This is a genomic window from Nostoc sp. 106C (assembly GCF_002154725.1).
GTDB lineage: Bacteria > Cyanobacteriota > Cyanobacteriia > Cyanobacteriales > Nostocaceae > Aulosira.
Map to the genome: position 1 here is coordinate 57672 of NZ_MTAW01000095.1, position 45735 is coordinate 103406.

Sequence of the window (45735 nt, forward strand, 5' to 3'; positions counted from 1 at the left end):
CCTAAGCTAATCAACAATAAAATTGGATTTATAGTCTACTAATAATAAATATGAGAATAGCCCAATTATTACCCAAAAAACCTACGTTTCAAAACATTCGATTCCCAACTGTTGACTCTATTCCAGAAGGAATACATAGACCATTTTGGTCAGTCATGATTACAACTTACAAGCGCACCGAATATTTAGCAGATGCTATTAAAAGTGTTCTTGAGCAAGGGATTGAAGCTGATGAAATGCAGATAGAGGTAGTAGATGATTGCTCTCCAGAAAATATTGAAGTAATTGAAGTAATTGTCAATGAAGTTGGTCAGGGTAGAGTTTCTTTATACCGTCAGCCCAAAAATGTTGGTATTTATGCAAATTGGAATACCTGTATTGCTCGTGCTCGTGGGCATTGGATTCATATATTAAGTGATGATGACTTGATTATGCCGGGTTTTTATGAAGCCTACCGTCACTATATAGAAACTTATAAATGCCAGGTTGTGTTAGGACAATCAGTTTTTATTAATGACAAAAATCAATGGTTCGGTGTATCAAATCCTCTCCAAGACTCTGATGGTCTACTGGATAATGCATTGTGGGTACTTTCCAGAGGTAACCCCATCCGTACACCAGGAATAGTTGTAGCTCGTCAAGCATATGAAAAGTTGGGAGGATTTACTAGTGATCTTGTGTTTACTCCTGATTGGGAAATGTGGACACGACTAGCGGCATCCGTTAAATTAGCCTATGTGAACAGACCTTATAGTATATTCCGTGCTCATACCGGATCGCAGACAAGAAGACTGGTGCTTACAGGAGATTCTGTAACCGACTGTTTGACAGCAACAAAGATAATACAATCTAGATTTAACGAGCCTAAACATAGAAAAGAAATTCAAGACTTTGTGAATCATTCGTTAAGCGATGAAAGTCTTTATCTTAGTCGGCATCTAGTTCGTATCGGATACTATCAGTCAGCTCTATTACATGCAACTTGGGTATTGCGGTTAACTCCATCATTTTCCTCTTTTAAAAATATCTTGATCGTATCATTGAGAATTTTAAAATCGATTTTGAAGAAGTTTATCTCGTCTCCCTCACTACAAAATTGATTTAATACCTTTAAAAAAACAACGCTCTTATACAATTAAGCTGTCTATGAATTATGAAAAAAATTGCTTTTGTTTCTACTAATGATATAACACCCTGGGCTGGGAGTGAGGAATTATGGTCACAAACTGCTATTAGAATGGCTAGTCAAGATTTTGTAATAGCTGTAAACATTAAAGGTTGGAACACTCCTTCCAAAAAAATTCAAGAATTTGAAGAAGCAAATTGTATTGTTGTGCAGAGATTGGATTATAACAGTAATTTTATCTATAAGTTAGCTTTTAAAACATTTAAACATGAATTATTTTTTAAATGGTTAGATAAATTCAAACCTGATTTAGTCGTGATTTCTCAAGGATGTAACTATGAAGACAAAGGTTGGATGAAAGCTTGTTTAAAAAGAAAGGTTCCGTACGCTGTTATTGTTAATGCCGCAGGTGACAATTACTGGCCTTCTGATGATTTAGCTGCAAAAACATCCGAAGTTTATCAAAATGCCGAAACGTGCTTTTTTGTATCTCAGAGAAACTTAGAATTAACAGTAACACAACTAGCTACAGAACTTCCTAATGCCAAAGTAGTTAGAAATCCATACAAAGTTTCTTATGATATCGCTCCATCATGGCCTCAAGATCAAGATGTACTGAAGTTAGCATGTGTAGGTCGTTTAGATCCTCATTGTAAGGGACAAGATATATTGTTTAAGGTTCTACGGTCTGAAAAATGGAGAAACCGACCCATTGAAGTTACAATTCTTGGAAATGGATATCAGAAAAATACTTTGAGACGCTTAAAAGATTTATGGAGTTTAGATAACGTAAAATTCGGTGGTTTTATAGATAATGTAGAAGCTATTTGGGCTAATCATCATGCCTTAGTTTTACCTTCCAGAATTGAAGGCTTACCTCTAGCAATTGTAGAAGCGATGCTCTGTGGTAGATTATGCATTGTTACTGATGTTGCAGGAAATACAGAGTTAATTAAGGACAACATTAATGGTTTTGTAGCAATAGCACCTAAAGAAGAATGTCTAGATGAGGCAATGGAGAGAGCTTGGCAAAAAAGAGAATTATGGTACGAAATGGGTAAAGAAGCATATGTGAGCGTGCGAAAAATAATCCCCCGCGATCCAATAAATGAATTTGTAAGTGAAATAAAGCTATTACTAGAGTAGTTTATTTAATTTTTAGCTATGATGAAGCACATATAAATGAGAGTTTAGAATAAGCTAAATCGTTAGTTGCTATTAATCATGTAAATAGAAAATAGAGGCGAAGAGCGAAGATGGGAAAATTGACAATACAAAAAAAAATAGAGTATCCAAAAATTTCTCCTGTCCCTGAAGGTATTTACAGACCTTTTTGGTCAGTAATAATTCCTACTTACAATTGCGCTAATTACCTTGCTCAAACTCTTGAAAGTGTTCTGTTACAAGACCCTGGACCAGAATATATGCAAATTGAGGTTGTCGATGATTGCTCAACTAAAGATGACCCTGAAGCAGTAGTCAAAGAAATTGGTAAAGGACGAGTATCTTTCTATCGTCAACATCAAAACGTAGGAGCGATTCGCAACTTTAACACTTGTATTGAGCGTAGTGTTGGTCAGTTTATCCACATTCTTCATGGTGATGATTTTGTTGCACCAGACTTTTATTCATCCTATGCAGAACTTTTGCAAGCTCATCCAGACGCTACATTAATTATTAGTCCTTCAACTTCCATTGATGAAGATAATCAGCATATCAGTACTGCTTCACCACTTCCAAATGTAAATGGCGTGATAAAAGACTTTGCAAAAATTCAGGCTGTTGCAAATGAAATTCATACCCCAACTGTAGTTGTACCTCGTAAAGTATATGAGCAAATAGGTGCCTTCTATTTGCCACTTAGCCATACTGCTGATTGGGAAATGTGGTTTAGAGCAGGTCTTTATGGCAAAGCTGTTACTCTAAATAAGCAGATGGCTTATTATCGCGTTCATTCAAAAAGTGATACCAGTCGTTTAGCATTAACTGGAAAAAATATCTGGGAAGCTAAATATACAGTTGATATGTGTCTGCAACAATTGCCTGAGAAAGTACGTCCAGAGATAACTAATAATAAATACTCACATATTGCAGGGTTGGCCCGTTATTTTTACTTTGATTTAAAAAATAAGAAAATGTGGAGAAGTAGTTTAATTCAAGCAGGTTGGCATCTAAGACTGTCCCCTAGTATATCTGCATTTAAATGGTATTTTGCCGCTTGGGTTCGGTATATATTGTATAGTGTTTTAAACCTTGATACTCAATTAATTAAACTCAAAAAAGATGTCTCTAGTGCTAGCTAAATAAAGCTATAGCGTTTCCTAAGCTACTGAGGTACACTCAAATCTTGTTGGACAAGGTTATTAGCTTTGAAAATGTACTTTACTAGATTGGGAACCGCTATAAATAAATTGAAATGATATTATCTATTCCTTAATATTATGAAAGTCGCTATTGTTAGTAAGTCTGATAGAAATGGAGGTGGGGCAAGTAGAGTCGCTGAGGATCTCGCTATTTGGTTAAATGATGCAGGTCATCCTACCGATCATTTTGTCGCCTATAATTTCAAAGAGCCTCTTCCATTCCAACATAGTGTCTACGGAGGAGGTGATAAAATTAAGCTCTGTAAAAAGATTCATAGAGTTACAAAGAAATTCGGTTTCCCAGAGTTACTACCTGTTGAATACTGGTTTAACCTCAGCCAAATTCTTGATGATTACGATGTTGTCCATTTTCATGACCTTTATACTGCCATATCTCCAGCTACTCTTGCTTTAGCCTCTCGACGCAAACCTACTTTTTTCACAGTACATGATTGCTCAGCTTTCACTGGCGGGTGTCTATACCCAATGGGATGTGAAAAATTTACTAGCAACTGTCATAATTGTCCTCAATTGCCTCACGGTGGATGGAAAAATAAACTACGTGATCGCACTAGAGAAATTCAAGCAATAAAACGATGGGTTGCAGAACAATTCCATATTCGCTACATATTTCCAAGTCATTGGATGCTGCAACAGGCTGAACAAGCTCTTAAGTTCAGAGTTTTACCTATAGTCATTCCAAATGGTCTGGATTTGAAACCTTTTCCTGCTGTGAAAAAGGTAGAAGCAAAAATTAGTTTAGGTGTTCCAGTAAATCGTAAAGTAATTGCTATTTCAGCACACGTTCTTGATGACCCCCGTAAAGGTGTAAAGTATGCCATTAAAGCACTTCAAAGCGTACGTGATTTATCCCCATTAGTCTTAGTTGTAGGACTTTGTAAAGATGAGTTAAGGCAGGCATTAGAAGGACTAGACATCAAACAGATGGGTTATATTTCAGACCCTAACTTATTAGCTCAAGTCTACTCCGCAGCAGACCTAATGCTGTTTTGCACTCTTGCGGATAATTTACCACTTACAGTTCTGGAAGCAATGGCTGCATCCACTCCAATTGTAGGTTTTTCTACAGGGGGTGTTCCAGAGATAATCCAGACAGGAAACAACGGTATCTTAGTTGAGCCTACTAACCAAGAGGCACTAAACCAAGCCTTACGCCAAGCTTTAGTATCCATTAATTTAGAAGCAATGGGTCAGCAAGCAAGGAGAGATGTTGAAAATAACTTTTCAAAGGCTGCATGTGTTGAGAAGCATCTGCAAATTTATCAGAATTTTGATCCTTCTTTAAGTAACCAGCTTAAGAGTAGTTTATTTGAGGTTAAAGCCTGATGAAAAAGACTGTTTACTCCTTTGACGTGTTTGATACATCCCTGGTTCGGATTTGGGCTAAACCAACAGATCTTTTCTGGGAAGTAGGTTATCAATTACAAAAAGATAATTTAATTCAAATTTCGCCCGACTCTTGGTCTTCTCTCAGAATGGAGGCTGAAAGGATAGCAAGAGAAATAGGACCTTTTTTTGAAGTCACACTAGACGAAATATATGAACAGCTTGCTACTTCTTTAAACTGGTCAAAAGATGAAGCTGAAAAGGCAAAACAAAAGGAACTAGAAATTGAACTATTGAGTTTACGTCCAGTACCTACAACTCAAAAGCGAATTCAAGCACTCCATCAAGCAAATGAGCGAGTTATCTACATTTCAGATATGTATTTATCTGAAGAAGTTATTCGTAACTTCCTGAAGGAAAACAAGGTCTGGACTCCAGGTAGTACATTGTACGTTTCATCTGAAACAAGAATTAATAAAGGAAGTGGCAAGTTATTTCAATATTGTTTGGCAGAAGAAGCAGTCAAGCGATCGCAGTTTAAACATGTTGGAGATAACAGAACAGCAGATGTAAAAGTACCAAAAAAACTTGGTATTCCAGTTGAATTCTTCACTCAAGCTCACCTCAATCGTTATGAGCAAAAAATCGCAGACGCAACTCAATTTCCTTTAAAGTTTAGATCTCTACTTGCTGGCGCTAGCAGACTTACCCGTTTACAGTCTCAAGAAACCATTTCTAAAAATAAAGTTATTTGGGACGCAACAGCGAGTGCCATTGCTCCAATGTTGTTTGGTTTCGTGTATTGGTGCTTAGTCGAAGCTGAAAATAGAGGAATTCAAAGATTATACTTTGCTGCTAGAGACGGTCAGATTTTGTATAAAATTGCCCAAGTAATCTGCCGGAATTGGGGATTTCACATTGACTGCCGCTACTTATATGGTTCTCGTCAAGCATGGCATATGCCTGCCATTCAAGGGATTGATAAATCTGAATTTGACTGGATTTTCTTTCAAACTGAGGTTATCACTCAGTTTGTATCAATTCGTTCTATTTGCGATCGAGTTCATATATTACCAGAACAAATTCAAGATGTGCTGAGCCATTATGGTTTTCCAGCCACAAAATGGGATCTCAACCTTCAGCAGCAAGAACGTAAATTATTGAAGCAGATTTTTACTGAGAAAAAAGTTACTGAACTGATCATCTCAACTGCTGCTCGCTATCGCGAGAAAGCAATTGGCTATTTCCATCAAGAAGGTATAGGCGATGAAGCTCCTTTTGCTTTAGTGGATGTTGGTTGGAGTGGAAAAACACAACGCTCTTTTAGTAATTTATTGAACATAGCTGGTATTTATCCTGAATCCGGAGTTTATGGTTTTTACTTTGCACTTGACAGGCGGGTTAAACCATTTAAAGAGGATCAATTACTTGCTTATTTTTATGATGTAGACAAACAACGTAGCGATCACTATTTTCTCTGCAAGTATCGATGCTTGTTTGAGCTTTTTATGGCAGCAGATCATGGTAGCACTAAGTGCTACGATTTTCAGGACAATAAGTATATACCAGTTCTTCGCCAGCAAAAAAACGAAGAAGCAATTAATTGGGGATTATACGTCTTGCAAAATGCTGCGGTTGAATTTGCAGAGCAATTCACTACTAATCTGAGTGCCCAAGAATGTAAAACTAATCTTTTAACTGAGGCAACTGAAATTTTATCACGAGAGTTTGTTTTACATCCTTCCTATCAGGAAGCAAAAGTATTTGGCTCTTTCCTTATATCTGGGGATCTAACTGAAAACTCTTTCTATGAACTAGCACCAATTTACAGTTTGGTTGATTGGTGGCGACTGCTGCTTACTAGCAAGCATCCGCATATAGATGCCTGGTTTCCCGCCTCAGTTGCCAGAGCTAATCCTATTATGGGAAGTGTTCTTGCGGTCAAGATATTGAATAAAATTCGTCAAATCAGGAGGAAATTTCTCAAGCAGAAAGTGACTAATTCAACTGAAAAAGTAAGTCAACCTACTTAAATCTCAGTTTCGATTCCCGTTTTGCTCCTGATATCAAACTATCCCAACTTCGTTCTACGGTATACAGCATGTACGTTAATACAAAGCTGACACAAAACGAGAATAGTACAAAGTTAGAAACGATCGCGGCGATGGTTCAATCAGCAGCCAAGAATTATCAGGGTGATAGTTTAACACTACTTGCATTGCTGCGATTACTAGAAACTTTGCATCGCGAAATAAGAAATAGTCTATTTCTGGAATCTTTACTAAGCGAGCAGCAAGCACTTTATGCTCTATTGAAGAATATTGAGAAGGAGGGAGGTTGGCCCTACATTTATCGCATGAAACTGCAATCTCTACTGAAAAATTTAGCAGAAAACACTCTACCTGAATTAGAAGTTGACAAAACTACAGAATCTTTAGTTGAGGTTGACAACTCAGAACCTTTTAGCCGGAAGCAAGGAGAAATTGCATGAGAGTAGATTGGTTAATTATAGGGGCTGGATATTCAGCTTGCGTCATAGCTGAGAGAATTGCTAATGAGCTTGGACAGAGAGTATTAATTGTAGAACAACGAGACCATATTGGCGGTAATGCCTACGATTACTACAACGAGCATGGCATTTTAGTTCATAAATACGGACCCCACATCTTTCATACCAAATCCAAAAAAGTATGGGATTATCTCTCGCAATTTACTGAGTGGAGACATTATTATCACCATGTCCTAGGTGTGGTAGAAGGTAAAAAGGTTCCTGTTCCTTTTAATTTGAATTCGCTCTATGCCCTGTTTCCTCCAAAATATGCAGAGAAGCTGGAGAATTTACTTCTAGAAAGCTTCGGTTTTGGAGTTAAAGTACCTATTTTAAAACTGCGTGAGAGTGCTAGTGGAGATTTAACTTTCTTAGCTGATTATATTTACGAAAATATCTTTCTTCGCTACACCATGAAGCAGTGGGGTGTAAAACCAGAAGAACTGGATAGAGCCGTCACAGGACGTGTTCCAGTTTATATCAGTCGAGATAATCGTTACTTTCAAGATCCTTACCAAGCTATGCCTAAGCTTGGTTACACGGAGATGTTCCGCAAAATGTTGGCTCACCCTAACATTAAGGTACTCCTAAATACAGATTACCGCGAGATTATTAATGATGTAAAGTTTAACCGAATACTTTGCACAGGGCCAATTGATACCTTTTTCGATTATATGTATGGCGAATTGCCCTACCGGAGTCTGCGCTTTCAATTTGAAACTTTAGATCAAGAGTTGTATCAAGAGGTGGGTACAGTTAACTATCCCAACGACTACGACATCACTCGGATAACCGAGCAGAAGTATTTGTCAGGGCAAACTTCTCCCAAAACTACCTTAGTGATGGAATATCCCCAAGCTTATGTACCAGGTAAAAATGACCCTTATTATCCCATTCTTAATGAAGAGAATCGCGATCGCCTAGACTTATACCTCAAAGAAGTAGAAAAACTCAACGGTACAGTACTTTTTGCAGGACGACTTGCAGATTACAAATATTACGACATGGATCAAGCAGTAGTGCGTGCCCTTGGTCTGTTTGAAAAAGAAATAGCTAACGCGTGAGCAAGTTAGTAGCTTTCTGTTGTAGAAATAGCCATAATTTATCACTTAAATCAAAGCAAAAGCTGGCTTTATAGATGTATTAAATTTAACTTGGGTGCTGCATCTATTAACAAAACGTGAAACAAGTAAACACAAAAGAGGATACAGATGAACGTAGTTACCAGAATTCGATTTCCCTGTGCACCTGAATCTTTGAGTTTGTATCTCAGATGCAGTGACGGCGCAGTCTTCAATTCTTCTCAAGAGCAAGCAGAAGTTGCGTTTATTCAAAATAGTATTTTGTCTCTGAATACTTATTTTAATTCTTTCTATGCAAAATTTTATGCTAAATATACCCATCTTAACTATTTATATTACTTATTAACTCTTGAAGGTGATTTTAAAATTTCTCTATATAGAGAATCTTATAAGAAAGAATCAAGAGAATTGATTTATACAGCGAACTTTGATAAATGTTTGTTATCCGAACCTATTAAAGTATTGCTACCAGATTCTTGGCGAAGCGAGAATGCAGGCAGAGTGTATCTTGAGATAACCTGCCTAAGCGACAGCGGGCTATTCTTAGATGGATACATTGTAACTGAACAACCTAAGATCCGCGAAGTAAATTTAGGTATTATTACCTGTACTTTCAAGAAAGAAGTTTATGTAAAAAATACAGTAAGCAAGATTTTGCAAGATAATTTTTTGTCTGACAAGAAGTTTAAAGTTTTTGTAGTTGACAATGGTAAAACTCTACAAAAAGAAGAATTTAATGATTCAAAAGTTCAATTAATTCCTAACAGAAATTTAGGTGGAAGTGGAGGTTTTACACGAGGCTTAATTCAAGCTTTACAAGAGGATAGTTATACACATTTCTTGTTAATGGATGATGATATTGAATTAGAGACTGAAGCTATTTACAAACTATTTTCACTGTACGAGTATGCTACTCAGGATTTTGCAATATCTGGTAGTATGCTGGATTTATATAAAAAGCATATACTCTCTGAGGCAGGAGCACTGTATGCTAAATCTATCGATAGCCAGGGTAATTCTCAACATAATCCCTTCGCAGTTATCTGTTTAAAGCATAGGCTCAATCTGGAAAATACCAATGTTACTAATCTTTTACTCTTGGAAGATAGTCCTGAATACGGTGGTTTTTGGTTTTTCTCTTTTTCTAAAGAAACTATTCAAAAAATTGGCTTACCAATGCCTTTCTTTATAAAGATAGATGATATGGAGTTTGGCTTAAGAATTACAAGATTCCTTAGTCAATCAATAGTTGCTTTTCCAGGAATAGCCGTTTGGCATGAACCTTTTTATGCGAAGAACCCAATTTGGGATAATTATTATAGATTTCGGAATCATCTTATAACTAATTGTATTTATAGCTTGTCAGGATACATAGATATAATTAAATTTTTAACTCAACAGCTACTCTATAGTCTGTTAGTGTTTGACTATAATTCTGCGGAAATGGTTATTAGCGGTTTTGAAGATTATTTAAAGGGACCGCAATTTATTATAAATAACGATCCAGAAAATATCCACAGTAGAGTTGTAGGGCTTAGTAAAAGTTACAATACACAAAGCCTAGTAGCTAATTTTACAGCTACTAATAAACCTGTCTGCAACTCAAGTAATATAAATATTCTTCAGACAGGGGTTTTTAGAAAAATTATTGCTTTAGTAACTATCAATGGACATTTACTTCCTGACTTTTTACTAAGTAATGATGAAGGATGTTATTCAATTGGTTCTGAATCTGCGGACTATTGGTACAAAGAATTTGCCAAAAAGCGTGTTGTTATTGTCAGAGAAGGAAATAACAGTGTTTATCTATATGAAATGAATCGAACTATCTGTATAAAGATATTAATGAGATGGTTCAAAATTATTACTAAGAGTACTCTGAGGTGGAATTGTGTTACTTCAGAATGGAAGAATGCTTTTAAATATTTAACATCCTCCGAATTCTGGAAAGATTATCTCAATCTGAATGAGCAAACTCAAAAATCTATACATAAATCATTGGTAAATTAAAACCTAAGGATTCAGCAAATGCAAGAACTGCAAACTGAAAAGTTACAACCTTTTAAACTACCGCAACTTCCTGATGCTCCTTTAGTATCAGTCTTAATTGCTAATTACAATTACTCCCAATACATTGGCGAGACTATAGAAAGTGTCCTAAGTCAAACCTATACAAATTTTGAAGTTATAGTTTGTGATGATGGTTCAAAAGACAACTCCTGTGAAGTCATCGAAACTTATGTTAAGAATGATTCGAGGGTCAAGTTAATCCGCAAAGAAAATGGCGGAGTAGCTAGTGCTTTAAATGCAGCATATAGAGAAAGCAAAGGTGACATTATTTGCATCTTGGATGCGGATGATACCTGGACAGATAAGAAACTGGAGAAGGTTATAGAGGCGTTTAAGTCTGAGTCTCAGAATGGGTTTGTAATTCACAATGTAATTCTAATTGATGGGCAGGGAAACTTTATAAAGTTAACTCCTAAATATAAAGAATTAGCTTCAGGTTGGATGGCAGAATCTGCATTGGAAAATGGTGGGTTTGTCGAGAACATACCTCCAGCTTCAGCACTAAATCTACGACGTGAAGTAGCAAAGTTAATATTTCCTCTCAATGAGTTTTTTAGAACCAACGCAGACAGTCTCATCTTTCGGTTAGCTCCATTTATAACCGTCATAGGAGCTATACCAGATGTGCTAAGTAAATTCCGTTTTCATAGAGCAAATACAACAAGTCAATTAACAGTAACGCCAGAGGTTTTGCAGCGGGATTTAGCTGTTATGGAACGGGTACACCAAGAACAGAAGGTTTTTTTAACCAAAGTTTATGGTGCAGCGATAGCAGAAAGACTAACAGATTTACAATCCAATTTGATAGTTTGTAATGCTCGCTACCTACTAGCCCGTCTTTCAGGCAAATCTAAAAATGATTGCAAGGAAGCTCATCAGCAGCTTATTACCCACCCAGAATTTGCAAATTGTTTTAATGAATTCTTGCTTCAAAGGTGGCTGGTTCAATGGGGTGAATATTTACCAGATCCACTTTTTGCAGCCTTATTTAACCAAGTATACGGTTCAAGCAGACTGAAACAATTAGGAAAACAGTTGTTGAAGGGAAGGCTGATGACAAATTCTATAAATAGTAGAAATGCTTAAATCTAACACATTGAATTTTCACTAGTACAAGGGTAGATATTAAATGCTAAAACTCAATCTTGGTTGTGGCTCGCATACTCCAAATGGTTGGACAAATGTAGATTATGCACTAGGGGCTTGGTTAGCAAAGCTACCAGTTTTTTCAACAATCAATAAAATTTTTAAAATAATTAATCTTGACTGGCCAGATCAAATTGTTATCCATGACTTGAGAAAAAAATTTCCGTGGGCAGATAATTCAGTTGATGTAGTTTATAGCTCTCATACTTTGGAGCATTTATCTAGAACTGACGGGCAAGCTTTTTTAAAAGAATGCCATCGAGTTCTAAAGCCAAATGGCATTATTCGCATTGTCGTTCCCGATTTAAAATCAATTGTTGATAAGTATAATCAAGGTGAAGTACCTGCTGAAGAATTTTTGGATGAGTTGGATATCAGCTACGAATCTTCTGAAGATGGACCGATGAAGCGGAGGTTGGCACCACTTATTCGCTTTCCGCATAAGTGTATGTATGATACTCCCGCATTACTCCGAACAATGTCTAATCTTGGCTTTGAAGTAGCTAGCAAGCAAGGTTTAGAAAGTGAGATTAATGATGTAGAGATTATTGAACAGCCTAATCGTACTGTTGATGCCGTAATTGTTGAGGGTAGAAAACTGGCTAATGATGCTCGTAAGCCAGATAAAACTGTTAATTCAGTTTCTGTAGTAGCTCATAGATGATTGCAGATAAAAAACTCTTATGAGCTATCAACAATGAATTTACATAACCCCTTACCACAGAACTTGGAGCAGTTTATGCAAGATCCGTTTCGATTGGGCGTTGTATTTACTCATCCTACCCAGCATCATGCTCCTTTATGGCGTAAACTCAACGAGCAACCAGGTGTTTCTGTAACAGCTTTATATCTTTGCAACGAAAACCAAGTCAGCGGCGATCGCCACCTTGGTAGTTCACAACCGTGGGATGTGGATTTACTAAGCGGTTATCAAAATGAATTCCTGAAAACGTTGACAGGAAAGATTGCGTCTAAAAGTTCTAAAGGTCTGCTAAATCCAGAGTTATTTAGCCGCTTGACCCGAAAAAATGTTGATGCTGTCTTTTTACCCAGTTTTTACACGCTCTCTTATCGCTTAACGGTGCTGTTATGTAAATTACGGGGAATTCCCATCATCATGCAAAATGATGCAACCATCATTACAGATACTCCCTATAGTCGTTCGCGTAAGGTGATCTTATCTGCCTTGTACCCTTGGATGTATAGTCTAGCTGACTATTGGATTTCTAGTGGCGACCATAACGAAATTTATTTACGGTATTACGGCGTTTCCGACGAAAAAATTGTTCGTGGTTGCTACCCTGTTGACCGAGAGCGTTACGAACTGAAAATTGCTCAAAATCAGGATGAAATTCAACGCATCCGTCAACAACTTTGTTGGGATAGCGACACTATACTCTATGGCTTTACAGGTAAGTATATTGAACGCAAGAATCCCTTTGAATTTATTGAAGCGATCGCCAAAGCTCATCAACAAGACCATCGCATTAGAGGAATTATGATTGGTGGCGGTGTTTTGGAAGGCGAAATCAACCAGCGCCTCGCCGCTATGAATGGAGAGGTAATTAACGTCGGCTTCGTTAACCAGAGTCAACTACCTTTGTATTACGCTGCAATGGATGTGTTTGTTTCTACATCCAAAAGTGATCCACATCCATTAGTGATTTCTGAAGCAATGGCAGCAGCTTGTCCGGCAATTTTAAGCGATCGCTGCGGTAATTGGGGTTATAGCGATACCGTACAACACCGTTATAACGGACTAGTCTATCCTTACGGTAATATTAACGCCCTAGCTGAGGCAATACTGGCTTTGGCTGATACTCAAACACGGCATGTGTACAGTGAAAACGCTAAAACATTTTTTTCTCAACAAGACCTTAACTGCGAATTAAAGGCGTTTTTAACAGTTATTGACAAAATAAATAAAAAGCAAAATGTAAATGAAAATATTAGGATTCAAGATACTTTACCTCAAATTTTAGAACAAAATAGCACACCTATCAAATAGTTATAATTTTATGGAAAATAAGCTTTTATTGGTATCATTTCCTATCGATCTTGGTAATGCTGGATATGAAAAACGTTTAATTGGAATGTTTCAAAATCTTTTGGATCTTAAAGTTTATCGCTTTGTGGAACCTCCAGAAAAGCCAATAAGTCATAAAGTCTTAATTCGTCAAAGATTCCTAAAGGCATATAGTTTATCCAAAGAAGTTCAAAAAGCCCAAAGAGAAGGTAGAAAAGTTCTATTTCATGGCATAAGTCCAGCTTTGTTTGCCTATCCATTTACAAAGCCTAAGAGCAGTTACATTTTGACAGACTGGACTAGAAAGTTATATGAACCTATGACGGACGTATTGCCATCACCATCTTGGCTAACATTTGTACATAAAAAGATTCTCAATTCACAAAAATATGTTATGGGGATGACAGATGCAGTCATTGAAGAAATGGTCAAAGATTATAATGTATCTAGGAGTAAATTAAAGAAAGCTAAATTACCTTTTTCACAAGATCTTGAAATATTTATTCCTAGCCCCCAACGCCAAGACAATGAAGTAAGAATTCTTTTTGTAGGGGGCGATATGTATCGTAAAGGAGGTGATATTTTACTAGATTGGTTTGCACAACAAAATGATCCAAATATACGAATGACAATGGTCACAAAATCTGCTGTCAAAGTAGATACTGGTGCCACTATAGAAACGAATATACAGTATGGTCAACCACAACACATAGAATTGTTTAAAACACATGATATTTTTGTATTGCCAACTCTGTGCGATGGTTATCCAGCTGTTTTAGGAGAAGCTGCTTGTGCTGGGTTAGCTATTCTTACGACTAAGAACGCTTTGGGCGCTCCAGAAATTATAAAGAACGGTATTAATGGTTACATATGTAACTCCCAGGAAGATTTACTTAATCAATTGAATATCCTTGTAAAGAACAAGCCGCTTATAGAAGATATGAAGAAAAATAGTCGTGAATTTATGGAGAAAGAATTTTCTTTAAATAGAGTAGCTAAGGATTATATAGATACTATTTTTGAAAATTAATTATTAAAACCTCCAATAAACTAACTTTTATAATAAATCATGCGTGTTGCAATTTTGCGTAGAATTCCTCAATTTTCTTTTAGCATGGATGTCTATGCTGATGGTTTAGTTAGTGGACTAAAAGCAGTTCGTCCGAATTGGGAGATTATTGAAGTTACGCCCCAAATTAATCTCGCAAACACAAAAAATAAATCTTTACATCAGGGAATTGCTAGTTATTACGAGCGCTACTGGCGTTATCCACTTAGGCTCAAAAAACTGCAAGCGGATATCTTTCACATTATCGATCATAGTGATGGTCATTTAGCTCGTTGGTTGCAGCAAAATCATCAACCAAATGTAGTTACTTGTCATGATTTGATTAACTTAATTCAACCTGAGAATGTTTACGAGCAGGCGCGTTTAGCTTCGATTAGCATGGCAGCATGGAAATATGCGATCGCTGGTATGCACCAAGCAAATCATATCATCACAGTTTCATCACATACCGCACAAGATGTAGTTCAGCAATTAAATATTCAACCAGAAAAGATTACAGTTGTGCCAGATGCTGTAGAGTCAATCTTTAGACGCCTTTCGGCAATGGAGATTAGCACTTTTAGGCAGCAAAAAGGCATTTCTCCCGAAACATTATGCTTACTCAATGTGGGTTCAAATCATCCCCGCAAAAATGTTTTTACAACTTTAAAAGTAATTCAACTTCTTCAAGATAAAGGCTTATCTATTCACTTTTGGAAAGTAGGCTCTGATTTTAGCTCTGAACAAAAACAATATATTCAAAATCACCAATTAGAAAAATATGTAAGCTATTTAGGAAAGCCAGATAAACATGAACTTGTCAAAATTTACAATGCTGCTGACGTGCTTTTATCTCCCTCTTTTTATGAGGGTTTTGGCATGACAGTTATAGAAGCTATGGCTTGTGGTACAGCCGTTATCACTTCCAATGTCACATCACTACCAGAAGTAGCTGGTGATGCAGCTATTTTAGTAGCTCCAACTGATATTGATGCAATAGTACAGGCTGTATATCGTCTTCTTGAAGAAAAATCATATCTTAATTCATTAGTTGAACGAGGTTTAGTTAGATCTCAATTATTTACTTGGGAAAAAACTGCTGAACAAATCGCAAAAATTTATGAAAAAACTCTGTTGAGCATCAAATCAAGCTAATAATAGCCAAAGTCAATTTGATAACGATTAGGTCAAATAATCTTGTCACTTGATATCACAAAAAAATATAAAACTTTATTATTAGAAAAATAACAATTAATTATGGATACTATCACCAAGAACGCTGGCACGAATCGTTTAAAGATTCTCATTTCTGCCTATGCCTGTAGGCCAGATATGGGTTCTGAACCAGGAGTTGGTTGGAATATGGCGCGAGAGTTGGTGAAGGACAACAAAATATGGGTAATTACTCGCGCCGAAAATCGCCCGTATATTGAGGCGGAACTGGCACAAAATCCCATTGCCGATCTAGAAGTCATTTACTATGACCTGCCAGCTTGGGCGCGTTGGTGGAAAGGAAAGAACCGAGGTGTGCACTTGCACCATTACCTCTGGCAGATTGGCGTTTACTTCTTGGCACAAAACTTACATCGCCAAATCAATTTTGATTTGGTACATCATGTGACCTACGGTAGGTATTCAGCGCCCAGCTTTCTTTCTTTGCTACCCATACCTTTTGTTTGGGGACCTGTGGGCGGTGGTGAATCTGCACCCACGCCTTTCTGGCAAGATTTTAGTTTAAGTAATAAAATTTACGAATTATTACGTAATATTGCCGCCTGGGTAGGTGAGCGAGATCCATTTGTTCATCTCACAGCCAAACGCAGCCAAGTAGCAATTGTAGCCACACCCGAAACTTCTGCCCGCGTCAGTGCCTTAGGTGCCAAGCGTATTGAGGTAATATACGGTCAAACTGGCATCAATCAACAAGAAATTACACAGTTGGGGCAGCTACCAGTGGGTTCGTCAGCAACATCTATTCGCTTTATTAGTATAGGAAGATTGTTACATTGGAAAGGCTTTCACTTGGGTTTGCGGGCTTTTGCCCAAGCCAACCTACCAGAAGGCGAATTTTGGATTGTTGGTGATGGCCCGGAAAGAAAGCGATTAGAAGCCCTGAGTCAAGAATTACAAATTAGCGATCGCGTGCGTTTTTTTGGTAACCTCCCACGAGAGTTGACTTTAACTAAATTGGGAGAGTGCGATGTCTTAGTACACCCCAGCTTGCATGATTTCTCTCCAACAGTTTGCTTAGAAGCAATGGCAGCAAATCGTCCGGTAATCTGTTTGGAATTAGGAGGACCAGCGACTCAAATCACAGCAGAAACTGGATTTAAAATTCCTGCCTACAATCCTGAACAAGCAGTTGTAGACATGGCAAAAGTCATGCAGCATTTGGCTTTAGAACCAGACTTAAGAGTTCGTATGGGAAAGGCAGGCCAACAAAGAGTAAACCAACTCTACAGTTGGGAAATGAAGGGCAAGTTTTTAAGGAAACTTTATACAGAAATCGTTAGTCAGGGGGCTTAAATGCGGATTCTCAGCGTACATAACCTCTATCAAATTCGCGGTGGTGAAGATGAGTCTCGGCAAGCAGAAGAAAATATGCTGCGAGAAATGGGGCATGAGGTGACAGTGTATGAGGAGCATAACGATCGCATTGCCAAGATGAATCAGTTGCAGGTGGCATCACGAACAATTTGGTCGCAAGAAGCATATCAAATTATTCAAAGGAAGCTCAAAGAACAGCCTCAGGATATCGTTCACGTCCAAAATTTTTTCCCGTTAATTTCTCCCTCAATTTATTATGCTGCCAAAGCTGAGGGTGTACCTGTAGTACAAACACTGCGTAACTACCGCTTACTTTGTCCCAATGGCTTGTTTTTTCGTGATGGCAAAGTTTGTGAAGACTGTCTAGGTAAATTTTTACCATTGCCAGGAGTTATACATAGTTGTTACCGCGAAAGTCGGGCAGCGAGTGCTGCTGTTGCAACTATGCTTACAGTACACCGTACTCTCCGTACTTGGACAAAAATGGTAGATGTTTACATTGCCCTAACTGAGTTTGCAAGGCAGAAAATGATTCAAGGTGGGTTACCAGCCGAGAAGATTATAGTCAAGCCAAATTTTGTTCATCCCGATCCCGGTTTGGGTGAAGGACGTGGTGGTTACGCCCTTTTTGTAGGTAGACTTTCTGTAGAAAAAGGGTTAGATACCCTACTTGCTGCTTGGGAAAAATTGGCAGGAAAAATCCCACTGAAGATTATTGGTGATGGGCCTTTATCAGCAGAAGTGATCGCAGCAACCAAAAGAATTCCGCAAGTGGAATGGTTAGGACGCAGACCAATGTCAGAAGTATATGCCTTGATGGGGGAGGCAATGTTTTTAATTTTTCCATCCAAATGGTATGAAACCTTTGGTCGTGTAGCAGTTGAGGCATTTGCCAAAGGTACTCCAGTAATTGCTTCAAATATTGGTGCGATCGCAGAGTTAGTTGATTCTGGACGAACTGGGCTTCATTTTTCTCCTGGTGATGCAGAAGATTTAGCCGCTAAAGTTGAATGGTCGTTAGCTAACCAAGCCCACTTATCTGAAATGCGGCAAGAGGCAAGAACAGAATTTGTAGCGAAATACACTGCCGATAAGAACTATGAACAACTAATAGAAATTTATGCCAAGGCTCAACATACTTTTTTTTGATAGTTAATATTTGTAAAATCTTATTCTTCTGTCAGTAAATTTGGTGCATGAAGAAATGAAACCATGAGTAAAAGTAAAGTAGCCTATTTAATTCTTACACCTACAGGTTGCGGACAAGCATTTCTTTTATACAATAGTTGCTAACTATCAATAAAAACTGATGAGCGCAAATTCTTCCTGGCTTTACAGGCGGCCTAGTAATTATATTCAGAATTCTGTACTAGTATTATTCGCATTTGCTACCGCTTTTTTTCCCAGAATTCTTAACTCTGTTGGTTTACCATCAGCAATCAATTTTGTTCACTTTCTCATAGTTCCACTTGCCTGTACCATTGTAATAGCTAAAACTAAAGTTAAGAATAAAAGCCAAATCGCTATTTCAGAATACCTCATATTCGGTCTATTAATATTACTAATTAGTATGACTGCCAGTGCCTTATTAAATAAAGCTGGAGTTATTAACCTATTCTTAGAGTTTCTATTACTTACTGAGCCTTTTATAGTAATACTAACAATAGTTTGTCTACCTCTTTCGCCAAAAACACTCAAAAGATTTAGAGCCTGGGTATTAGGATTTATTGGAATACATATATTTTTGGCTTTTGCCCAGTGGTTATTTATTAAAATCGGCATTCTTGCAGTAACCAGAATGCAACCTACAGATAATGTTCAAGGAGTTTTTTATCTTTCAGGTTCTGGACATGTTGTAGGTTCTTCTGTATCCTTGTCATTTGGTCTATATTATTTATTCGCTGCTAAAAATGCTCCCAAGTGGCTAAGAGTTTCTATTTTTGGTGCTACATTTTTTCAGCTTTTATTCGCCGATGCTAAGCAGGTACTTTTGGTTTTTGTCCTGGCCTGGTTCCTGCTAATCTTACTGAGATTAAATGATATTAGAACAACTCTCCAGTATATAATAGGTGGAATTTTAATCAGTTATGCGCTATATTGGTGCATCTACAATGTAGATGCTTTTAGCGCTTTTCGAGGCTGGATTCGCCCAGAGCTTTATGGGCCTGATGGTGCAGCTACTTTACTTAAACTTGCACCATTAAGAATTATCCCAACATTTTATAAATCTCCTTTAAATTTGCTTTTTGGTCTTGGACCAGGCCATAGTGTTGAAAGATTGGGGGGATTTATGTTAAACGACTATTCTGCTTTATTAAAACCTTTGGGTGCTACTACTCATCCTGCTACTCAGGCTGTTTGGAATGCTTTTTACGAGAACTCTTGGTTAAACTCTAGCTTTTTCTCTCCTTTCTGGGGTTGGGCTGGCATTTGGGGAGATTTAGGAATATTGGGTCTGGGTTTTTACCTATATCTTGCCTTCATCGTATGGCGAAGGCTATGTTTGGATGACTTATCCAGGTTTACAATGCTCACTGTTCTTTTATTTGGTTTTATTTTCACGCAATTGGAAGAGCCTGGTTATATGCTCTCGATGGCTATTTTAATTGGCTTGCGATGGCATGAACTACAAGTTCATAAGCTGTCTTTGCCTACTATATCAAATGAGGTACAACACGCAAATCGTTGAAAATCTCACAGAACAACCTCTACCTAACTTTAGTTCAGCTGCAATAAGCTCATTTTTCTGAAATCTTCTCTCAAATACTTGACATTATCCCAGGATTACCTGCTATATTATCTAAAGTGCGTTCATTGGGGCGTAGCCAAGTGGTAAGGCAGCGGGTTTTGGTCCCGCCATCCCTAGGTTCGAATCCTAGCGCCCCAGTAATATTAGAATAAAATGTTTAATCTATATCAGTAAATCCTTATCGCAGGATATGTTTGGAGGTAGGTTTTAGCTTTTTTACATATGGGCTAGAATCCTAATTATTACCCAATACAGTTCAGTTAAGAAAATTCATTGACAACAAAGTTCACAAATAATTACTAAACAAAAAACCGAACAATTATTTTTGAGGGGGTTTGGGGGACGCAACCGTCCCCCAATCGGGGGTTTGGGGGAGAATCGCCCAAATCTTGGTTTTGTCCGACAGATGAGAACTCTGATCACCTTAACTGAACCGTATTGAATTATTACCTGGTCAATATGTCCAAGTTTGAATGACTAGTTTAAAGCTTTTGCTTGAGTACATTATTTTTCATCAGGTGTTCAAATGATAAAATAAAATAATTATTGCCACAATCGGGCAATTTTATTTAGAATTTTTCCCTTCGTTCTAAAACCCGCTTTGATAGTACAGAATTCAGGGACATATAAAGAACCTAAACTTGTGAGCAGGGTAGGCTAGAGTAGCGAAGGAACCCTCAAAACCATGAGATTGCTTTACTTTATTTTGTTACGCTCGCAATAAATTTTTATTTTTATAAGAGATTAACCAGAGATAATATTTAGTTTTTTAATGGGATTTGATTTGCTACTACCTAAATCACTAAAGTAACAAAGCCTAACCCACTTTACTCTCAATTAGATAAAAGAGAAAAAAGTTGGTTTTAGCAAAAAGCTTTTTATCTTGCTTCATAATGATTCACAAGCTTGAACTTAAGTTAGGAGCCTATTAGAGATGATATATTCATTCTAATTACAGATGCGTTGCAACACCTGTATTATGTCTGATTCCTAAGTATATGCACTTAAAATTTAGTTAAAAACTTATTTTATTAATTAAGTGTTTATACGCAAAAATTCGGCATTGTCTCTAAAATTTAGCTTCTTCTTTAAATAATTTCACCAATTCTTCTTGCGTAATGCTACTGTAGTTATAGTACCTTTATTCAAATTGGCTTTATTTTACATATAGCAGCCCAAGCTAGATATTTGCATTAAGTAAAGTTTTGGTAAGAATTATTTACCTCAAAGATTGTTTGTATTAGATGAGTTAGTCAGTAAATTCATGGTTTTGCTAGGGTGCAGACACAGAAAAGTAACTTCGGAGCAATCTAACTACCTATACCAAGATTGAATCGAAGAGTTCACCTGTAAAAGGAATATAAGTAGTTTATTTGACAAATGCTATGCTGAAGTCAGAGAAGTATCCTCACCCGTTGTCACAAGCAAACTTTACCCAATTAAATGATGATGAAGGTGGATTGAACCTGGGTCAAGTTGGAGCCGTTCTACGTCGGAGACTATTGTTAATTGGTGGAACAACAGCCTTAGTAGCAACAGCAGCAGTACTAAAGGCGGAAACAGATCCCCCAGTATATCAAGGCACGTTCGATATTTTAACCAAGCCGGTGACTGGTGAAGATAAAGCGATCGCCAACGTTCCGCAAACAATAAATAGCCAAGATAAAATATCGCCTCCTGAGTCTACAAGAGACGTTCAGACAACGATCACCGTTTTACAAAGCCCTAGAGTCCTGAATCCTATCGTTGAAAAACTTCAGGCTCAATACCCAGATCTCACTTACGACTCACTGGTTTATTACTTAACGATTACATCCAGTAAGCCAAATATCTTAAATATTCAATATACCAACTCAGATCAAAAGTTAGTTAGCGATGTACTAAAGCTGCTGGCTGACGCTTATCTGCAATATAGTTTGCAAGAACGGCAATCAGATGTTGAAGTGGCTATTAAATTTGTTGACCAACAAAAACAGCCACTAGTGAAGGGTCTGAAATACTGGCAAGACCAATTGCGCAATCTGCGGCTGGATAATAACTTGATTGAACCTGCACAGAAAGCTCAAGAGTTATCTACTCAAATTGCTACTTTGAGGCAACAGCGAATAGAGAATCGAGTCCAGTTAGAGCAAATGGTAGCAAAGTATGAGGAATTACAAAAGGAATTAGCTCAAGAGCCTGGTGAGAGAGCAGGTAATTCTTTATTGAGTGATAATGTGCGCTACCAAAAGATTTTAGATCAGATCCAGGCAGCGGATATTGCGATTAAACAACAGTCAGCTGTGTTTACAGATGAAAACCCAGCAATGGTAACTTTAAGACAAAAGAAAGAGTATTTATTGCCATTACTTGCCCAAGAAGAGGCACGGGTACAAAAAGACTTTCAAAGCCGTATCCGGGAAATGTCAGCACGTGATAGAGCTTTAGATGAAAAAATCAACAATGGTTATAGTGAAGTTAGAAAATTAGCAACTGTTAGTCGTAATTACGATAACATACAACGAGAATTACAAATTGCTAACGAGGCACTGACTCAATTTACTACGAAACAACAATCTTTGCAAATTGAGAAAGCCCAAAAACAACAACCTTGGCTTTTACTTGATCCTAAGCTAACAAGAGTAAATGAACCTTTGGCTGTCTCAGATAGTGCTAAGCGAAATTTAGCATTGGGTGGTCTTTTGGGTTTACTTTTGGGTATCGGAACAGCTTTAGTTGTAGATAAACTTAGTAATATCTTCTACTCTTCTCAAGAACTTAAAGATGCTACAAGGCTGCCATTACTAGGAATAGTTCCTTTAAGAAAAGAACTAGAAGTAGCAACAAAAGACAATCTCTCCAGGGGTGTGCAAAATTCAGATGGAGCCTCTTTCTTTGAAGTTTTTCGCTCTCTTTACACCAATATTCTACTTTTGGGTTCTGATACACCAATTCGCTCACTTGTAATCAGTTCAGCAGGACAGGGAGATGGCAAATCTACAATTGCGACGCAGCTAGCGCAAGCAGCAGCAGCGATGGGTCAACGAGTATTACTTGTGGATGCCAATCTGCGTGCTCCTAGCTTACACAATCGAGTCGGACTCATGAACATTCAGGGTTTGACTGATGTGATTTCGCAAGACTTGGATTGGCACAATGTAATTGAGCCATCGCCTTTAGAAGAGAATATGTTTGTGATGCCAGCTGGACCTATTCCACCAGATTCGGTAAGGTTACTTGCGTCTCAGAAAATGCATAATCTCATGGAGGAGCTGCAAGTAAGTTTTGATTTAGTAATTTATGACACTCCCCCTCTTTTAGGGTTTGCAGACGCCTACTTATTAGCGGCTAATACCGATGGTCTTGTGCTAGTTGCTGGTTTGGGTAAGCTCAAGCGGACTGCACTACAGCAAGCATTGGAACAGATTCAAATCTCTGGAACTCCCCTGTTAGGTTTGATAGCTAATAAGTCTAAGGATGCTGCGCCTGTTTCTTATCAATACTATCAACAGTATTACAAGCAGAGCGTGAGTGGTGAAAAAGTAAGTGCAGAGAAAGTCACAGCCAATGCTAACTCCTCTTCCTTAACTAAAACTAAGCGAAGTTAGTGTTAATAAAGGGTAATTGTTAATAAAATTACCCTTTACTAATTGCCAAATGATATTACTTATCAGGTGATTTTAAGGCCTGATCTAGAACTTGTCTTGCCTGCTCTGCTTTAGTTCGCGCATCTTGGTAACGTAGATTAGCTTGGGCAAAATTTTTGAGGAGTTTAAAACCTTCTTTGAGGCGAGAAATTTCCTCTTCTGTTACTGAATTATCTGAGAACAAAATATCAACTGCCTTGCGGATTTCTAAGGCTTCAGTACGTGATTCTTGAACTTTGAGCTTAAGTGTGGCAAGGTTGCTAAGAACCTGCACAGCTTGAGTAATGGCATCTTCACCACTAGCAGTCTCAATTGTTGGTTCTTTCACCTCAATTAATTGCTGAGGACCAAATCCCTCTTCTAGTTCTGTGGGTAGCTTACCTGCATCCATCAGTTCCATCAGCTGATCCATTGCTTTCTCACGGGCTTTGGCTGAATCTTTGCCAGAAACATTGAGGATAATTTCTGGGCTTTGAGCGAGAGTATACTGAACCATATTTGAGGGCAGAAAAGTTGCTGTTTAACCAAGCCGAGGAAAACAATTTTAACATAAATAGAGTGGCAACCAAAACCTCAAATATTTAAAAATTAAAAATTGAAAATAATTTTTGATAATTGTACTGAAATTGAATGTTGAATTGGCGATCGCTTTCCCCAGTCACCCCAAATAAAACTTTATACTTGAATAAAGAGAGTAAAAATGTTTAACAGGAGGGGAGAGCTATGGCTCCCAATCCCACCATTATGCACGCTGTGGAACAACTGGGTTATCGCGTCACCGTTGGTGATGTAGCAACCCAGGCAGGATTAAATATCGCGGAGGCGGGACAAGGGTTATTAGCTTTAGCATCTGATGCTGGCGGACATTTACAGGTAGCAGAATCAGGTGATATTGTTTACCTATTTCCACAAGATTTTCGGGCAAATTTACGTAATAAGTATTTGCAGTTACGGTTTCAGGAATGGTGGCAAAAGGTTTGGGGCGCTCTGTTTTACCTAATTCGCATTTCCTTTGGGATTTTATTAATTGCTTCTATCGCCTTAATTACTGTTACCATCATCATTATCATTACTGCTATCAACTCAGATCGTGATAGTGACAATAGAGGCAGTAATTATGGGGGCGGTGGCTTCTTTTTTTTCCCAGATTTATTTTGGTATTTTAGCCCCAATTATCAGACTGAATACCAGGAACGGCGACGCGAAAGAAACCAAACAAGCAATCTAAATTTTTTCGAGGCTGTTTTTTCGTTTTTGTTTGGTGATGGTAATCCTAATGCCAACTTAGAAGAACGTCGTTGGCAGGAAATTGCTGCTGTAATTCGTAATAATCGTGGTGCAGTTGTAGCAGAGCAAATAGCTCCTTATTTGGATAATATTGGTGAGAGATATCAACAAGAATACGAAGACTATATGTTACCTGTGCTCATACGATTCAATGGGCAACCAGAGGTAAGTCCCGATGGGCAAATTGTCTATTACTTCCCAGAATTGCAGGTGAAAGCGAGCAAAAAGCGTCATCAATCGATCCCAGTATATTTAGAGGAATCACTCTGGCGTTTTAGTACAGCAAGTTCAGGACAAAATATGCTCAGTGCTGGGTTGGGCGTACTAAATTTTGTTGGTGCTTTAGTATTGGGAAGTTTGTTAAGAGATGGTATAGTTGCTGCCCAATTAGGTGGATTGGTAGCTTTTGTCCAAGGGATTTATTGGCTACTGTTAGCTTATGGAATAGGCTTTTTGGGTATACCGTTAGTCCGTTATTTCTGGATTCAGTGGCGCAATAGTAAAATTGCCGCACGTAACCGCGATCGCCTGTCTCGGGCTAGGCTATTAACAAACATGGACGCAAGTTTACAGCACAAAATTGATTACGCCCGTCGGTTTGCTACAGAAAAAATAATCGGCAAAGAAGATGTGATTTACTCTAGTGAGACTGACTTACTCGAACAGGAATTTGAGCGTTCTGCACAGATTGACGCTGAATGGCAACGTCGGTTAGATGAGTCAGGAAAATAAGCCGATTAGGTTTTGCTGCATGAAGGGGATTGGATGCCAATCCCCAATCCCTAGTTAAGCTAATAATCATTAAAATTGCATCTCCGCGTCTCCTTTTCTCCGCGTCGCCGCGTCTTTCTGAGGTTAAGGATTATGCAACTTAAAGGCGGGTTAGCTTACCAGTCTCCTTGATGGATTGGCTGCTAAAAAAAAGTCGACTTGTTTATGTGGCACAATTCGCTTGCGTAATTCATCCGCTATCGAAATTAACAGTGGGCGCACTATTGAATATTTTAGTTTATCGTCCCTGTTCGACGAAGTTTACGCTAGTGGACTGGACTAATCTGAGGTGTAAAATGTGATTTGATTCATCACATTTTACACAGCGAAAATCTTTCAATTCGTAATAGTTTCAAATAATCAACCAGAACTATTGTGTTTTTAAATACTCAGATGACTAATTAGAATGAAATAATCAACCATATCACCCCAATTGATCGCAACAATGACTACAGTAAATGATCCTGCTGTTGTAGCTGAAGTAACTGATTTGTACCTCAAGTACGAAGCAGCCTTAGTTAATAACAATCTGGAAGTGATGGATAGTTTATTTTGGGATGCACCAGAAGTAGTGCGCTTTGGTTTAGCAGAAAACCTCTACGGTGGTGAAGAGATTCGCAATTTTCGCGCCTCTCGACCGAACCCAAAAATCGAACGAGAAATTTCCAATCTCAAAGTTGTGACGTTTGCAAAGGATACAGCAACTGTAACGCTAGAATTTCGCCGCATTATCAATGGTGTAGAACGTTTTGGGCGACAAAGCCAGACTTGGTACAGATTTCCGGATGGGTGGAAGGTGGTTTCGGCTCATGTTTCTTTGTTACCTGTGTGAGCCATACATACACAACACATACCGTTTCTCCAAGAGTTAGCAGCACTCAAGCTGCGAACCCTGGCAACAATGCATAGTTCAACGTTTGTGGAGGATAGTGAACGTGCATTGCAAGATTTAGCTGTGATGCTTGTTGAAGCAGAAGAGATGACAACTGAGCGAGCATCGCGTTTATTTCATCAGTGGTACAAAAAGTGCGTAGGCGTAGCCCGCCGCAGGCATCGCTCGCAGCTGCAAAATTTGAGTTTATTCAATCCTCACTCCCATTTAAGGTTTGCGAATATAGCCCCATTTACCTCCTGTGAAATATACTTTGCCTTGTTCTAGATCTTGTTTTAATTCTCCACCAACATTAACTAATGCCATACCTTGAGAAAAGGGTTTAGCAAAATCGAAATTTCGTGGAATTATAAATTCACCAAACTGATTAATATATCCCCATTTGCCTCCCATTTTGGCAGGAGCTAATCCTTCTGAAAAAATATCAGCTTCATAAAATTGCGGCTCTATAATAAATTCTCCTATTTTATCAATATATCCCCATTTATTCACAAATTTAACTAATGCGAAACCTTCGGAAAAACTTGTAGCATCATCAAACTTAGATTCAATTATAATTTTGCAAGTTTTATCAATGTAACCCCATTTATTAGCTATTTTTACGGCTGCTATGTCTTCGGAAAATGATTTAGCATCATCAAATTGAGCAGCAATAATAATTTTGCCTATATTATCAATATATCCCCACTTATCAGCTATTTTTATCGCTGCCATGCCTGAAGAAAACGATGCAGCATCATCAAATTGTAAGGCAATTATCCGGTTAGCAGTTTTATCTATATAGCCATATTTATTATTAACTTTGATCAGGGCTAGCCCTTCCGAAAAAGGTTGAGCATTATCAAATTGAAGGCGGCTGACAAGTTTACCTGTTTTATCAATGTAACCGTATTTATAACCCATTTTGACGGCTGCTATACCTTCAGAAAATGGTTCAACCCAATCAAATTGAGGCTTGAGGTTAATTGGCTGCGATGTATCTATATAACTATAGTTACTATTTATGCGCCGATGGGTAAAGCTATTATTTTTAATTTCTTTTATATCAAGTGTTCTAGGAGTTTTAGAATAAAATTCAGATTTTAGCAGTTTAGCTAAAAGGTTATTTTCTTCTAGCAAAGCTTCATAAAAAAAGAAAACTTCCCCTTGAATACCAACAGAACGGTTATAGTTTAGTGCCTTAACTAAATGTTCTGAATCAATTCGATATGTACTTTGTTTTAAAAGCACACTAGGAATTAGTTGTGGCAATTGTTGTTTGGTAAATTGATTAGCTACAAGCCTATCTATATCTCTCTTATATAGTTCAAATTCTCGCCAATATAATTGGGGATGAATTAAATCGACTAGCCCAAGGTTAACCCAAGTTTGAGAATCTTGGAGGTAGTTTTCATAACTCCAAGGATAAGCACTTGGAGCCATTGAAATAATTAATTCCGGATTTATACTAATTATTTCCCGGTAGACGCGGGTTAAAAAATTTGAAAGAATATCTGCTCGCCATTGTAACCATTGTGGATCTTTGGGGTTTTCTGGTGGTAATCGATTAAATTCCTGGCGATAGCGTTCAACAGTTCTTTGATCGTAACCACCTTCACTTGGTAAAGCAGGAAAGCGATCGTCTCCTTGAATTCCATCAACTTTATAGTTTTTAATGACTTCTAAAAATAAACTTAATAAAAAGTTTTGCACTTCGCTATCAAAAGCATTTAGCCACTCAAAACCATTTTTAGTAAGTAAATTACCAGCATAGTCACGCGCTGCCCATTCTGGTTTTTTGGCGATGATTGTACCACCCTGTTTTTGATAAGAACTAGCAAAGCCATATTCAAACCAAGGGATAACAGCAAGATTAACTCGTTTGGCTTCGACAATTAATTCGGCTAAAGGATCTCTACCTTGAAATTGCGGATTTATTTCAACACCAAAGTTTTCTCGCATAACTCGGCTGGGATAAGTGGTGAGTCCGTTATTCCAGACAACAGGAAATACCACATTAAATCCAGTTTCAGCGAGAAAGTTCATCGCCTCGGCAATATTTTGTTTGGAGTTAAAGACTTTGCTAGCTGTTGTAGTCAGCCAAATACCACGAATTTCCATGAATTAGGTTGGGCTTGATTTATTGAGATTTTCTCTAACTAATGCCAATCCTTCTGAAAAAGGATGAACTTCCTCAAATTGTGGCGGAATCACAAATTTTCCAGTTTTGTCAATATATCCCCACTGATTACTTTTTTGCGCTCGTGCTAATCCTTCCACAAAATTATCAGCAGCATCAAATTGGGGTGGAATCACGAACAATTCTGTACCAGGAATATATTTAGAAGGTACTGTAGGAATTTCGAGAACTCGACAAATAAATGTTGCTATTTCGCCTCTAGTAATGTTTTGATTGGGCTGCAAGCGTTTGATTTCTGGGTAGTTCACAATAATGCGCTTTTCAGTTGCGGCTGCGATCGCACGTGTAGCATAACTGGGAATTTGCCCGAAATCATCATAATATTTTTTCAAAGTATTTATCGGATCTGCTGTTACCCCATAATTTAACCCTGACGCTAAAGCTGTTAAAGCTTGCACACGCGGAATTAGTTCATTGGGTTTAAACATCCGATTGGGATATCCAGACAGATAATTTGCCTGATATGCTTCGGCTATTGCCTTAGCTGCCCAATGATTAGCTGGTACATCTATAAAGCTAATCTCAGGACGAGATGATGGCTGTTTTGGTAAGCCAATAGAAATAATCGCCGCAAATTCAGCACGAGTAACAGGTGCAGCCGGGCGAAAAGTACCGTCTGGATAACCTTTTAATATATTTCGCTGGGCCGCTGCAAGAATAGATGTTTTTGCCCAATGGTTTTGAATATCTGAAAACATTGACTCATTCACCATAAATGCTTTTAATTGTCTTAATCTGGATAAACTAGATTTGCTACATCAAAAATACTTAAATTGACATAAAATCTAGCAATTAGCGACAATTTAGGCAATTTGCATTTGCCATAAGTCCAAATGACAAATTTTTGTTTTTTAACTTAATATTTCCTAGTCTCCAGCAAATTATTCAATGCCTGTACCAAAGTGTGATTTTGTTCATCAGTGCCAACAGTAATGCGTAATTTATCTTCCAATCCTGGTTGCTTGAAGTAGCGGATTAAAATTTTTTGTTCTTTGAGTTTTTGATAGAGGTATTCTGCATTTCCTTGAGGAGGTTGCGCTAGTAAAAAATTGGTTTGAGAATCCCAAACACGAAAACCTAATTGTTTTAAGTCTGATGCTAGCTGAGTTCTTGATACTTTAATCTTTGCTATACAAGCGTTTTTATAAGCTTGGTCGTTAATAGCAGCAGTGGCCACTGCACAGGCGATCGCATCAATGTTATAGCTATCTTTCACTTTAAACAACCCATCCAATAACCAGGGATTTGCCACCCCAAACCCTAATCGTAATCCTGCTAGGGAGTAACCTTTGGAAAGTGTCCGAATAATCATCACATTCTCGTATTCCTGCACTAAATCCAAAGCATTTTCTTCAGCAAAATCTACATATGCTTCATCAATTACTAAAACCCCAGATAACTGACTGGCTAATTTCCGCAGATCATCAGTTGGTACTACGTGACCCGATGGACTATTAGGAGAGGCAATAAATGTTACCGACCCATCAGCAGAAATTAATTCTTTCAAGGGCAAACTGTAATCTTCTTCGTAAGGAATCTCTAAAATATCTGCCGCTTGCATTTCAGTTAATGTGCGATATAGCACATAAGTGGGCATTGGATAGACTACCTTGCGTCCCGGTTCAGTACAGGCACGAATGACGATGCTCAACAATTCGTCACTGCCATTACCTACAATGATCCAATCACTAGGAACGCCTAAAACTTTACTTGCGGCTTGTCGAAACTCTCCTCCGAATGGTTCTGGATATCGCCGCAACCATTCGCCATCAATATTCCGCAGTACTTCTAATGCAGCAGGTGAGGGAGGATAGGCGTTTTCGTTACTATTGAGTTTGATAATTGGCGTACCCCGTGGCGGCTGTTCACCAGGGATATAGCTAGCCATTGCATCAACATTAGAGCGGAAATAGTTGGTCATAGTGCATTGGGCTGGGAAAATCCATCTGCAATCACTGGATTATTATCTATCAACCTGGCGGCGATCGCTCATTATGTCCGCCTAATTGCTGAGTAAAAAACTCTCTGCGTTCTCTCTGGGCCTTAATGATAGGTGTTACACCAGACTCTATCTGACTGCGATTAGGTCAGATTTCTATTGCTAATTGTCAAGCTTCATTAATAATTAAATATTGATAACTTGTGTTTATCGTTTAGAAAAAAAATAGTATTTGCTCTTATCTAGGCGAAAAACTTAATATTGAAACCATACAAAGCCAAGCTAGCTTGTTAACAAAAAATCTCAAGCAGTCTTAAGAGCGATCGCCATCACAAACAACAAGATTGGATTGAAAGATTTCCTCACCTACCCTTACCTCTATAAGCAGAAAGGAAATAGTCAAAACATCATGGAATTATTGTGATTAAAGATTATGAATTGGCTGATTACTACATGAATTATTGAGATTTATGCCGCTATTGTAACTACCTTTGACGACAATATATTTTAGGTGTAGCCCATATAGTTGCAACATTTTGGTTTTAGTTTAACTCCATTTATCGCGAGGGAAAAATTATGAAGACAACAAGTTACCAAAAAATTACCTCCTGGATTTTTACAGCTGTATTTATAGCGTTCGTCACAGTATTTTCTCTGTTTGACCAACCTAATGCCCTAGCCCAAACAGAACCATCACCTGTAACTTCTGTACCTACCGAATCCATACCTGCGCCAGTACTATCTCCACCTCCAGTAACATCTCCAACAATATGGTCTGTAGATCCTGTAGCAGCAAATGTCAGCCGTTTATTAACAACTAATGAATGTGTTGGATGTAATTTGGTTGGAGCACGATTAGAAAGGGCAAACCTGCAAGCTGCTAATTTAGAAGGTGCGAACCTACAAGATGCAGAATTAGAAAAGGCAAATTTACAAGGTACAAACCTACAAACAGCTAATTTGCAAGGCGTAGATTTAAGCAAAGCCAATATAGCAGGAGCAAATCTGCAAGGAGCAAATCTCTATGATGCAGATTTAGAGGGAGCAAACTTGCAAGGAGTAAATCTCCAAGGAGCAAATCTACAAAAGGCTGATTTACAGAAAACAAATCTTCTAACTGCGAACGTACAAGGAGCAAACCTGTTAGGGGCTGATTTAGAAGATGCAGTTCTACCCGCAGGAATCATGACTCCATATCAATATCAGTAATTAAAACTGCGTCGCCACGATCGCTAAATAAATGGTAAATCCATAAATTTCTAAGCCAGGGATTGATGATCTCTGGCTTAGATCGTAGAGTGGGCATCGTCTACCAAAAACCTATATGATTCATATTTGAAGTACTTTTATTCAGCAACGTTAAAGTATAGACAATAAATTTTAAGGTGGGCACTGCCCACCCTACAAAAAATAATTTGCCAAGCTCAAATTTGATAGTCCAAGGTCACTAAAACTTTGCCACCACGTTGGTTGGCAGGTACAGCTTCCTTCATCTTCTCGGGATAAGGAAGGTTCAAGTTATTCATTAGTTCAATAAATTGGCTGCGGCTGCGTCCAGTAAACCGGGAATTCCAGCGCTTTTCCTCACCAATTGTAGACACAGTTTGTCCTTTATAGTCGTGACCGGGATATACCCATGTGTCATCTGGTAGGGTAAATAGCTTTTGCATGACGACATCATACAGTAACCCAGCATCACCATTCTGGAAGTCGGTACGACCGCAGCCTCGAATAAACAAGGCATCTCCGGTTAACAAATGAGTACCGTTGGCTAGGTAAGCCATGTGACTATCTGTATGTCCGGGAGTAGCGATCGCCTGAATCTGTACGTTCCCTAATTGCAATATTCCGCCATCAGCAATGTAGCGGTCTGCACGAGCTGTCTTAGCATTCTCAGGCAAAACACTAAAACAACCTGTAAATTGTCGCAACTGGCCTGTGCCGGTAATATGGTCAGCGTGAATGTGAGTTTCTAAGCAGTAATGCAAGGTCAGTCCTAGTTCTCGTAATACTTGGAGGTCACGTTCTACTTGTTCTAATACAGGGTCTACTAAGATAGCCGCTTTGGTTTGTGGGTCGGCTATCAGGTATGTATAGGTACTCGATTCTGGATCGAAAAGTTGACGAAATAGCATGGCAGTTTTGGGCAATGCATTCAACGAATTTCCAGCGAACCAATTTCTTTCCACAGCGTAGGGTTTGGGAGTCAGAGAGTTCAGTAACTCTTGTGCTAAATTTGCTGCTTGAACACGAATTTCAGGAACAGCAGTAGTTTCCCAAAGGTTGCCTTTACGCGGTGTTCCTAAGGTATAGAGGATTTCAGAGACATTTCCTTCGGCATCAATCACAGCACCGTTAGGAGCAGTATCGATCCCGATTGATAGAGCATGAGGACGAATCAGCCGTTGTTGTTGTAAGTTAGCAATCAGTGGGTGCTGTAACCTGTGGTAGTTACAATTTGAACCTGTATAATTGACAATTCGCTTAACCTGCAAGACTATATCTGCGTGTGTTCCCCGTTCCCGAATTGTCACATTTACTCCATTGTCAACTTCCTGACAAGTTTGAATCCGACCGCTGTAATAGCTCAGTTGACCAGATTGGCTAGCCGCATCTAATACCTCGGCAATTTCCCCTGCAATCTTGTGGCGGGAAACTTCCCAGTAAGCTTTGACATGGCGAAGAAAGCGTTTCTGTTCTATCATTGGCAGTGCTTGCCAGAGTTGTGAGGTAATTGGACGAATGGCATCAATTACTGCTCGCCAATCCTGTCCATGAGTAGCAGCTTTTTTTACTTCTTGACGTACTAAACGCAGTAATCCCCGTACTGTTTTTGGCGCATTTTCTAGGTCTATATATATATGATAGGGGATTGTTGCTTGGTGGCGCTGGGGCGTTAATCCATGACGAGAGACAGCATGAATTTTTCCTGGAAAACCTTGTTGGTGTAGTGCAACAACTGCATCGACCATCGTCAACCCAGTTCCTACTAACAGAATGGAATCTTCTGGATTAAGATCGGCGATCGCATCACTAGACCAAGCATCTTTAACGTAGCGATGATCTTTTCCGAGCGCAGCAATTGGTTGTGGTAGCAAAGCTGGAAAATTTCCCAAGGCTAGTACAGCTTTCTGCACGTGCAACCATTGACCACTACTTAGTTGTACCTTTGTGCTGTAGCTTGTTGTTTCAATCGCGATCGCTTCATCAACAATTCTCTCTAAGCGCACGTAAGCTGGAGCATTGGCCTCAGCTTCGTTCAAAATTGCCTGTACGTACTCTCCATAAACTTTACGCGGCACAAATGTCGATGCCGTACTTTCAGCATGTCCATTTCTATGCAGCCACCTCAAAAAGTGATTAGGTTCATCTGCAAAAGCACTCATCTTACCTGCTGGCACATTCAGCAAGTGAGAAATAACTGTTGTACTATATGCAACTCCTTTACCTATCTCAGAATTACGTTCAATCAATTTAATAGATACTGGTATGGTTGCGTTTCGCAAAATATTGGCTGCAACAAGAGAACCGCTAAAGCCGCCTCCAATAATTGCAATCGTACTAGGAGAAACACTTTGGTTCAAAATATAGTTGTACATAAAATATATGAAATAAACTTGTTGCTAGATACTTACAAATTTATTCCAGGTAAATTCGGATATTTATATTATTTTGCTGAGTGAGTGGATTAAATTAATTTAAACCTCACTTAGACAAGCGAAATATGGGAAATTTAATATAACTATTCAATTTTCCTAAGCAAAAATTACTAATCGCAAAATTACACAATCTCTAAGTCAATCTGCACAGGTATTTGAGTTTTTTAATGAGTCTTTCTCAACAAATCCGATAGAAATATGGGCGTTTATAAATCAGCAGTTAATAGCAGCTTTGAAACGCAAAAGTTCACCTGTCTGATTGTCAATTTTTTGTGACATACAAAGCTAGTGCATACGTTGTGGCTACTGCTATTGTCTGAAAGCGTGCATTCTGTACTAGTTTTATACTTAAAATTTACTATAAAGTTTCCTGGAATATGAGAACATATGATTGAAGGAATAAGTCATATCACATTCATTGTCAGAAATTTGGAGAAAATGACTAACTTTCTCACAACCATATTTGGTGCTCAGGAAGTTTATTCTAGCAGTGAGCAAATTTTCTCCATTTCAAAAGAGAAATTTTTTCTGATCGATAAACTGTGGATTGCGATCATGGAAGGCAAACCTTTACCAGAAAAAACCTATAACCATGTAGCTTTTAAAATAGCTGCTGAGGATTACGAACTGTACGCTGCGAGAATTAGAATTCTGGGAGTGGATATGAAAGAAGATAGAAATCGTGTAGAGGGCGAAGGACGTTCTTTATACTTTTACGATTACGACAACCATTTGTTTGAGCTACACACAGGTACTTTAAATCAGCGCTTGCAAAAATATCTGATTAAAAAATAAAGGCGATCGCACTCAGGATTTACGCAAGCAAAATTTGTCATTGCGACCGGAACGTAGTGTAGGGAAGCAATCCCAGAATTTCAGGCGATTACGTCGCTTCGCTCGTAATGACGGAATTCCGTGACTTTTGCGTAAGTCCTAACAGTCTCAGCCTTTTTTTATGCCATTTTCAACCCAATACTTGTCGGTTAAGGGGAAAAGGGGAAGGGGAAAGGGGAAAGAAAAAACCTTTAACCTTTACCCTTTAACCTTTTCTCCAAACCCAATTCCGAGTTAAAAATACTTAACCGAGCAGTATTGATTTTCAACCTATCGAACTCACGTCTTGTTAATGCAATAGCTAAGGCGGCGTTTCAACTTATCTTGAAATGCCGCCCTCATGTTTGTTTCTGGCTTCCAGCCGCGTTCAGGACTTCCGCAGGTTTGGGTAGCCTTGACCTCTAATCGCCCGATGAGCAGTTGAGGTTACGCCTAGAAACCCCTCGCAGAGCTTTCCGCTAAGACTGAGCGAAGGTCATAGCGGTCAAGGTTCATCACCTTGTCCCATGCCGCCACAAAGTCATTCACAAATTTCTGCTGTGAGTCCACACTTCCGTAAACTTCCGCGAGTGCTCGGAGTTGAGAGTTCGAGCCGAAAATGAGGTCAACACGGGTAGCGGTCCACTTCAGGTCGCCTGTTTTGCGATCGCTTCCCTCGAACTCATATTCAGCTTCAGAGGTCGCCTTCCATGTCGTGCCCAGGTCGAGCAGGTTCACGAAGAAGTCATTGGTCAACGTCTCTGGCCGATGAGTGAAGACGCCATGTTTAGACCCTCCAAAGTTCGCACCCAGGACGCGCAAACCGCCTAAGAGAGCCGTCATCTGAGGGGCTGACAGGGACAGCAATTGCGCCCGATCGACTAGCAACTCCTCGAGCGATTCGCTATGTTTGCCGCTAGTGTAGTTACGGAACCCGTCCGCAGTCGGCTCAAGCACGGCGAAGGACTCGACATCCGTTTTCTCTTGCAACGCATCTGTGCGTCCGGGCTTGAAGGGAACCGTCACGTCGTGACCGGCATTTTTCGCCGCCTGCTCGACGCCTGCGCATCCGCCCAGAACGATCAAGTCAGCGAGCGAAACTCGCTTCCCGCCAGACTGCGAGCTGTTGAACTCCTGTTGGATCGCCTCTAGGGTTTGCAGCACTGTTGCCAACTGCTCTGGCTGGTTGACTTCCCAATCCTTCTGCGGCGCGAGACGAATACGCCCCCCGTTCGCGCCACCGCGCATGTCGGAGCAGCGGAACGTTGACGCTGATGCCCAAGCGGTTGTAACGAGTTGGGAGACAGACAGTCCCGAAGCGAGGATCTTCGCCTTAAGGGCAGCGATATCCTGCTCATCAATCAACTCATGGTCAACTGCGGGGATGGGATCTTGCCACAGGAACTCTTCCTCAGGAACCTCTGGACCAAGATAGCGCGATCGCGGTCCCATGTCGCGGTGCGTCAGCTTGAACCACGCCTTGGCGAACGCGTCGGCGAACTCATCTGGATGTTCGAGGTAATGCCGCGCAATCTGGTTGTAGATGGGGTCCATCTTCATGGACATGTCTGCCGTGGTCATCATCGGGGCGTGCCGTTTTGACGGATCGTGTGCGTCGGGCACCGTACCCGCACCAGCACCGCCCTTAGGTCTCCATTGCCACGCGCCAGCAGGACTCTTTGTCAGCTCCCAGTCATATTTGAACAGGGTTTCGAGATAGCTGTTGTCCCACTGCGTCGGCGTGGGGGTCCATGCACCTTCGATACCGCTGGTGATCGCATCGACGCCGACACCCGTGTTGAAGGTGTTCTTCCAGCCGAGGCCCTGATCGATGATGGTGGCACCCCCAGGCTCAGGACCTACGTGCGTCGCTTCGCCCGCACCGTGGCATTTGCCAAAGGTATGTCCACCAGCAGTGAGCGCAACCGTTTCTGCATCGTTCATCGCCATCCGAGCAAAGGTCTCGCGAATATCGCGCCCTGAGCCTACCGGATCGGGCTCGCCGTCTGGCCCTTCTGGGTTCACGTAGATCAACCCCATCTGAACGGCGGCGAGAGGATTCAGGAGCACGCGATCGCCACTGTAACGCTCATTGCCAAGCCAGGCTTTCTCAGAACCCCAGTAGATGTCTTCCTCTGGCTGCCAGACGTCCACGCGCCCACCGGCAAAACCCAACGTCTTGAAGCCCATTGACTCCAGCGCGCAGTTGCCAGCGAAGACCATGAGGTCGGCCCACGAGATTTTCTTGCCGTATTTCTGCTTGATTGGCCAAAGCAACATGCGCGCCTTGTCGAGGTTGGCATTGTCTGGCCAACTGTTGAGCGGCTCAAACCGCTGGCTACCCGATCCCGCGCCGCCGCGACCGTCGCCAATACGATACGTGCCTGCGCTGTGCCACGCCATTCGGATGAAGAGCGGCCCATAATGACCGTAGTCAGCTGGCCACCAATCCTGAGAGGTGGTCATCAACTCATAGATATCTGCCCTCAGGGCAGCTAAGTCAAGACTCTTGAACTCCTGAGCGTAGTTGAACGCCTCACCCATAGGATTGGCCTGGGGTGAGTGCTGGTGGAGGATGCTCAGATTCAAATAATGCGGCCACCACTCTCGGTTTGTCGGCACGTGACGAGCCTTAAGTTTCTGACCTCCGCCCGTAAACGGGCATCCGCTTTCGCTGCTCATAGTATCTCCTATACTGTGTTATGGTGTGGATTTTTTGATCTACTGCTGGCATAGCAAACAAATCGAACTTACGTTAATTATTAGGCTCTGACGGGTTGAGCAGACGTTGGAATCATCGATGGATCAATGACAATCCCCAATCCTTGTGCGACAGGGCGACCGTAATTGACATCTGCCCGGAAGAAATAGCAAAGTTGGCGCATTTGAATATCACTTCGTGCCTGACTCAAACTGCCCACAATGTTTTGGATGAGACGCTCCTGTTGCTTGGGTGTCATGATTCGATAGAGATCGCCTGCTTGGGTGTAATCGTCATTTCCAACACGATGATCCTAGCAATCGGCTTTGAGCTTTGACATTGCCTAAGTCCAAAGCTGGCTCTGCATAAGCACAATTCTGCTCTGGCGCATCCTGATAGCTACGAGTACCTGTTGTCAAAGAGTTCTGTTATCTGCAACTGGAATGCCATTAGCAGTCGTCAAGGTTTTGAGGTCTGCCATACTGGGTGATTTCTCCATCATTTACTGAGACGTTGCATTATCTGTTTAGGCGGTCTAGCTCAAACTGATAAACAGTAAATTTACTCACAGTTGTTATGAGTTTATTTTAATATCGTAGTCAAAATGACTTCGAGATAGCAAGTTCAAGCAAAGATTGTAATAAACTGTAAGATTTATCTATTTGTGAACAGGAGCTAGCCCACCCAGTATTCAGCTAGAGAAGAAGTTTGAGTAGCATCAATGCTGACAGTTTTAACATTTGCATTGGGAATTGCTTTGTGCGTCTGCCTTGTACTGCCATACAGAATTCGTAATTAGGTTTTCGCAAGGGTTTCAGAATGTTATAGATTATCCTGATGACTTCAGCTAAGGTAGTTTGCTATTGAACTGTTAAACTTTGCCACTACCGATGAGATACAGCAACGCCATACGCACAGCTACACCACTGGTAACTTGTGCTTGAATGAGGCTAAATTCTGGATCGTCCATTAAATCGGAGCTAATTTCTACACCACGATTGACTGGACCTGGATGCAAAACTTTGACATTAGGCTTGCAAAGTCGCAGTTTATCTCGTGTAATGCCAAACAATTGATGATATTCTCGTAAACTCGGCAGTAAATGCGCAGTCATGCGTTCTTTTTGCAGGCGCAATGTCATGACGAAATCAGCATCACGCAAAGCTGGTTCAAGTTGCCAATGTAAAAATAACTGCCGTTTATAGGGGGTAGTTATTTCTATTTCCTCTGCTGTTTGTTCAGAGAAATACTCAGCAAATAACTTTGGTAAAAGGGTGGGTGGTGCTGCTAAATGCACTTCGGCACCACTTGCCGTCAAACTCCAAATATTCGATCGCGCTACGCGAGAATGCAGTATATCCCCGACAATGGCAATCTTTTTACCTTTTAAAAGTTCGATGCGGGGATTAGCTGGGTCAATGAGAGTACAGATGGTAAATAAGTCTAGCAGTGCTTGGGAAGGATGCTCATGTTGACCATCGCCAGCATTTAGCACACTCACCTTCACACCTAAACGATCCATTTCTTGAGCGATCGCATTTGGTACTCCTGCCTCTCGATGGCGGATTACCATGATATCAGTTCCCATCGCCAAATAGGTCTTAGCCGTATCGAGAATTGTCTCTCCCTTAGTCATAGAAGAAGTGGCTGCGGCAAAGTTCAGCGTATCTGCACTGAGGCGTTTGGCTGCGATTTCAAAACTACTGCGAGTGCGGGTAGAAGGTTCAAAGAATAAATTCGCTACCACTTGTCCCTGCAAAGTGGGTACTTTCTTTGTGCGTCGTGATAGCACCTCTTGGAAACTAGCAGCAGTCTGCAAAACTGCATCGTATTCAACGTTAGTGAAGTCAGTAAGAGAAAGAATGTGATGACGATTCCAGGTGGTACTAGGCATAGATATTGATCGGTTTTTTATGTAGAGATGTGATTGAGTAGCTCTCTACAGCTCTTAAATTACATATGCAGAGGCAATGATACCACCTGTCTTCTATCAAATTAGATACCTATTAAATACAACAATGAATAATACAAATATCGAGTTAATGATGGTTAGTTAATTCTGGAGGTAGAAGCACCAAATATAAAGATACACAGAGCCTTTCAGAAGGACTAGATGTTTTGTTTGCCAAATAAGAATTAATCACCTATTTTGTGGCTGTTACTCGTCTGCTGTCTTAATTGAGTAAGCGTTTCCTCACACCAATGAATTAGTGCCTGCGTTACATACAGCTTGTAGCTAGCTGTTATTAGCCAATAAGCAGCATTCGGATTATCAGCCTCCTTTACTTTTACCTGTTCTGCAATAGCTTGATACTTTTGCAGCAATTGCTGTTGCAAATTATGAAATTTTTCTACATGACGAATATTGTCAGCTACAGTCATTTGTTGCCCAAAAAACAGCTTTAACAAAATTTCAATTCTGTCTACTTGCGGCTCAACAGGCGCTATTAACCACTGTTGTAACTCCTTGAGTCCATTGTCTGTGATCTGATACACGTGGCGATCTGGCTTACCAACTTGCGCCTCTATCGATTGCGTTGCTAATCCTTCTGCAACCAACCGCTTGAGGATAGGGTAAATTTGCCCGTAGCTCTCACTCCAAAAGTTGCTGGTACTGGCTTCAATCTTCTTTTTGATGTCGTAGCCAGACTTGGGGCCAAAACTCAATATTCCTAAAATGGCGTATTTGCTTTTGTTTTCTCTTGACATTGCATTTCTCAGTTATATATCTTTAAGATATAAATAGGGATAAATTTTCAAACTGCTCTAGCCTTGGATTCTCATAATAATCCTCGACGTAGCTACAGATAATTAACTTTTGCCAAAGCGATCGCAGGCGCTCTAGCAGTATCTGTGCTAACAATCATCGTTAAGAAATTAGGAACACAAAGATGAAAGCATTTGTTACAGGCAGTACGGGTTTACTAGGTAACAACTTAGTGCGCTTATTAGTTGAACGAGGATATTTAATAAAAGCTTTAGTTCGAGTTTATTTGGCAATATGAATTTGCCAAAATTGAATCAGGAAAAGCTAATATTTTTAGTTTAAATGATTTGATATCTTAGCTATTGTCTTGTTTGCAGTTCACTACAACGAGGGTAAACTCCATTTTTCGCAAATCTCTCTAGCTTTCTTAATGTGTTCTTCTGCTTTCTCTTTGTAGCCAGACGTGGAAAAGTTCACGTTCGGTTTAGAATACAATTTCTCATAGCAATGAGCTTGTCCATAATGTGCTTGCATTTGCAAGCGTGGAAACTCAGCCTCCCTTAGAAGTTCCTCTAATTCTTCATATTTTTTTAAAGCATCTTCGTAATGCTCGCAAGAGTATTCCAATTCTGCATACTTGTGTAAAGTAAGGGCGTTACAAATCATAGGGGCTTTCTCTTTTCGTGAATAAGCTCGGTTAAGATAATCGTATGCTTTAAGTTTTTTACCATAACAAGTAGCTAACTCCGTGTACAGCCAGATGGGGCTTCCTATATCAGTCTCAGTAACGAAGCGTTCCGCTATCCCAAGAATAAATTCGCTAGGGGTGTGAAGCTTTAATATATTTAATGCCCTACCGATGTTGTACAATATCCTGAATTTTTTAGTGTGGTCTTGAGAGCTATCCTCGCTATTACTCATTACTGTTGTTTCTATTTCTTTTTTAGCCCCGTTATTTAATTCTTCACCTGATAAAAGATTTTTAAAACTATGAACTCCGCTTGGAACTACTTTTTCTCCAATTGCCTGGAATGCCGCAGTAATGAAACAACCAATCGCTCTTATAGGTTTTGGTTTTTCTAGCTCTATATGTATCAAGCCAAGTTCATAAATAGCTAAAGCTTGCCAGCTTAATTTTTTTAATTTTTTGGCATACTTACTTGCTGTTTCGCAATCTTTCTGAGATTGTTTAAAGTTACCTATAAGTCTATATGCCCTACCTTTATTGATATATGCAGCAATTTGGGTAAAGATTAATTCTTCATCTTTATTTAATTTCCTACCTATAATTTTTAAGATTTCGTCACTAACTTCAAGAGCTTTTAGATTTTTACCTGCTTCTGAATAAACGAACCCAAGAGGAACTAAAGCTATCGCTCTTTTTTGAAGGTCGGATAATTTGCTTATTAATTTGGGAGCTACTTCAGTTATGCGATCCACATTATTCCAAAGATTAGCGGAGCATCTTAAGTTATCTAATTTTTTTGCATTTAGAATCTTGAAAATAAATATTTCATAACAATCATTAAACATCCTAGCTTCATAAAAATGATGGATAGCCTCAAACGCTGCATCTACTTCTTGCACTTCTCGACAATTACCAGCTTTGTCCTGGTAATAATTTGCTGCTCTTATATGGCTTTCATTAAGCATCTTGTTATCAAGAAGCCTGTAACAGTATTCCTTAACAAAAGGATGTATTTTATAAATAGGATAATTTTCATCTTGAAATTTATTCTCAGCTTTCAATAAGCTTGCAACTTTTAAATCATCAATTATCTGTCTTATTTCATATTCGTCTAACCTATCCATTTGACTAAGTATACCGTTGAAGGAGATTAGATGTCGATCCTGATATACAGATATTCTAGTGAGACACTCTCGCTGCTTCTCATTCAACCTATTAACTACTTCTTTTAAGATAGTACAAATGCCATCTATTGGTTTATCCTGTTTCAAAAATAGGTTTACGCTTCCTTGAAACTCTTTGTCTCTTTGAATAAGGGGTATCACTAATTCTATTGCTTTAGGATTACCTGAACATTTTTTTGTTAGCGCTATAAGGTCACTCTCTGTTCCCTTTAATTTGTATGCACCATTCTCTACTTCGTGGTCAGATAAATTTGAGATCAGTTCTATTGCATATTCCTGATTAAGACCCGGCAGAATTAACTCTGAGTAGTTTGGACTTCTGAGTTCAACAAAACTTTCACGGCTATTTAATATTAATTTACTACAATGTTCTGTTTGTAATATTTTATTAAACAGATAATAATACTCTCGGCACTCTTCCGCAAATGTACCTGACTCTCCTAATTCTTTATTTTTATCAGATAGTAATGCTTCTGCATTATCAATAACTATTAGGCATCGTTGTTTTCTAAGTTGAGATAACAAGCGTTTTGTTATCCCTTCAAAATCATCCTGACGGGTTGTCTCGTTAGTTATTTCTCCATTAGAAAGATTATACAGAATGGAGTTGACAAATTCCTTAATAATAGGCGGTCTTTCATTATCCACCTGAGCATTAAACTCTTTCCAAACAACAGCGTTAAATATAGCTATTTTATCCTGATATAATTTTCTAATTAATTTACTAATTAAAGTTGTTTTTCCCGTACCGGCAAAAGCAATTATCCCTATAATTTTATGTTCCTGTTTCAGAATATTACTTTCAAGTTTCTCAAGATATTCTTTACGTCCAACAAAATATCTTGAATCTGATGCTATATTCTCTGGCATCCTAAAAATAGGAATTAGGTTATTTAAAATCTTATTTTCATCAGTATTTTCATTTATTTCCCCTGCGGCTTGAAGCACATTCCATACTTGATTGACTTCTATTTCAAGATAATTTGCAAGAAAACTAATAATTTCACGGCGCGGTTGTTTAGTTTTTCCATTAAAAATTCTATGCCAATTACTTCTATCTGTTGGGCTACCTGTTTTCTTTTCCATTTCAGATGCTGTAGGTAGTTTCTTTCCAGACATTTTTTCAAGTGCCATCTCAATAAAAAGTCTTTTCTTTATCTCTAGCTGGCAGATACTTGTGTTATTACTTATATTGGACATAGCTTAGTACCCCTTGTTATTTAAAAGTCTAATTTCTAGAATATTTTTATTTAAAAATAATAATTTACTAACAAAAATTATATTTTACTAAATTCATAGTGTTCATATTATATTTTTATAGGTTAAGTGCATAAGTATCGTACAAAAATGTGGTAAAAAGCTCTAATTATGGTAAATTACTCAATAATATTACGAGCATTCTCATTATTATTAAGAATTCATATTTGGTTGTTTTTATATAACTCAGTATAACTACTGTGGTATATTAGATACTTAAATTTAGGATATCTGAATAAAACAGATATACAGATTAATGCTTTTTAAAGCTTAATTTCCTGCAAGTAATCACATATTTATTCAAGACTAACACTTGCATAAAGAGGCTGTCTAAATTTTTTTGTTGTTTTTTTACAACTGATTAAATACAAATATAAAACTATTTTTATAAGGTTTTGTAGCTAAAAAGTACTGATAGCTGTTGTAGAAAAGCTCTTTTATTCATTTGCAACATCACACAAAAATAGATAGATTACAGGTATAAATCTACTTGGTAACCGACATCAATAAAGCAATATCTGAGCTTCCAACGAATGGGCATTCAAAATATGAAATATCAAAGCATACTTCATACTTTGAATTAGCTTGATAGTTTCTAGCTACTAAGCGGTTATCAAACATTTCACCTTTGGACGACTTATCAACACAGAGAAGCCTATTGTATGAAATACAACTTCCCAGTATGGCAAATAACTGTACCGCTAAGTATAATATTAACCTTTGGCATAGGTTCTATTACTGCCATTTACATGACCAACGGTGGATACATAATTCAGTTTGAAGCTACTCCGCAAAAAGTCAATGTGAGGACTGTGATAGATAAACGAAATAATAGAACAGTAGAAAATGATAAAACCAGAAAACAGGGAGAGATTAACAGTAAAGATTAAGTACTTAAATCTTTGAAGATAACTTTTTCTATCTAGTGAGTAATTTTACTCTAAACAAAAAGCCCCTGGTGATGTGCTAGGAGCTTTTCTGTCTATGGAGCGAGTTCTGCCAGAAACTCTATCGTCTTTGCCCATCGGACTGAGCAACCTGTATTTAAATTGGTGATTGTGCCAACTCCAAAAGCATCAAGAATGAAATTCCAACCTGTAACGATTGATGTGTTTAATTTCTCCAAACGCTTCTAGAGAATTATTTCCAGCAAAAAATCCTGGGAATTCTTGATGGTGGTGCTTGTATGGTAGATGCTCGTGATGTGGCACAAGCAATGATTAACGCAGTTGAGCGAGGTAAAAATGGCGATCGCTACATTACAGCCGGACAATATTACACTCTAGAAAATCTTTTCCAAACTCTAGAAAGAATTAGTGGAATACCTGCTCCTAAATTGCGAATTCCTTATAATTTGACTGTGATTTTAGCCTGGTTTTCTGATAATTACGCCAGATTGACTAGGACAAAATCAGTTATTCCTCTAGAAGGAATCCGCATCATGCATGAAAAAATCCAGCTTGACTCTGCAAAGGCAATTAAAGAATTAGAAGTTAGGGACTTCCAGAAAATAAAATATACAGTTTATAAGAATGATAATCATTCCGAGGGGAAGGGAGAGGCTGCCGCAGGCAGCCTCTCCCTTCCCCTTTTTGTAGTAAATTCAAGGATGATTCGATTTTTCGGTAGAAAAAGGTGTCTATACAATTAACGGATTCACTAAAACACTTGTTGAAGGAAACGGCACAGCAATTAACAGGAGCAGCCAAACGTAAATTTATTGCACAAACAGTTGTGGCATTAGGATACGGAGGACACTCTCTAGCACAGCGAGAGTTGGGATGGAATCGGGTAACTATTAGTAAAGCAATCAAAGAATTAAATAGTGGTATCACTTGTATAGATAACTATCGAGGTCGAGGACGTTATAAAGCAGAATCACATCTACCAAATCTTTTATCAGATATCAAAAAGTTAGTTGATGGTCAAAGTCAGATAGACCCAAGTTTTAAAAGTCAAAGGCTCTATATGCGTCTTTCT

At 39.0% G+C, this 45735-nt stretch carries 35 protein-coding genes, 1 tRNA gene and 1 pseudogene (1 of these 37 cut by a window edge); 27 read left to right on the forward strand and 10 right to left on the reverse strand.

Translation table 11 applies throughout. The annotated features are described in order from the left end of the window. The 19 genes from rfbD to BV375_RS12055 form a co-directional block, all read left to right on the forward strand. On the forward strand, nt 1-10 hold the end of the coding sequence (gene rfbD, locus BV375_RS11965; RefSeq protein ID WP_086760685.1) for a dTDP-4-dehydrorhamnose reductase. Its footprint begins 887 nt before the window's first position; only the last 10 of its 897 coding nucleotides appear in the window; its start codon lies beyond the left edge, outside the window; it ends in the stop codon at nt 8-10. 40 nt (nt 11-50) lie between these two features. Next, complete coding sequence (locus tag BV375_RS11970; protein ID WP_086760687.1) at nt 51-1100, forward strand: glycosyltransferase family 2 protein; 1050 nt, start codon at nt 51-53, stop codon at nt 1098-1100. Nucleotides 1101-1153: 53 nt separating this feature from the next. After that, nucleotides 1154-2272, forward strand: a complete 1119-nt coding sequence (locus BV375_RS11975) for a glycosyltransferase family 4 protein (protein ID WP_086760689.1) — start codon at nt 1154-1156, stop codon at nt 2270-2272. Between the two features lie 110 nt (nt 2273-2382). Then, a complete protein-coding gene (locus BV375_RS11980) occupies nt 2383-3429 on the forward strand; it encodes a glycosyltransferase (RefSeq protein ID WP_243713920.1) in 1047 nt (348 codons plus the stop codon). A 138-nt stretch (nt 3430-3567) separates the two neighbouring features. Then, on the forward strand, nt 3568-4836 hold the full coding sequence (locus BV375_RS11985) for a glycosyltransferase (protein ID WP_086760691.1): 1269 nt from the start codon (nt 3568-3570) through the stop codon (nt 4834-4836). After that, nucleotides 4836-6869 carry a hypothetical protein gene (locus BV375_RS11990; protein ID WP_086760693.1) on the forward strand — a complete coding sequence of 678 codons (2034 nt, stop codon included), beginning with the start codon at nt 4836-4838 and terminating at the stop codon, nt 6867-6869. Before BV375_RS11985 ends, BV375_RS11990 begins: the two co-directional genes overlap by 1 nt. A 68-nt stretch (nt 6870-6937) precedes the next feature. Next, nucleotides 6938-7327: a hypothetical protein gene (locus tag BV375_RS11995; RefSeq protein ID WP_086760695.1), complete on the forward strand. Its 390-nt coding sequence runs from the start codon at nt 6938-6940 to the stop codon at nt 7325-7327. Beyond that, the gene (gene glf / locus BV375_RS12000) at nt 7324-8448 is read left to right on the forward strand and encodes a UDP-galactopyranose mutase (RefSeq protein ID WP_086760697.1); all 1125 of its coding nucleotides are present in this window, start codon (nt 7324-7326) and stop codon (nt 8446-8448) included. Before BV375_RS11995 ends, glf begins: the two co-directional genes overlap by 4 nt. Nucleotides 8449-8595: 147 nt before the next feature. Further along, nucleotides 8596-10476 carry a glycosyltransferase gene (locus tag BV375_RS12005; protein WP_086760699.1) on the forward strand — a complete coding sequence of 627 codons (1881 nt, stop codon included), beginning with the start codon at nt 8596-8598 and terminating at the stop codon, nt 10474-10476. 18 nt (nt 10477-10494) lie between these two features. After that, on the forward strand, nt 10495-11622 hold the full coding sequence (locus tag BV375_RS12010) for a glycosyltransferase family 2 protein (protein ID WP_086760701.1): 1128 nt from the start codon (nt 10495-10497) through the stop codon (nt 11620-11622). Between the two features lie 43 nt (nt 11623-11665). Beyond that, nucleotides 11666-12346 (forward strand): methyltransferase domain-containing protein, encoded by a 681-nt coding sequence (locus BV375_RS12015; protein ID WP_086760703.1) that lies wholly within the window; start codon nt 11666-11668, stop codon nt 12344-12346. 33 nt (nt 12347-12379) lie between these two features. Beyond that, nucleotides 12380-13690 (forward strand): glycosyltransferase family 4 protein, encoded by a 1311-nt coding sequence (locus tag BV375_RS12020; RefSeq protein ID WP_243713921.1) that lies wholly within the window; start codon nt 12380-12382, stop codon nt 13688-13690. Between the two features lie 10 nt (nt 13691-13700). Further along, complete coding sequence (locus BV375_RS12025; protein WP_086760704.1) at nt 13701-14738, forward strand: glycosyltransferase family 4 protein; 1038 nt, start codon at nt 13701-13703, stop codon at nt 14736-14738. 39 nt (nt 14739-14777) lie between these two features. Then, entirely contained in the window at nt 14778-15911 is a 1134-nt protein-coding gene (locus BV375_RS12030; RefSeq protein ID WP_086760706.1) for a glycosyltransferase family 1 protein, read from the forward strand. Nucleotides 15912-16013: 102 nt separating this feature from the next. Next, the gene (locus BV375_RS12035; protein ID WP_086760708.1) at nt 16014-17282 is read left to right on the forward strand and encodes a glycosyltransferase family 4 protein; all 1269 of its coding nucleotides are present in this window, start codon (nt 16014-16016) and stop codon (nt 17280-17282) included. Next, complete coding sequence (locus BV375_RS12040; RefSeq protein WP_086760710.1) at nt 17283-18452, forward strand: glycosyltransferase; 1170 nt, start codon at nt 17283-17285, stop codon at nt 18450-18452. It abuts the gene before it with no gap. A gap of 160 nt (nt 18453-18612) precedes the next feature. After that, nucleotides 18613-19992 (forward strand): hypothetical protein, encoded by a 1380-nt coding sequence (locus tag BV375_RS12045; RefSeq protein ID WP_086760712.1) that lies wholly within the window; start codon nt 18613-18615, stop codon nt 19990-19992. 126 nt (nt 19993-20118) lie between these two features. After that, nucleotides 20119-20190, forward strand: a tRNA-Gln gene (locus BV375_RS12050). A gap of 1247 nt (nt 20191-21437) precedes the next feature. Further along, nucleotides 21438-23639: a polysaccharide biosynthesis tyrosine autokinase gene (locus tag BV375_RS12055; protein WP_086760713.1), complete on the forward strand. Its 2202-nt coding sequence runs from the start codon at nt 21438-21440 to the stop codon at nt 23637-23639. 55 nt (nt 23640-23694) lie between these two features. Here the strand turns inward: BV375_RS12055 and BV375_RS12060 are convergent, their stop codons facing one another. Next, nucleotides 23695-24174, reverse strand: a complete 480-nt coding sequence (locus tag BV375_RS12060; protein ID WP_086760715.1) for a hypothetical protein — start codon at nt 24172-24174, stop codon at nt 23695-23697. Between the two features lie 227 nt (nt 24175-24401). Between BV375_RS12060 and BV375_RS12065 the strand changes: the two genes are divergently transcribed. After that, nucleotides 24402-25697, forward strand: a complete 1296-nt coding sequence (locus BV375_RS12065; RefSeq protein WP_086760717.1) for a hypothetical protein — start codon at nt 24402-24404, stop codon at nt 25695-25697. Nucleotides 25698-26181: 484 nt separating this feature from the next. Further along, a complete protein-coding gene (hpxZ, locus tag BV375_RS12070; protein ID WP_086760719.1) occupies nt 26182-26568 on the forward strand; it encodes an oxalurate catabolism protein HpxZ in 387 nt (128 codons plus the stop codon). Between the two features lie 267 nt (nt 26569-26835). On the opposite strand, the gene BV375_RS12075 is transcribed toward hpxZ, so the two are convergent. The 3 genes from BV375_RS12075 to hisC form a co-directional block, all read right to left on the reverse strand. Next, a complete protein-coding gene (locus tag BV375_RS12075; RefSeq protein ID WP_208099105.1) occupies nt 26836-28728 on the reverse strand; it encodes a WG repeat-containing protein in 1893 nt (630 codons plus the stop codon). A 3-nt stretch (nt 28729-28731) separates the two neighbouring features. Beyond that, nucleotides 28732-29520, reverse strand: a complete 789-nt coding sequence (locus tag BV375_RS37585) for an S-layer homology domain-containing protein (RefSeq protein ID WP_208099106.1) — start codon at nt 29518-29520, stop codon at nt 28732-28734. A gap of 143 nt (nt 29521-29663) precedes the next feature. Next, nucleotides 29664-30728 carry a histidinol-phosphate transaminase gene (gene hisC, locus BV375_RS12080; protein ID WP_086760721.1) on the reverse strand — a complete coding sequence of 355 codons (1065 nt, stop codon included), beginning with the start codon at nt 30726-30728 and terminating at the stop codon, nt 29664-29666. A gap of 594 nt (nt 30729-31322) precedes the next feature. On the opposite strand from hisC, the gene BV375_RS12085 reads away from it, so the two are divergent. Next, nucleotides 31323-31955 carry a pentapeptide repeat-containing protein gene (locus tag BV375_RS12085; RefSeq protein WP_086760723.1) on the forward strand — a complete coding sequence of 211 codons (633 nt, stop codon included), beginning with the start codon at nt 31323-31325 and terminating at the stop codon, nt 31953-31955. A gap of 215 nt (nt 31956-32170) precedes the next feature. Here BV375_RS12085 and BV375_RS12090 read toward each other — a convergent pair whose 3' ends face one another. Continuing rightward, nucleotides 32171-34345 (reverse strand): FAD/NAD(P)-binding protein, encoded by a 2175-nt coding sequence (locus BV375_RS12090; RefSeq protein ID WP_086760725.1) that lies wholly within the window; start codon nt 34343-34345, stop codon nt 32171-32173. A 447-nt stretch (nt 34346-34792) separates the two neighbouring features. Here BV375_RS12090 and fosX point away from each other — a divergent pair, with 447 nt between their 5' ends. Next, complete coding sequence (fosX, locus tag BV375_RS12095; RefSeq protein WP_086760727.1) at nt 34793-35200, forward strand: FosX/FosE/FosI family fosfomycin resistance hydrolase; 408 nt, start codon at nt 34793-34795, stop codon at nt 35198-35200. Nucleotides 35201-35671: 471 nt separating this feature from the next. On the opposite strand, the gene katG is transcribed toward fosX, so the two are convergent. The 4 genes from katG to BV375_RS12115 form a co-directional block, all read right to left on the reverse strand. Further along, on the reverse strand, nt 35672-37900 hold the full coding sequence (gene katG, locus BV375_RS12100; protein WP_086760729.1) for a catalase/peroxidase HPI: 2229 nt from the start codon (nt 37898-37900) through the stop codon (nt 35672-35674). 80 nt (nt 37901-37980) lie between these two features. Beyond that, a complete protein-coding gene (locus BV375_RS12105) occupies nt 37981-38178 on the reverse strand; it encodes a catalase-related domain-containing protein (protein ID WP_086760731.1) in 198 nt (65 codons plus the stop codon). A 612-nt stretch (nt 38179-38790) separates the two neighbouring features. After that, entirely contained in the window at nt 38791-39813 is a 1023-nt protein-coding gene (locus tag BV375_RS12110; protein ID WP_086760733.1) for an aspartate carbamoyltransferase catalytic subunit, read from the reverse strand. A 242-nt stretch (nt 39814-40055) separates the two neighbouring features. Continuing rightward, nucleotides 40056-40628, reverse strand: a complete 573-nt coding sequence (locus BV375_RS12115; protein ID WP_086760735.1) for a PadR family transcriptional regulator — start codon at nt 40626-40628, stop codon at nt 40056-40058. Nucleotides 40629-40810: 182 nt separating this feature from the next. On the opposite strand from BV375_RS12115, the gene BV375_RS36835 reads away from it, so the two are divergent. Then, on the forward strand, nt 40811-40924 hold the full coding sequence (locus tag BV375_RS36835; protein ID WP_208099107.1) for an NmrA family NAD(P)-binding protein: 114 nt from the start codon (nt 40811-40813) through the stop codon (nt 40922-40924). A gap of 83 nt (nt 40925-41007) precedes the next feature. Here BV375_RS36835 and BV375_RS12120 read toward each other — a convergent pair whose 3' ends face one another. Further along, the gene (locus tag BV375_RS12120) at nt 41008-43698 is read right to left on the reverse strand and encodes an NB-ARC domain-containing protein (RefSeq protein ID WP_086760737.1); all 2691 of its coding nucleotides are present in this window, start codon (nt 43696-43698) and stop codon (nt 41008-41010) included. A gap of 719 nt (nt 43699-44417) precedes the next feature. Between BV375_RS12120 and BV375_RS12125 the strand changes: the two genes are divergently transcribed. The 3 genes and pseudogenes from BV375_RS12125 to BV375_RS12135 form a co-directional block, all read left to right on the forward strand. Continuing rightward, nucleotides 44418-44645 carry a hypothetical protein gene (locus BV375_RS12125; protein ID WP_086760739.1) on the forward strand — a complete coding sequence of 76 codons (228 nt, stop codon included), beginning with the start codon at nt 44418-44420 and terminating at the stop codon, nt 44643-44645. Between the two features lie 296 nt (nt 44646-44941). After that, nucleotides 44942-45406, forward strand: a complete 465-nt coding sequence (locus BV375_RS12130) for a hypothetical protein (protein ID WP_086760741.1) — start codon at nt 44942-44944, stop codon at nt 45404-45406. Then, nucleotides 45397-45735: pseudogene (locus BV375_RS12135) on the forward strand (ISAzo13 family transposase); the annotation flags it as partial. The gene BV375_RS12130 and the pseudogene BV375_RS12135, both read left to right, overlap by 10 nt.

What these genes read in the sequence shown, in the direction of transcription:
- BV375_RS12030 (WP_086760706.1), top strand. Translation starts at nt 14,778, where the DNA reads ATGCGTGTTGCAATTTTGCGTAGAATTCCTCAATTTTCTTTTAGCATG.
- BV375_RS11975 (WP_086760689.1), top strand. Translation starts at nt 1,154, where the DNA reads ATGAAAAAAATTGCTTTTGTTTCTACTAATGATATAACACCCTGGGCT.
- BV375_RS37585 (WP_208099106.1), bottom strand. Translation starts at nt 29,520, where the DNA reads ATGGTGAATGAGTCAATGTTTTCAGATATTCAAAACCATTGGGCAAAA.
- BV375_RS12125 (WP_086760739.1), top strand. Translation starts at nt 44,418, where the DNA reads ATGAAATACAACTTCCCAGTATGGCAAATAACTGTACCGCTAAGTATA.
- hisC (WP_086760721.1), bottom strand. Translation starts at nt 30,728, where the DNA reads ATGACCAACTATTTCCGCTCTAATGTTGATGCAATGGCTAGCTATATC.
- BV375_RS12085 (WP_086760723.1), top strand. Translation starts at nt 31,323, where the DNA reads ATGAAGACAACAAGTTACCAAAAAATTACCTCCTGGATTTTTACAGCT.
- BV375_RS12035 (WP_086760708.1), top strand. Translation starts at nt 16,014, where the DNA reads ATGGATACTATCACCAAGAACGCTGGCACGAATCGTTTAAAGATTCTC.
- BV375_RS12065 (WP_086760717.1), top strand. Translation starts at nt 24,402, where the DNA reads ATGGCTCCCAATCCCACCATTATGCACGCTGTGGAACAACTGGGTTAT.
- BV375_RS12110 (WP_086760733.1), bottom strand. Translation starts at nt 39,813, where the DNA reads ATGCCTAGTACCACCTGGAATCGTCATCACATTCTTTCTCTTACTGAC.
- BV375_RS12105 (WP_086760731.1), bottom strand. Translation starts at nt 38,178, where the DNA reads ATGACACCCAAGCAACAGGAGCGTCTCATCCAAAACATTGTGGGCAGT.
- glf (WP_086760697.1), top strand. Translation starts at nt 7,324, where the DNA reads ATGAGAGTAGATTGGTTAATTATAGGGGCTGGATATTCAGCTTGCGTC.
- fosX (WP_086760727.1), top strand. Translation starts at nt 34,793, where the DNA reads ATGATTGAAGGAATAAGTCATATCACATTCATTGTCAGAAATTTGGAG.
- BV375_RS12045 (WP_086760712.1), top strand. Translation starts at nt 18,613, where the DNA reads ATGAGCGCAAATTCTTCCTGGCTTTACAGGCGGCCTAGTAATTATATT.
- BV375_RS12120 (WP_086760737.1), bottom strand. Translation starts at nt 43,698, where the DNA reads ATGTCCAATATAAGTAATAACACAAGTATCTGCCAGCTAGAGATAAAG.
- BV375_RS36835 (WP_208099107.1), top strand. Translation starts at nt 40,811, where the DNA reads ATGAAAGCATTTGTTACAGGCAGTACGGGTTTACTAGGTAACAACTTA.
- BV375_RS12075 (WP_208099105.1), bottom strand. Translation starts at nt 28,728, where the DNA reads ATGGAAATTCGTGGTATTTGGCTGACTACAACAGCTAGCAAAGTCTTT.
- BV375_RS11980 (WP_243713920.1), top strand. Translation starts at nt 2,383, where the DNA reads ATGGGAAAATTGACAATACAAAAAAAAATAGAGTATCCAAAAATTTCT.
- BV375_RS12020 (WP_243713921.1), top strand. Translation starts at nt 12,380, where the DNA reads ATGAATTTACATAACCCCTTACCACAGAACTTGGAGCAGTTTATGCAA.
- BV375_RS12090 (WP_086760725.1), bottom strand. Translation starts at nt 34,345, where the DNA reads ATGTACAACTATATTTTGAACCAAAGTGTTTCTCCTAGTACGATTGCA.
- BV375_RS11990 (WP_086760693.1), top strand. Translation starts at nt 4,836, where the DNA reads ATGAAAAAGACTGTTTACTCCTTTGACGTGTTTGATACATCCCTGGTT.
- BV375_RS12040 (WP_086760710.1), top strand. Translation starts at nt 17,283, where the DNA reads ATGCGGATTCTCAGCGTACATAACCTCTATCAAATTCGCGGTGGTGAA.
- BV375_RS12060 (WP_086760715.1), bottom strand. Translation starts at nt 24,174, where the DNA reads ATGGTTCAGTATACTCTCGCTCAAAGCCCAGAAATTATCCTCAATGTT.
- BV375_RS12015 (WP_086760703.1), top strand. Translation starts at nt 11,666, where the DNA reads ATGCTAAAACTCAATCTTGGTTGTGGCTCGCATACTCCAAATGGTTGG.
- BV375_RS11970 (WP_086760687.1), top strand. Translation starts at nt 51, where the DNA reads ATGAGAATAGCCCAATTATTACCCAAAAAACCTACGTTTCAAAACATT.
- BV375_RS12010 (WP_086760701.1), top strand. Translation starts at nt 10,495, where the DNA reads ATGCAAGAACTGCAAACTGAAAAGTTACAACCTTTTAAACTACCGCAA.
- BV375_RS11985 (WP_086760691.1), top strand. Translation starts at nt 3,568, where the DNA reads ATGAAAGTCGCTATTGTTAGTAAGTCTGATAGAAATGGAGGTGGGGCA.
- BV375_RS12130 (WP_086760741.1), top strand. Translation starts at nt 44,942, where the DNA reads ATGGTAGATGCTCGTGATGTGGCACAAGCAATGATTAACGCAGTTGAG.
- katG (WP_086760729.1), bottom strand. Translation starts at nt 37,900, where the DNA reads ATGAGCAGCGAAAGCGGATGCCCGTTTACGGGCGGAGGTCAGAAACTT.
- BV375_RS12115 (WP_086760735.1), bottom strand. Translation starts at nt 40,628, where the DNA reads ATGTCAAGAGAAAACAAAAGCAAATACGCCATTTTAGGAATATTGAGT.
- BV375_RS11995 (WP_086760695.1), top strand. Translation starts at nt 6,938, where the DNA reads ATGTACGTTAATACAAAGCTGACACAAAACGAGAATAGTACAAAGTTA.
- BV375_RS12005 (WP_086760699.1), top strand. Translation starts at nt 8,596, where the DNA reads ATGAACGTAGTTACCAGAATTCGATTTCCCTGTGCACCTGAATCTTTG.
- hpxZ (WP_086760719.1), top strand. Translation starts at nt 26,182, where the DNA reads ATGACTACAGTAAATGATCCTGCTGTTGTAGCTGAAGTAACTGATTTG.
- BV375_RS12055 (WP_086760713.1), top strand. Translation starts at nt 21,438, where the DNA reads ATGCTGAAGTCAGAGAAGTATCCTCACCCGTTGTCACAAGCAAACTTT.
- BV375_RS12025 (WP_086760704.1), top strand. Translation starts at nt 13,701, where the DNA reads ATGGAAAATAAGCTTTTATTGGTATCATTTCCTATCGATCTTGGTAAT.